This is a genomic window from Blastococcus xanthinilyticus, from assembly GCF_008124835.1.
Classification (GTDB): Bacteria; Actinomycetota; Actinomycetes; order Mycobacteriales; family Geodermatophilaceae; genus Blastococcus; species Blastococcus xanthinilyticus.
The window spans coordinates 169033-219275 of the sequence record NZ_VNHW01000010.1; the positions used below are offsets into that span (position 1 = coordinate 169033).

51 protein-coding genes (1 of these 51 running past the window's edge) are annotated in these 50243 nt (G+C 74.3%); 15 read left to right on the plus strand and 36 right to left on the minus strand.

The window, feature by feature from the left end:
- The 4 genes from BD833_RS16025 to BD833_RS16040 form a co-directional block, all read left to right on the plus strand.
- Nucleotides 1-981, plus strand: the 3' portion of a protein-coding gene (locus tag BD833_RS16025) for an ATP-binding cassette domain-containing protein (RefSeq protein WP_166534134.1). It extends 9 nt beyond the left edge of the window; only the last 981 of its 990 coding nucleotides appear in the window; its start codon lies beyond the left edge, outside the window; the stop codon is at nt 979-981.
- A complete protein-coding gene (locus BD833_RS16030; protein WP_166534135.1) occupies nt 981-1739 on the plus strand; it encodes an ABC transporter permease in 759 nt (252 codons plus the stop codon). The genes BD833_RS16025 and BD833_RS16030 overlap by 1 nt, the downstream gene beginning before the upstream one ends.
- A 266-nt stretch (nt 1740-2005) precedes the next feature.
- The gene (locus BD833_RS16035) at nt 2006-3301 is read left to right on the plus strand and encodes an RNA 5'-3' helicase PhoH2 (RefSeq protein ID WP_166534136.1); all 1296 of its coding nucleotides are present in this window, start codon (nt 2006-2008) and stop codon (nt 3299-3301) included.
- Between the two features lie 169 nt (nt 3302-3470).
- Nucleotides 3471-4475 (plus strand): type IV toxin-antitoxin system AbiEi family antitoxin domain-containing protein, encoded by a 1005-nt coding sequence (locus BD833_RS16040; protein WP_166534137.1) that lies wholly within the window; start codon nt 3471-3473, stop codon nt 4473-4475.
- A gap of 6 nt (nt 4476-4481) precedes the next feature.
- On the opposite strand, the gene BD833_RS16045 is transcribed toward BD833_RS16040, so the two are convergent.
- The 32 genes from BD833_RS16045 to BD833_RS16200 form a co-directional block, all read right to left on the minus strand.
- Nucleotides 4482-4703: a hypothetical protein gene (locus BD833_RS16045; RefSeq protein ID WP_166534138.1), complete on the minus strand. Its 222-nt coding sequence runs from the start codon at nt 4701-4703 to the stop codon at nt 4482-4484.
- Nucleotides 4700-7756 carry a hypothetical protein gene (locus BD833_RS16050; RefSeq protein ID WP_166534139.1) on the minus strand — a complete coding sequence of 1019 codons (3057 nt, stop codon included), beginning with the start codon at nt 7754-7756 and terminating at the stop codon, nt 4700-4702. The genes BD833_RS16045 and BD833_RS16050 overlap by 4 nt, the downstream gene beginning before the upstream one ends.
- Nucleotides 7737-9782, minus strand: a complete 2046-nt coding sequence (flhA, locus tag BD833_RS16055; protein ID WP_166534140.1) for a flagellar biosynthesis protein FlhA — start codon at nt 9780-9782, stop codon at nt 7737-7739. Before flhA ends, BD833_RS16050 begins: the two co-directional genes overlap by 20 nt.
- A gap of 104 nt (nt 9783-9886) precedes the next feature.
- Nucleotides 9887-11035 (minus strand): EscU/YscU/HrcU family type III secretion system export apparatus switch protein, encoded by a 1149-nt coding sequence (locus tag BD833_RS16060; RefSeq protein ID WP_166534141.1) that lies wholly within the window; start codon nt 11033-11035, stop codon nt 9887-9889.
- A gap of 3 nt (nt 11036-11038) precedes the next feature.
- Complete coding sequence (fliR, locus tag BD833_RS16065) at nt 11039-11803, minus strand: flagellar biosynthetic protein FliR (protein WP_166534142.1); 765 nt, start codon at nt 11801-11803, stop codon at nt 11039-11041.
- A 5-nt stretch (nt 11804-11808) separates the two neighbouring features.
- Nucleotides 11809-12084: a flagellar biosynthesis protein FliQ gene (gene fliQ, locus BD833_RS16070; RefSeq protein WP_166534143.1), complete on the minus strand. Its 276-nt coding sequence runs from the start codon at nt 12082-12084 to the stop codon at nt 11809-11811.
- A 108-nt stretch (nt 12085-12192) separates the two neighbouring features.
- Entirely contained in the window at nt 12193-13023 is an 831-nt protein-coding gene (fliP, locus tag BD833_RS16075; RefSeq protein ID WP_166534144.1) for a flagellar type III secretion system pore protein FliP, read from the minus strand.
- Complete coding sequence (locus BD833_RS16080; protein WP_166534206.1) at nt 13020-13457, minus strand: FliO/MopB family protein; 438 nt, start codon at nt 13455-13457, stop codon at nt 13020-13022. Before BD833_RS16080 ends, fliP begins: the two co-directional genes overlap by 4 nt.
- 82 nt (nt 13458-13539) lie before the next feature.
- Nucleotides 13540-14280: a flagellar motor switch protein FliN gene (gene fliN / locus BD833_RS16085; RefSeq protein WP_166534145.1), complete on the minus strand. Its 741-nt coding sequence runs from the start codon at nt 14278-14280 to the stop codon at nt 13540-13542.
- Nucleotides 14277-15278 (minus strand): flagellar motor switch protein FliM, encoded by a 1002-nt coding sequence (locus BD833_RS16090; RefSeq protein WP_243737712.1) that lies wholly within the window; start codon nt 15276-15278, stop codon nt 14277-14279. Before BD833_RS16090 ends, fliN begins: the two co-directional genes overlap by 4 nt.
- 168 nt (nt 15279-15446) lie before the next feature.
- Nucleotides 15447-15932 (minus strand): flagellar basal body-associated FliL family protein, encoded by a 486-nt coding sequence (locus BD833_RS16095; protein ID WP_166534147.1) that lies wholly within the window; start codon nt 15930-15932, stop codon nt 15447-15449.
- Nucleotides 15929-16828, minus strand: coding sequence for an OmpA/MotB family protein (locus BD833_RS16100; protein ID WP_166534148.1), 900 nt, complete (start codon nt 16826-16828; stop codon nt 15929-15931). Before BD833_RS16100 ends, BD833_RS16095 begins: the two co-directional genes overlap by 4 nt.
- 31 nt (nt 16829-16859) lie before the next feature.
- A complete protein-coding gene (locus tag BD833_RS16105) occupies nt 16860-17630 on the minus strand; it encodes a motility protein A (RefSeq protein WP_208092709.1) in 771 nt (256 codons plus the stop codon).
- 2 nt (nt 17631-17632) lie between these two features.
- Entirely contained in the window at nt 17633-17914 is a 282-nt protein-coding gene (locus BD833_RS16110; RefSeq protein ID WP_166534149.1) for a flagellar FlbD family protein, read from the minus strand.
- Between the two features lie 203 nt (nt 17915-18117).
- Nucleotides 18118-19359, minus strand: coding sequence for a flagellar hook protein FlgE (locus tag BD833_RS16115; protein ID WP_166534150.1), 1242 nt, complete (start codon nt 19357-19359; stop codon nt 18118-18120).
- A gap of 80 nt (nt 19360-19439) precedes the next feature.
- Nucleotides 19440-19862, minus strand: coding sequence for a flagellar hook assembly protein FlgD (locus tag BD833_RS16120; RefSeq protein WP_243737713.1), 423 nt, complete (start codon nt 19860-19862; stop codon nt 19440-19442).
- 15 nt (nt 19863-19877) lie between these two features.
- On the minus strand, nt 19878-21266 hold the full coding sequence (locus BD833_RS16125) for a flagellar hook-length control protein FliK (protein WP_166534151.1): 1389 nt from the start codon (nt 21264-21266) through the stop codon (nt 19878-19880).
- 73 nt (nt 21267-21339) lie between these two features.
- Nucleotides 21340-22293, minus strand: coding sequence for a lytic transglycosylase domain-containing protein (locus BD833_RS16130; RefSeq protein WP_166534152.1), 954 nt, complete (start codon nt 22291-22293; stop codon nt 21340-21342).
- Nucleotides 22281-22763, minus strand: coding sequence for a flagellar export protein FliJ (locus BD833_RS16135; RefSeq protein ID WP_243737714.1), 483 nt, complete (start codon nt 22761-22763; stop codon nt 22281-22283). The genes BD833_RS16130 and BD833_RS16135 overlap by 13 nt, the downstream gene beginning before the upstream one ends.
- A complete protein-coding gene (locus tag BD833_RS16140; RefSeq protein WP_166534153.1) occupies nt 22733-24043 on the minus strand; it encodes a FliI/YscN family ATPase in 1311 nt (436 codons plus the stop codon). Before BD833_RS16140 ends, BD833_RS16135 begins: the two co-directional genes overlap by 31 nt.
- Entirely contained in the window at nt 24040-24918 is an 879-nt protein-coding gene (locus tag BD833_RS16145) for a FliH/SctL family protein (RefSeq protein ID WP_166534154.1), read from the minus strand. The genes BD833_RS16140 and BD833_RS16145 overlap by 4 nt, the downstream gene beginning before the upstream one ends.
- Entirely contained in the window at nt 24902-25960 is a 1059-nt protein-coding gene (gene fliG, locus BD833_RS16150) for a flagellar motor switch protein FliG (RefSeq protein ID WP_166534155.1), read from the minus strand. Before fliG ends, BD833_RS16145 begins: the two co-directional genes overlap by 17 nt.
- A 73-nt stretch (nt 25961-26033) precedes the next feature.
- The gene (fliF, locus tag BD833_RS16155; RefSeq protein ID WP_166534156.1) at nt 26034-27626 is read right to left on the minus strand and encodes a flagellar basal-body MS-ring/collar protein FliF; all 1593 of its coding nucleotides are present in this window, start codon (nt 27624-27626) and stop codon (nt 26034-26036) included.
- Complete coding sequence (gene fliE, locus BD833_RS16160) at nt 27626-27940, minus strand: flagellar hook-basal body complex protein FliE (protein WP_166534157.1); 315 nt, start codon at nt 27938-27940, stop codon at nt 27626-27628. The genes fliF and fliE overlap by 1 nt, the downstream gene beginning before the upstream one ends.
- Nucleotides 27940-28344: a flagellar basal body rod protein FlgC gene (locus tag BD833_RS16165; RefSeq protein WP_166534158.1), complete on the minus strand. Its 405-nt coding sequence runs from the start codon at nt 28342-28344 to the stop codon at nt 27940-27942. Before BD833_RS16165 ends, fliE begins: the two co-directional genes overlap by 1 nt.
- A gap of 2 nt (nt 28345-28346) precedes the next feature.
- Complete coding sequence (flgB, locus tag BD833_RS16170; protein WP_166534159.1) at nt 28347-28694, minus strand: flagellar basal body rod protein FlgB; 348 nt, start codon at nt 28692-28694, stop codon at nt 28347-28349.
- Nucleotides 28695-29057: 363 nt separating this feature from the next.
- Nucleotides 29058-30149, minus strand: a complete 1092-nt coding sequence (locus BD833_RS16175) for a glycosyltransferase family protein (RefSeq protein ID WP_166534160.1) — start codon at nt 30147-30149, stop codon at nt 29058-29060.
- 145 nt (nt 30150-30294) lie between these two features.
- On the minus strand, nt 30295-30726 hold the full coding sequence (locus tag BD833_RS16180) for a hypothetical protein (protein ID WP_166534161.1): 432 nt from the start codon (nt 30724-30726) through the stop codon (nt 30295-30297).
- Nucleotides 30723-31109 (minus strand): flagellar export chaperone FliS, encoded by a 387-nt coding sequence (fliS, locus tag BD833_RS16185; RefSeq protein WP_166534162.1) that lies wholly within the window; start codon nt 31107-31109, stop codon nt 30723-30725. Before fliS ends, BD833_RS16180 begins: the two co-directional genes overlap by 4 nt.
- A gap of 47 nt (nt 31110-31156) precedes the next feature.
- Nucleotides 31157-32509, minus strand: a complete 1353-nt coding sequence (gene fliD, locus BD833_RS16190; RefSeq protein ID WP_166534163.1) for a flagellar filament capping protein FliD — start codon at nt 32507-32509, stop codon at nt 31157-31159.
- A gap of 125 nt (nt 32510-32634) precedes the next feature.
- Entirely contained in the window at nt 32635-33468 is an 834-nt protein-coding gene (locus BD833_RS16195) for a flagellin N-terminal helical domain-containing protein (RefSeq protein WP_166534164.1), read from the minus strand.
- Between the two features lie 133 nt (nt 33469-33601).
- Nucleotides 33602-34564: a sigma-70 family RNA polymerase sigma factor gene (locus tag BD833_RS16200; RefSeq protein ID WP_166534165.1), complete on the minus strand. Its 963-nt coding sequence runs from the start codon at nt 34562-34564 to the stop codon at nt 33602-33604.
- Between the two features lie 202 nt (nt 34565-34766).
- Between BD833_RS16200 and BD833_RS16205 the strand changes: the two genes are divergently transcribed.
- The 9 genes from BD833_RS16205 to BD833_RS16245 all read left to right on the plus strand — a co-directional run bounded on the left by BD833_RS16205 (nt 34767) and on the right by BD833_RS16245 (nt 41682).
- Nucleotides 34767-35261 (plus strand): flagellar protein FlgN, encoded by a 495-nt coding sequence (locus BD833_RS16205; RefSeq protein WP_243737715.1) that lies wholly within the window; start codon nt 34767-34769, stop codon nt 35259-35261.
- Between the two features lies 1 nt (nt 35262).
- A complete protein-coding gene (flgK, locus tag BD833_RS16210; protein ID WP_166534166.1) occupies nt 35263-36663 on the plus strand; it encodes a flagellar hook-associated protein FlgK in 1401 nt (466 codons plus the stop codon).
- A 5-nt stretch (nt 36664-36668) separates the two neighbouring features.
- A complete protein-coding gene (flgL, locus tag BD833_RS16215; protein ID WP_166534167.1) occupies nt 36669-37562 on the plus strand; it encodes a flagellar hook-associated protein FlgL in 894 nt (297 codons plus the stop codon).
- A complete protein-coding gene (fliW, locus tag BD833_RS16220; RefSeq protein WP_166534168.1) occupies nt 37562-38002 on the plus strand; it encodes a flagellar assembly protein FliW in 441 nt (146 codons plus the stop codon). The genes flgL and fliW overlap by 1 nt, the downstream gene beginning before the upstream one ends.
- A gap of 125 nt (nt 38003-38127) precedes the next feature.
- Nucleotides 38128-38442 carry a carbon storage regulator CsrA gene (gene csrA, locus BD833_RS23300; protein ID WP_166534169.1) on the plus strand — a complete coding sequence of 105 codons (315 nt, stop codon included), beginning with the start codon at nt 38128-38130 and terminating at the stop codon, nt 38440-38442.
- A gap of 201 nt (nt 38443-38643) precedes the next feature.
- Nucleotides 38644-39147, plus strand: a complete 504-nt coding sequence (locus tag BD833_RS16230; RefSeq protein ID WP_166534170.1) for a hypothetical protein — start codon at nt 38644-38646, stop codon at nt 39145-39147.
- Nucleotides 39148-39239: 92 nt separating this feature from the next.
- The gene (locus BD833_RS16235) at nt 39240-40343 is read left to right on the plus strand and encodes a sigma-70 family RNA polymerase sigma factor (RefSeq protein ID WP_166534171.1); all 1104 of its coding nucleotides are present in this window, start codon (nt 39240-39242) and stop codon (nt 40341-40343) included.
- Between the two features lie 227 nt (nt 40344-40570).
- Nucleotides 40571-40918 (plus strand): hypothetical protein, encoded by a 348-nt coding sequence (locus tag BD833_RS16240; RefSeq protein ID WP_166534172.1) that lies wholly within the window; start codon nt 40571-40573, stop codon nt 40916-40918.
- Entirely contained in the window at nt 40915-41682 is a 768-nt protein-coding gene (locus tag BD833_RS16245) for a hypothetical protein (RefSeq protein ID WP_166534173.1), read from the plus strand. The genes BD833_RS16240 and BD833_RS16245 overlap by 4 nt, the downstream gene beginning before the upstream one ends.
- A gap of 24 nt (nt 41683-41706) precedes the next feature.
- Here BD833_RS16245 and BD833_RS16250 read toward each other — a convergent pair whose 3' ends face one another.
- From BD833_RS16250 to BD833_RS16265, 4 genes are all read right to left on the minus strand, one after another.
- On the minus strand, nt 41707-43668 hold the full coding sequence (locus BD833_RS16250) for a D-alanyl-D-alanine carboxypeptidase family protein (RefSeq protein WP_243737716.1): 1962 nt from the start codon (nt 43666-43668) through the stop codon (nt 41707-41709).
- A 456-nt stretch (nt 43669-44124) separates the two neighbouring features.
- Complete coding sequence (locus BD833_RS16255; RefSeq protein WP_166534175.1) at nt 44125-44316, minus strand: hypothetical protein; 192 nt, start codon at nt 44314-44316, stop codon at nt 44125-44127.
- 153 nt (nt 44317-44469) lie between these two features.
- The gene (locus BD833_RS16260) at nt 44470-45786 is read right to left on the minus strand and encodes a citrate synthase (protein ID WP_166534176.1); all 1317 of its coding nucleotides are present in this window, start codon (nt 45784-45786) and stop codon (nt 44470-44472) included.
- Nucleotides 45787-45902: 116 nt separating this feature from the next.
- Nucleotides 45903-47786 (minus strand): glycosyltransferase family protein, encoded by a 1884-nt coding sequence (locus BD833_RS16265; RefSeq protein WP_166534177.1) that lies wholly within the window; start codon nt 47784-47786, stop codon nt 45903-45905.
- A 241-nt stretch (nt 47787-48027) separates the two neighbouring features.
- Between BD833_RS16265 and BD833_RS16270 the strand changes: the two genes are divergently transcribed.
- Nucleotides 48028-49170, plus strand: coding sequence for a DegT/DnrJ/EryC1/StrS family aminotransferase (locus tag BD833_RS16270; protein ID WP_208092710.1), 1143 nt, complete (start codon nt 48028-48030; stop codon nt 49168-49170).
- 29 nt (nt 49171-49199) lie between these two features.
- Complete coding sequence (locus BD833_RS16275) at nt 49200-50135, plus strand: NAD-dependent epimerase/dehydratase family protein (protein ID WP_166534178.1); 936 nt, start codon at nt 49200-49202, stop codon at nt 50133-50135.
- Nucleotides 50136-50243: the final 108 nt, after the last annotated feature.

Sequence of the window (50243 nt, forward strand, 5' to 3'; positions counted from 1 at the left end):
GCCCGCGGGCTCGCCCGCACCTTCCGCAAGCGCAAGGAGGAGGTCCACGCCGTCGTCGGCGTCGACCTCGACGTGTCGGCCGGCGAGATCGTCGGATTCCTGGGCCCCAACGGGGCCGGCAAGACCACGACCCTCCGGATGCTCACCACGCTGCTCGAGCCGACGGCCGGCACCGCGACGGTCGCCGGCTGCGACCTGCGCACCGACCCGGTCGGGGTCCGCCGCCGCATCGGCTACGTCTCGCAGAGCGGGTCCACCGCGCCCGAGGCGCGCGCCGGCGAGGAGGTCGTCGACCACGCCCGGCTGTACGGGATGAGCACCGCGGAGGCGACCGAGCGGGGCAAGCAGCTGTTCAGCGAGCTCGACCTGGACGGGCTGTGGGAGCGCCAGCCCAAGGCGATGTCCGGCGGCCAGCGCCGCCGGCTGGACATCGCGGTCGGGCTGATCCACGTGCCGGAGCTGGTCTTCCTCGACGAGCCGACCACCGGGCTGGACCCGCAGGCCCGCGCCAACCTCTGGGACCACATCCGCGCCCTGCGGGAGGAGCGCGGCACGACCGTCTTCCTCACCACGCACTACCTCGACGAGGCCGACGCCCTCTGCGACCGGATCCTGGTGATCGACCACGGCTCGATCGTGGCCGAGGGCACCCCCGACCAGCTCAAGTCACAGGTGGGCGGCGACGTGCTGACCGTGACGGCCGAGCGGCCGGAGGAGGCCGCGGAGGTCGCCCGGCTGGTCGGCGCGCTGCCGGGTGCCGAGCCGCCGCAGCTGGTGGAGACCCGGGTGATCGGCCGGGTGCCGCACGGCGGCCGCGCGCTGGTGGAGCTGGTGCGGGCCCTGGACGCCGCCGGACTGGCGGTCAGCGGCATCGAGAGCCGCCGGCCGAGCCTGGACGACGTCTTCCTCGGGCTCACCGGGCGCTCGCTGCGGGAGTCCGGCGGAGCGCCGGCGCCCGCCCCCGAGGAGGTGCCGGCCTGATGCCCACGCTGCTCCGGGACACCTACACGGTCTTCGCGCGTGCGATGCGGATGTCGCTGCGCAATCCGGCCTGGCTGCTGATCAGCCTCATGCAGCCGATCCTCTACATCGTGCTGTTCGGCCCGCTGCTGGAGCCGCTCGCGGCGCAGCTGGGTCCGGGCAACGCCTACCAGATCTTCGTGCCGGGCATCCTCGTGCAGCTGGGCATGTTCGGGGCGCTGTTCGTCGGCTTCGGCCTCATCGCCGAGTGGCGGGCCGGGGTCATCGAGAGCCAGCGGGTCACCCCGGCCAGCCGCACCGCGCTGCTGCTGGGCCGGGTGCTGCGCGACGTCGTCGTCCTGCTCACCCAGGGCGTGCTGCTGGTGCTGGTCGCGATCCCGCTGGGGCTGCGGGCGCCGGTGGCCGGCGTCGCGCTGACCCTGCTCGTCGTGGCGCTGCTCGGGGCCGCGCTCGCCGCCGTGTCCTACGCCCTCGCGCTCACGCTCAAGAGCGAGGACGCGTTCGCGCCGTTGCTGAACGCGGTCGTGTTCCCCATCGTGCTGCTGTCGGGGATCCTGCTGCCGATGACCCTGGCCCCGGGGTGGCTGCAGGCGGTCAGCGACGTGAACCCGTTCAAGCACATCGTCGAGGCCACCCGCGAGTTCTTCATCGGCGGCTACGGCACCGCGAACGCCTGGTGGGGGGTCGCGCTGACCGTGCTGCTGGCGGTCCTCGGGTGGCTCTTCGGCGTGCGGCGGTTCCGCCGCGAGTCGAGCTGACCCACCGCGTGGGACGGCTGGTGCGGGTGGTCCTTCCGGGTTACATCCACCCCTCGTCGTGGGGTGTACGTCACGCGGATGTCACCCCCCGGGCCTAGCGTCCGGAGTGGAGGACGAGCTGCCCTCGTCCTCCACTGGGAGGCCCGGTTGGTGCGACAGCGTTCGTCGTCCAGAGGGGCCGGTACCCGGCCCCTGTGCCGGGGCCCGGTCACCTTCGAGCCGGGGCGCGCGCTGTCCGCAGCGCGGCGCCCCACGGGAGCCGACTCGTGAATCCTCGCCGCACGTTCGTCCTCGACACCTCGGTCCTGCTCTCCGACCCCGGCGCGCTGCTGCGCTTCGGGGCCGCCGACGTGGTGCTGCCGCTCGTCGTCATCGGGGAGCTGGAGGACAAGCGCAACCACCCGGAGCTGGGCTGGTTCGCCCGCCAGACGCTGCGCATCCTCGACGACCTCCGGGTCACCCACGGCCGGCTCGACGCCCCCGTCCCGGTGGGGGAGGAGGGCGGCACGCTGCACGTCGAGCTGAACCACAGCGACCCGTCGGTGCTGCCGGCCGGCTTCCGGAACGACAGCAACGACAGCCGGATCATGATGGTGGCCCTGAACCTGCGCGCCGAGGGCCGGGACGTGTGCCTGGTGACCAAGGACGTGCCGCTGCGGGTCAAGGCGGCGGCGGTCGGCCTGGAGACCGACGAGTACCGGGTGCACGACGCCGTCGACGCCGGGTGGACCGGCATGGCCGAGGTCAGCCTGGACGACGCCGAGCTCGACGAGCTGTACGAGTCCGGCGAGGCCTTCGTCCCGGCCGCCGCGGAGTTCCCGACGCACACCGGGCTGGTGCTGCTCTCCTCGCGCGGCTCCGCGCTGGGCCGGGTGCTGCCGGACAAGAAGGTGCGGCTCGTGCGCGGCGACCGGGAGGCCTTCGGGCTGCACGGACGCTCCGCCGAGCAGCGGGTGGCGCTGGACCTGCTGCTCGACCCGGAGATCGGGATCGTGTCGCTGGGCGGCCGGGCCGGCACCGGCAAGTCGGCGCTGGCGCTGTGCGCGGGGCTGGAGTCGGTCATGGAGCGGCGGGCGCACAAGAAGGTCGTCATCTTCCGGCCGCTGTACGCCGTCGGCGGGCAGGAGCTCGGCTACCTGCCCGGCGGCGAGGGCGAGAAGATGTCGCCGTGGGCGCAGGCGGTCTACGACACGCTCGGTGCCCTGGTGTCCAAGGAGGTGCTCGAGGAGATCGCCGCCCGCGACCTCATCGAGGTGCTGCCGCTCACGCACATCCGCGGGCGGTCGCTGCACGACTCGTTCGTGATCGTCGACGAGGCGCAGTCGCTCGAGCGGGGCGTGCTGCTCACCGTGCTGTCCCGGCTGGGCTCGAACTCCCGGGTGGTGCTCACCCACGACGTCGCCCAGCGGGACAACCTCCGGGTCGGCCGGCACGACGGCATCACCGCGGTCATCGAGAAGCTCAAGGGGCACGTGCTCTTCGCGCACATCACCCTGACCCGGTCCGAGCGCTCGCCGATCGCCGCGCTGGTCACCGAGATGCTGGAGGACCTGCCGCTCTGAGGCGCTGATCCGCCCCGTTCCTGGGGTGCTCCTCCCGCCGGTGGGCTCCTGCAGAGCCCGGGCAGCGCGAGGAGCACCCGGGGAGCGGCGCCGTCCACAGGCTGCCGCGCCGTCCACGGATCGCCGCCGGGCTGGCTCACCGGCGGTCCCGCGCCGGAGCGTCGGGGGCATGACCGAGCCGCCCGCCGTCCCCCCGCTGCTGCTCCGCCGTGACGCCGTCGCCGGGGGGTGGTCCGACGACGAGCTGGCCCGCGCGGTGCGCGCCGGGGACCTCACCCGGCTGCGCCGGGGGGCCTACGTCGACGCCGTCCTGCCCGCGGAGCCCGCCGCCCACCACGCCCTGCTCGTGCAGGCGACCCTCGCCGGGCTGCGCCGGCCGGCGGTGGTGAGCCACCAGTCGGCGGCGGTGCTGCTGGGGCTGCCGCTGTGGGACGTGACGCTCGACCGGGTGCACGTGACGCGCCCGCCGGGCAGCTGCGGCGATCGCAGCGGCGTGCTCAGCTGCCACGTGGCGCGGATGCGCGAGGACGAGGTGGTCGAGGTCGGCGGCATGCGTGTCACCGGTCCGGTGCGCACCCTGCTCGACCTGGCGCGGTCGCTGCCGCACGAGGCCACCGTGGTCGCCCTGGACGCCGCGCTGCACCGGGGCCTCGTGGCGCACGAGGACCTGCGCGCCCGGCTGTTCGACATCGTGGGGTCACCCGGCGCGCGCAGCGCCGTCCGCGCCGTGGCCGCGGCGGACGGGCGCAGCGAGAGCGTCGGCGAGAGCCGCAGCCGGGTCGTCCTCCAGCGCTGGACGATCGCACCCTCCGCGGTGCAGTTCGAGGTGCGCGCCGGCGGCGGCCGGCTCGTGGCCCGCACGGACTTCGCCTGGGAGGACGTCGGCCTGGTGGGCGAGTTCGACGGGCGGGTGAAGTACGGCCGGCTGCTGCGGGACGGCCAGGAGCCCGGCGACGCCGTGTTCGCCGAGAAGCTCCGGGAGGACGCCGTCCGCGACGAGGGGTGGGACGTGGTCCGCTGGGTGTGGGCGGAGCTGGCCGCACCGCACCGGCTGGCCGCCAAGGTGCGGCGGGCCCGCGAGCGGGCCGGCCGCCGCCGGAGCGAGCGCTCATCGGGTGCAGCTCGTGCCGGTGGGGCCCTGCAGGACCCGGGCGGCGCGAGGAGAACCCCATGAGCGGGGTCAGTCGGCGGGCTCCTCCACCGGGCGGTGCCGCTCCCTGGGTGCCGGCGGAGGTGTGGCGACGGCGCGCACCAGGGCGACGGCGCCCCAGCCCGCAGCCAGGCACCACGGCAGCCGGCCGACCGCCTCCTCCGTGCTGAAGTCACCCCGGAACCACAGGGCGAACACCGGCAGGGCCAGCACGAACCCGACGAGGAGGACGTCCCAGCGCAGCGGGTTCATGCCGGCGGCGCATCCAGGCGCTCGCACAGCAGCGAGGCCCAGCGGTGGGGGCTCGCGGCCACGCCGTCGAGCAGGGCGACCGGCACGGTGAGCCGCTGCAGCACGGCGGCCGGGTCGGCGCTCAGGTCGGTGTCCTGCACGACCAGCGCGTCCACCCGGGGCAGCCCGTCGAGCCACAGCTCGAGGTCCTCGGGCTTGCGGGTGGCCTCCACGACGGCCCACACCGCGACCGGCGACCAGATGGTGAGCATCTGGGCCATCCAGTAGACGTCGCTGCGCAGCGGCGCGTCGACGGCGACGATCGTGACCGTGCCGGCGGCCGACGCCTCCTGGCGGCGGTCGATCGCGGCGTCGATGGTGGTCATGCGGCTGGCCTTGGGCGCCAGCCCGGCCAGGTCGCCGCGGGTGGCCCACTGCACCCGGTCGGGGTCCAGCCGCAGCGAGGCGGCGAGCCCACGGGCGGCGCGCAGCGTCTCCACGCCCGGGCCCACGACGAAGAGCACGTCCCCGGCGCCGCTGGGCCGCTCCGGCACCCCGGGCAGCCGGGTGGCCAGCGCGCGGGTGAGCGCCGCGTAGGTGCCCTCGGCGTCGATGCGGGCGGCGATGTCGTCGCCGAGGAGCTCCCGGGGCAGCCCGAGGTCCACGAGGCGGGCGACGACCTCCTCCGGTGAGGCCGGCGCGGGCCGGGTCCGCGGTTCGACGGCCGGTGCGAAGAGCGCCGGGGCGACGTCGGGGAGGTCGTCGTCGAACTCGGACAGCTCGGGGAAGGCGTCCCCGGCCATGAGCGGGCCCACCGGCAGCCGGGTGACCGTCGCCAGCGCCCGCGGAGCCGGGGCGGCGGGCGTGCGCTCGGCGGTCGCCGGAGCCTCGTCCTGCCGGGGAGCGTCCTCGACGGTGCGGTCGCCGCTGCCGGGCCGGTCCTCGGAGGAGGGGCCGTCCTGCGACGTGGGGGCACCGGGCGACGCCGGGCGCGGCCGGGTGCCCGAGGGGCGCGCGGCCGCCGGCGGCACGGGGGGCAGCCCGCGGCCGCGGGAGGACCCGGGAAGAGCGGGGAGCAGGGACACCCGCGGCATGACGGTGGTCGCGTCGAGGGACATGGACAGGGGCGCCGGGTCGCTCGCCGTCCGGGCCAGCAGCGGGGCCAGCTCCAGCAGCGCGGACTCCTCGGCGGTCTCCACGCCCGTCTCGGCCTTCGTCTCCACGGCGATCTCGGCGGCGGGCTCGGTGGCGGGCTCGGTGGCGGGCTCGGTGGCGGGCTCGGTGGCGGGCTCGGCGGTGTCGAAGGCCGCCGCCACGGCGGTCTCCTCGCTCGCCACGACGGCCTCCGGCTCGGTCCCCAGGTGGGCGACCGGCGCGGCCTCGGCCTCGGCATCGGCGTCGGTGTCGGCCCAGGCGACCGGGGCGTGGAGCTCGGGCTCCGGCGCCGGCTCCGCCTCGACGGCCGGCACCCAGGTGTCGACGGCGGCCGGCTCGGCGGCGAGGGTCGGGGACGCCTCGGGGACGACCGGCGCGGGCTCCTGGCGGATGGGTGCGAACAGGTCGGGGAGGGCGGCGGCGGGCGCGCCGAGCGCGGTGCCGGCCCAGGGGTCGGCGGCCGTCATCGGCTCGCCCCACAGCGGGGCCGCGCCGGGCGAGGGGGCCCGGTCGACGGCGACCGCCGGTGCGGACGGCGGGAACAGTGCGAAGCCGGACATGGCCTCCGGAGCCGGGGCCGCCGGCAGCGGGGCGGGCGCGGGCGCCGCGGCGAACAGCGGGTCGGCGGCCGGCTCCGGGAACGACAGCGGCGCCACCGTCGGCGCGGCGAACTCCACGGCCGCCGGGCTCGGCTCCACCGGAGGAGTGGTCGGCTCCACCGGCGACGCGGCGAGCTCGACCGGCGGCGGGGTGAACTCCGTCGCCGGCGGGGTGAACTCCGCCGGCAGCGCGGCGAGCTCCCCCGGCAGCGCGGCGAGGTCCACCGTCGGCATCTGGACGGGTTCCTCCAGCGCCTCGCGGGGCGAGTCCCCGGAGAGCATCTTGCGGAGGATGCCGGCCAGCGCCTCGTCGGAGTGCCCCTGGGCGAGGGCGGAGCGCAGCGCTTCGGCGATCTCCTCCTGCCGGGTGGACGGCGTCACGGCGTCGTCGGGATCGGCCCAGGTCGGCAGGTCCGGCGACTGCGGGGCCGGCAGGACCGGGGCCGTGCTCGTGGAGGACGGCGGGGCGGCCTGATCTCTCACCGGGGTCTCCTCCTGGTGCACGGCCTGCGACCGCATCGATGAATCTGCTGAACGGATGGCCGCCGCGAGGGACGGCCGGGGTGCGGGCACGTCCGGTGCGATCGGCGCCGGCGGGCCGGCGAAGAAGTCGAGGTCCGGCGCCGGCGGTTCGCCCAGCGCCTCGGTGACGGCCTGGCGCACCTCCCGGTCACCGGAGACCATGCGCGCCAGCGCGGCGGTGAACGGCGACGGCGCGGCGGGTGCGGCGTCCTCGTCCGCGGGAGCCGGCCGGGCGCCGCCGCGGACCTCCTCGGCCCGTGCCGCCGGCTCGCGGTCGGCCGCCGGGAAGGTCGCGCGCGGGAACGAGGCCCGGCCGTATTCGCGGGCGGGGGCGGCGGCGACCGGCTCGGGGAGCGACCGGGAGGCAGGCGCAGCCGGGGTCGCGCCGAGCAGGCCGGCCAGCTCGTCGAGCCGGTCGTCCTCGGCCACCGGGCGCGCCGCGGGACGAGCCGCGCCGGAACGGGGTGACGCGGCCTCGAGCCGGGCCGGCGCGGCACCGTCGGGCGCCGAGCGCGCGGCCTCGGCGGCCCAGGCGGCCGCGCCGTTGCGGGCGGGCGCCGCCGTCCGGGCCCGGGCGGGGGCGGCCGAGGCCAGCGGGGAGTCGTAGTCGGTGGCCGGCGCGGCCGGCACGGGGTCGGGCGCCACCTCGGCGACGTACCGCTCGGTGGCGAAGAAGCCGAGCACGCCGCCGGAGCGCACGCGGCGGACGCCGACCACGCGCACCTGCGGGCCGAACTGCTCGCGCGCGGCCGCGATCGCGTCGTCGCGCGAGGCCGCCTCAACGGATCGCAACGGCACCGCTCACCACTCCCAGCGTCTCGATCTGGGCCGTCCGGGACACCTCCGCGTACGAGATGACGGGCAGCCGGGGCAGGATCTGGCGCATCAGCCGCGACAGGGCCGGGCGGACCTGCGGTGAGCAGACGAGAACGGGCGACAGCCCCTGCCGCTCGGCCTCCTCGAGCATGCCGCTGCAGCCGTGCACCAGGGCGTCGACGGCGCCGGCGTCGAGGGCCAGGACGGCGCCCGCCTCGGTCTGGCGGACGGCCTCCAGCAGCCGCTGCTCGAAGCCGGGCTCGAGGGTGAAGACGTGCAGTCGCTCGTCGGGCGTGACGTAGGGCTGGCTGATCGCCGAGCCGAGCGCCGTGCGCGCCGCCTCGACGAGACCGTCGAGCTCGGGCGAGGACTTGGCACGCACAGAGAGTGCCTCGAAGATGCGGACGAGGTCGCGGATCGACACACCCTCGGCGAGCAACGCGTGCAACACGCGTTGCACCTCTCCCAGGGTGAGCAGCGCCGGGGTCAGCTCCTCGACGACGACGGGGTGGGTGCGCCGCACCATCTCGACGAGGAGGCGCACGTCCTCCCGGCCGAGCAGGTCCGCGGCGTTCTGCCGGACGACCTCGGCCAGGTGCGTGGTGATGACCGACGACCGGTCGACCACGGTGGCGCCGGCCATCTCGGCGGCGCGCTGCAGCTCCGCGGGCACCCACTTGGCGGCCAGGCCGAAGACCGGCTCGTGGGTGGGCTTGCCCGGCAGCCCGTCGAGGGCGTCGCCGATGGCGAGGACGGTGCCGGCGGGGGAGCTGCCCTTGGCCACCGGGACGCCGTTGAGCCAGATGACGTACTGCGACGCGGGCAGGTCGAGGTTGTCGCGGGTGCGCACCAGCGGGATGACCAGGCCGGTGTCCATGGCGACCTTCCGGCGCAGCGCCTTGACCCGGTCGAGGAGGTCCCCGCCGCGGGCGGGGTCCACCAGGTCGACGAGGTCGAAGGCGACCTCGAGCTCCAGCGGGTCGACGCGCATGCGCTCGGCGATCGCCTCGGGGGAGTCGGGGGCCGGCTCCAGCTCGGCGGCCGCCGCGGCGGCCTCGGCCTCCTCGTCGACCTCCGGGGCGTCGGTCATCCGGGTGGAGAGGAACAGGAAGAGCCCGCCGACGAGCAGGAAGGGCAGCTTGGGCAGGCCGGGGATCAGGCAGAGGGCGAGGGCGGCGCCGCCGGCGATGCGCACCGCCTGCTTGAACTGGCCCAGCTGGCCCAGCAGGTCGGCGCCCATGTCGCCCTCGCTGGCCGACCGGGTCACGATGATGCCGGTCGCGGTGGACATCAGCAGCGCCGGGATCATGGAGACCAGGCCGTCGCCGACGGTGAGCAGCGAGTACGTCGTGGCCGCCTCGGCCGGGGCCAGCCCGCGCTGCATCACGCCGATGGCCATGCCGCCGATGAGGTTGACCAGGGTCACGATGATGCCGGCGATGGCGTCGCCCTTGACGAACTTCGACGCACCGTCCATCGAGCCGTAGAAGTCGGCCTCGGCGGTGACCTCGTGGCGGCGCTTGCGGGCCTGCGCCTCGTTGATCAGGCCGGCGTTCAGATCGGCGTCGATGGCCATCTGCTTGCCGGGCATGGCGTCGAGGGTGAAGCGGGCGCCGACCTCGGCGACGCGGCCGGCACCGTTGGTGATGACCACGAACTGGACGACGGTCAGGATCACGAAGATCACCAGGCCGACGACCAGCGAGCCGCCGATGACGATGTGGCCGAAGGCCTCGATCACCTTGCCGGCGTAGCCGTCGGTGAGGACCAGCCGGGTCGAGGAGACGTTCAGGGCCAGGCGGAACAGCGTGGCGATGAGCAGCAGCGCCGGGAAGACGGCGAAGTCCAGCGGCTTCTTGATCTGCATCGCCACGAGCAGGACGAGCAGCGAGATCGCGAGGTTCAGCCCGATCAGCAGGTCCATCATCGCGGCCGGCAGCGGCACCACGAGCATGAGGACGATGGCGACGACGCCGATGGGGACGGCGGCCTTGCCCAGGCCCTTCACTGCCCCGCTCCGGGGAGGGACGACGGACGCTGGCTCACCCCTCCCTCATCGGCAGGCGGCGGAGCCGCCGGTACCGCGTCCGCCGCCGGGCGTGACCGCCGGTGCTACGCGGCGACGGGGGGTCGCCGGCGGCCGGCCTTCGGCAGGTCGGCGGTGTCGGGGGCCTCGAACCCGGGCCGGTGGAAGCCCCCGCGCACGCCGCGCGCGCCCAGGTGCATGACGAAGGCGAGCACTCGGGCGACGGCGGTGAACAGCTGCGGCGGCACCTCCTGGCCGAGCTCGCAGGAGGCGTGCAGCGCCCGGGCCAGGGGGATGTCCTGCACCATGGGGACGCGGGCCTCCGCCGCCTTCTCGCGCAGCTTGGCAGCGACCGCGCCGGCGCCCTTGGCGACCACCCGGGGGGCGCCCTTGGCGGCGTCGTACTTGAGCGCGACGGCGACGTGCGTCGGATTGACCAGCAGCACGTCGGCCTCGGCGACCTCGCTCATCATCCGGTTGCGCGACATCGCCATCTGCACGCCCTTGCGGTGCGCCTTCATGTACGGATCGCCCTCGGCCTGCTTGTGCTCCTGGGTGATCTCGTACTTGCTCATCTTCAGCTGCTTCATCATCTTCGCCCGCACGACGACGTAGTCGGCGACGGCGAGGACCAGGCCGGTCACGGCGACGACGCGGAACATGAGGATGACGGAGTCGGCGACGGTGGCGGTGACGGCCGACAGCGGCAGCGCCCCCGCGGAGGAGACCAGCGCCTGGGCGCGGTCGCTGGTGACGACCACGACCGTGCCCAGGGCGGCGGTCTTGATCAGCGCCTTGGTGGTCTCCCACAGGCCCTGCGTGCCGAACATCTTCTTGATGCCGGGGAAGGGGTTGAGCTTCTTCAGCGTCGGCTTCATCGGCTTGGCCGAGAAGTTGACCCCGCCCTGCGCGGCCGACGACGCCACGCCGACCAGCATCATCGCGATGGCGGTCGGCAGCAGGGTGGTGAGGAAGGCCATCAGCGCGGTGCCCAGCAAGGTCTTGACCGCGGTGATCTCGGGGTTGCGCGCCACCGTGGCGACGTGCACGAACAGCTGCTGCACCGTCTCGAACGCGTTGCCCACGAGCATCGGCAGCAGGAAGCTCGCCGCCGCCACGCCGAGCCAGGTGCCCAGTTCCTGGGTGCGCGGGATCTGCCCGTCCTTGCGCGCCTTCTTCAGGCGCTGCGGAGTGGGCTTCTCGGTCTTCTCACCACCCGGTCCGTCCTTGGCCACGGCTCACCCGCTCCGCAGGGAGATCATCGCCCGCACGCCGTGCTCGAGCAGGCTGTCCAGGGCCGGGGGGAGCAGCGGGAAGGTCAGCCCCAGCATCGCCAGGGTGAGCAGGATCTTCAGCGGGGGGCCGAGGGAGAAGACGTTGAGCGCGGGGGCGGCCTTGCTGAGCAGGCCGAGCGCGACGTCGGCGAGCAGCAGCACGGCGACCATCGGCCCGGCGATCTGCAGGGCGGCCAGGAACATCATGGAGAAGGCGGTCACGAGCACGGCCGCGAGCTGGTCGGTGGGGACGTCACCGCCCACCGGCAGCCCCTCGTAGGAGGTGGCGAAGCCCTTCACCATCAGCAGGTGCCCGCCGCTGGTGAACAGCAGCGTGCTGGCCAGCATGTAGTGCAGCTTGCCCAGCGAGCTGTTCTGGGTCATGGCCAGCGGGTCGTAGCCGGGCTGCATCATGAAGCCCCCGGCGAGGTCGAGGACGTCGCCGGCCATCTGCACCGCGGTGAACAGCACCTGGACGACGAAGCCCAACGCCGCGCCGATGACCACCTCGGTGGCGGCCGTGACGAGCAGGAAGCCGGCCGTGGGCTCGGGGAGGGTCGGCGCGATCTGGGTGGACAGCAGCACCGCGAGGGCCAGGGCGAGGGCGCCCTTGACGGGTGCCGGGACGACCCGGGAGTTGAACGGCGGCGCCATCAGGATGAACCCGGCGGCACGCGCCGTGCCGAGGAGCAGGGCGGCGAGCGTGACGGCCGGGACCGAGAGGTCCATGCCGGCTACGTCCGGTCGAGCAGAGCCGGCAGCTGGTCGAACAGCGACTGGGTGAAGTTGACCAGCTCGGCGAGCACCCAGTTGCCGGTGACCAGCAGGGCGATCGCCACGGCGATCATCTTCGGGACGAAGGAGAGGGTGGCCTCCTGGATCTGGGTGGCCGCCTGGAACAGCGAGATCAGGAAGCCGACCAGCAGCGCGGTCAGCAGGATCGGTGCGGCGACCTTGGCGGCGACCATCATGGTCTGCGCCGCGATGTCGGTGACGTCGGCGTCACTCATGGCTCGACTCCGAACTCGTTCCGCTCCTCGGTCGCTGTCCCCGCAAGCGGGAGGTGCCCCCAGCCTGGAGCGATGCTCGCTCGTCCGTCGTTCTCGCGTTACTCATGGCTAGCCCGTCCCCCCGTAGGAACCCACCAGCGCGGTGGTGATGAGCGCCCAGCCGTCGACGACGACGAAGAGCAGCAGCTTGAAGGGCAGCGACACGACGGTCGGCGGGACCATCATCATGCCGAGCGCCATGAGGGCGGCGCCGACGAGCATGTCGAGCACCAGGAACGGGATGAAGATGACCATCCCGATGATGAAGGCGCTCTTCAGCTCCGAGAGCACGAACGCCGGCAGCAGCGTGGTCATGCTGACCTGGGTCGCGTCGGCCGGGGCCTCCTCGCCGGACAGCTCGATCATCAGCTTCAGCTCGTCCTCGCGGGTGTTGTCGAGGAGGAACCCACGCAGCGGGACGACGCCGGAGTCGTAGGCCTGCGAGACGGTGATCGCGCCGTCCATGTAGGGCTGGACGGCGACCTCGTTGATGTCGGAGAACACCGGGCCCATCACGAACAGGGTGAGGAACAGGGCGATGCCGGTGAGCACCTGGTTGGGCGGCGACGTGGCCATCCCCAGGGCGTTCCGGGTCAGCCCCAGCACCACGATGATCTTGGTGAACGAGGTGGCGAGCAGCAGGACCGACGGGGCCACCGAGAGCACGGTGATCGCGAGGATCAGCGTGATCGAGCTGGACGGCGACCCGTTCCCGATCGAGATGTCGACCGCGCCGTCCACCGCGGGGGCGGTCGGGGCGGTCGGGGCGGTCGGCGCCGTCGGGGCGGCGGAGGCGGGCCCGGCGAGCAGCACCGCCGCGACGGTGGCCAGCACGAGGAGGAGCACGACCACGGCGGCGCGCCGGTGCAGCTCCCGGACCGGGCGCACGAGGGTCGTCATGACCGGCGGACCGTCCGCTCGCGGAGCTCGTCGACCAGCGTGCCCCAGCCCTGGCGGTCCAGGACCGAGCCGGCGAGGACGCCGTCGGAGGGCCGGGCGGCGCGGGGCGCGGGGACCGGCGGGGGAGCGGCGTCCTCGTGCGGTTCGTCCGCCGCGCGCGGCCGCGCGGGGCCCCGGCGTCCGTCCATGGCCGCCTCCACGGCCTCCGGGTCGACCTCGGCGAGCAGCGTGACCTGCTCCTCGGTCGATCCGATGACCAGGACGAGGTCGGCGACGCGGACCACGCTGACCGCGCTCGTGCGGCCCATGCGCTGCCGCGCGACGACCTCGATCAGCCCGTTGCCCTGGCCGAGGCCCTTCTTCTTGGCCAGCCGGGCGGCGAACCACAGCACGCCGGCGATGAGGACCAGCGACAGGACCAACCGGATGATCATCCAGGTCACAGGGCCACCTCGTCGGCGCTCGGCAGCCCTGCGACCAGAGGTGCTGCGTACCCGCGGGAACTCGCGAGCTCGTTCACGAGACCTGCGCCCCGAGCTCCGCGGCGTCGGTCACGATCTCGCTGATCCGCAGGCCGAAGTCCTCGTCGACGACGACGACCTCGCCCCGGGCGATCAGCGTGCCGTTGACCAGCAGGTCGGCCGGCGCGCTGGCCGCGCGGTCGAGCTCGACGACCTCGCCGGGGTGCAGGGAGAGCAGCTCCTGCACCGTCATCCGGGTCCGGCCGATCTCCACCGTGACCTCCATGGCGACGTGCCGGAGGAGCTCGAGGCTGCCGCGCTGACCGCGGGTGGCGGGCAGGGTGACCTGCAGGGCGAGGGTCGCCTGGTGCTCGCCGTCGGCCAGCAGCGGGACGGCGACCAGCATGCCCTTGTCGCGCAGCCCGTCGAGGGCGGCCACCGGCTCCTCGGTGCGCTCGGAGGCGACGCGCACCCGGCCGAGGGCCCCCGCGGCCGCCTCCAGGGCGGGGCGCAGGGCGGAGGCGACATCCATCTGGCCGACGGGGGAGTTCTCGAGGGCGTCGACGACGTCGCCGGAGACGACCAGGACGACGTCGCCGGAGACCTCGCCGGAGAGCCCGGCGGTGACCGCCACGGCGGCGCCCGCGGGCAGGGGGACGGTGTCGGGGTCGCTGACCGGCGAGCCCGCCACGAGCGCGGACGTCGAGGGGATCAGGGCCGCGGCCGCCCGGGCGGCGGCGGCGACCACCTCCGTCACGGTCTGGGAGTCCTGCGAGTCGGTGCGGGGCGCGGTCATGCGGAGTCCTTCGCGGCGTGCGGAGCGTGCGGGGTGGGGACGATCGAGGCGGCCAGGCGGCGCCGGTGGTTGCTGGCGATCGCGTAGGCGAACGTCACGTCGTTGGTGGTGACCTCGAGCGGGCTGTCCCGGGCGTGCCGGAGCAGCAGGACGTCGTCGACGGCCAGGGACAGCAGGTCCGAGGACGAGACGGTCAGCGGCGCGAAACGGACGCTGACGTCGACCGGCACCAGGTTCAGCCGCTCGATCAGCGCCTCGCGGGCGCGCTGGCGCTTGCGCAGCGCGGACTCCGACAGCTGCGGGGAGGCCGCGTTGTTCAGGGCCTGGGCGAAGGAGGAGAACGGCAGCACGACCGTGGCCTGGCCCTCGCGGCTGCCCACGGACATCGCGAAGGTCGCCACCATGACGGTGTCCGAGCCGGCGGCCGCCTGGGCGAGCTGGGGGTTGTACTCGCGGCCGATGACGACGGGCTGGATCTCGGTGATCGGGGCCAGCGAGGCGGCGAACTCGTCGAGCAGCCGCTCCAGCAGGTGGTTGCTGATCGTGGTCTCCATCGCCGTCATCGGCCGGTTCGGCTGCGACGCGTTGCCCGAGCCCCCGAGCATGTGGTCGACCATGGCCATGGCCATGTCCAGCGGGAACGCCAGGAGGCCCTTGCCGGCCAGCGGCTCCAGGCTGAACGTGGTCATGAAGCTGGGGTTGGGCAGCGTCCCGACGTAGTCGTCGTAGGAGAACTGCTCGATGCCGTCGAGCTCGAGGCGGGCGCCGGCGCGGAGGAAGGTCGTCAGGATCGTCGTCGCCTGGCGGGCGAACGCCTCCTGCGCGATCTGCATGACCCGCACGTGCTCGCGGGAGAGCTTCGTCGGGCGGCGGAAGTCGTAGGTCCGCGGCTCGCCGCGCCGGCTGCGGGTGGCCGGGCCGGCGGCGGGTGCGGGGGCCGAGGGCGGGGCCGGGGCCGGCGCGGCGGCCGGGGCCGGTCCGGTCTCGGGGGTGGTCACGAAACCCCTCATCGGCGGACGCGGGAGGGACCCTGACCGGCCCCGGCGGCGACGCCGGTCAGCCGGGACGGGAGGTTCCGGTGGTGCGGATGTGACGCGGCGGGACACCCTCCGGAGTCGGAGGGTGTCCCGCCGTGGTCGCGGCGCCCGGGGACGCCGCCCGCGGGACTACTGCGTGACGTACTCGGTGTAGTAGATGCCCATCACCGTCCGCACGCCGTCGTGGTCGGTGTACGCCTCGATGATCTTGGCCTCCAGGGCCTCCTTGAGCGCGTCGCGGGCGCCCGTGACGTCGGAGGGGTCGGCCTGGGAGAACGTGGAGATGATCATGTCCAGGGCCTTGGTGCCGTCGGCACCACCGCCACCGTGCCCGTCCCCGGCGGCCGCGCCCTCCTCGGTCAGCTCCAGGGCGACGCCGATCTTCAGGTACCCGCCACCGGCGAGATTGACCGCGACCGGCTCCAGCGCCAGGTAGGTGCCGCTGGAGACCGGCTCCACCTCGGCCTCGGCCTCGCCGGAGCTGGCGAACAGGAAGAAGTAGGCGGCACCCGCGCCGGCGAGCAGCACGACGGCGAGGACGAGCAGCAGCTTCTTCTTGCCGCCCTTGGCCTCGGTCTCCTCGCCCTCGGCGGGGGCGTTCTTGTCCTTGCTCATTCGGTCACTCCATGGTGTGCGGCGTCGATGCCCGGCAGGAGCGCGTTGGCCTCTGCCGAGGCGGTGGACAGGACGACGACGTCGACCCGTCGGTTGACGGTGAGTGCGGTCGGGTCGGACTCGGGCACCAGCGGCCGGGTCGAGGAGTAGCCCGTGGCCGCGAGCTGCGGCTGCGGGACACCGAGCTCGGCCAGGTACCGGACGACGGTGGTCGCGCGGGTGGCCGAGAGCTCCCAGTTCGACGGCCACAACCCGCCGGGGGTCACCGGCAGGTGGTTGGCGTGCCCCTCGACGTCCAGCTGGTTGGGCAGGCCGGTCAGGGTGGGGGCGACGGCCGCGAGGATCGCGCGCCCCTCCGGCCGCAGCACGGCCGCCTCGGCGTCGAAGAGGACGGCGTCGGCGACGATGTGCACCACCAGGCCGCGCTCGTCGATCTCGAAGCGCGCCGCACCCTCGTAGCCGGCGTTCGCCAGGGCGGCCTCGATGGCTGCCCGCGCGGCGGCCAGGTTGGCGTAGGCCTGCTGGGCCTCGGCGGCGATCCGCTCGGCGCGCTCGGCGGCGGCCTGGGCGGCGGCCTTGTCGATCTGGGCCTGCTGCACGGTGGGGTCCGGCGGGATGGCCGAGGCGATGTCGACCACGCCGGGCAGCCCGTCGAGGACCGAGCCCTCCGGCGTGGGGCCCGGCTGCACGGTGATCGGCCCGCCGAAGGCGTCGGACATGCCCTTGGCCAGGGCGGCGAACTTCGCCTCGTCCACCTTGCTCATCGCGAAGAGCACCACGAAGAGCACGAACAGCAGCGTCATCATGTCGAAACCCGACACCAGCCACCGTTCGTGGTTCTCGTGCTCCTCGTGCTCCTCGTGCTTCTTGCGGCGGCGGCCGTGGCCGGCGCTCACGAGGAGCCCCCCGAGGCGGGGTAGGGCGAGGTCACGCCGCTTCCTTCGCGACGGAGCCCGGCGGCACGAGCGAGGTCAGCTTCATGCGGACGGCGCGAGGGCTGGTACCGGCCTGGATCTCGGCGATGCCCTCGACCAGGAGCTCCATCTGCGCGGCCTGCAGCTCGCTGACCCGGAGGATCTTGGCGCCCATCGGCAGGAACCAGAAGTTGGCCGCCATGACGCCCCACAGCGTGGCGATGAACGCCGCGGCGACCATGGGGCCCAGCGCCTCGGGGTTGTTGAGGTTTCCCATGACGTTCATCAGGCCGACGATGCAGCCCAGGATGCCGATGGTCGGCGCGTAGCCGCCCATGTTGTTCATGAACTTGGCGGCGACCTTGTCCTCGGCCTTCTTCGCCGCGATCTCGCTCTCCAGCACCGCCCGCAGCTCCTCGGGGTCGGTGCCGTCGATGCCCATCTGCAGGCCGCGCTTCAGGAACGGGTCCTCGATGGCCTTGACCTGCGCCTCCAGCGCGAGCAGGCCCTCCTTGCGGGCCTTCTCGGCGAGGCTGACCAGGGTCTGGATCTGGTCGGTCGGCGGCGGCACCTTCGCCGGCATCACGGCCATCTTGAACCAGTTGCCGACCTTCTTCAGGTCGTCCATCGTCTGGCTGGCCGCCGCCGCGCCGAAGGTCGCGACGACGACCAGGATGATCGCCGGCAGGAAGATCAGCGACGTCGGGTCGGCGCCCTCGAGGATCATGAAGACGACCAGGGCGACGAGCGAGATGGCGAACCCGATCAGGGTGGCGGGATCCACGGTCAGCGCTCCTCGCGGCTCGGGAAGGGCAGGACCGAGGAGTCGCTGGACGCCGGCTCGGGGATGACCGAGCGGTAAACGCCGCGGTCGATCTCGTAGGAGAGGGCGAGGATGCCGGCCCGGTACTCCCGGATCTCCTGGAGCACCTCCTCGACGCTCTCCCGCACCACGTACTTGGTGCCGTCCACCAGGAAGGCGACGGTGTCCGGGTGGCCCTCGACCTTCTCGATCAGGTCGGGGTTGAGTGCGAACTGGTCGCCGTTCAGGCGCGTCACTCGGATCACGGGTCGGTCCTCTTGCTCGGTGGGGCCCGCGAACGGGCGGGAGCGGCACTGTTCTCATCGGCCCCGGACGGGGGGTCCTTGAGCCGAAGAGCCCTGGCCGGGGGCGTGCGGGGGGCGCGGAACGGACGGCCCGGCCACCCGAACGGGTGACCGGGCCGTCTCGTGTCCCTCGCGCTGGAGCGGCCCTGCAGGCGGGCCGATCATCAGCGCTTGAGGTTGACCAGGTCCTGCAGGATCTCGTCGGAGGCGGTGATCACGCGGCTGTTCGCCTGGAAGCCGCGCTGGGCGACGATCAGGCTGGTGAACTCCTCGGAGAGGTCGACGTTGGACATCTCCAGGGCGCCCGAGACCAGGTCGCCCCGTCCGCCGGCGCCGGCGACACCGATCATGGCCACACCGGAGTTGTCACCGACGCGGAACGAGCTGTTCCCGGCCTTCTCCAGCCCGCTGGGGTTGTTGAAGGCGGCCATGGCCAGCTGCCCCAGCGGCTGGCGCAGCCCGTTGGAGTAGACGCCCATGATCGTGCCGTCGTTGGAGAGCTGGAACGACTGCAGGGAGCCCAGCGCGAAGCCGTTCTGCTCCGGCGCGGTGACCTCGCTGGAGCCGGCGAACTGGCTGATCGTCCCGAGGTCGACCGCCACCGGGCCGGGCCAGCCCGCCGCACCCGGCGCGAAGCGGATCGGGCCGGTCGGCGCGGTCATGATGCCCGCGGTGTTGAACGTGACCGTGCCGTCGAACGGGTTGCCGGCGGCGTCGGTCATCGCCAGCTCGGCGCCGCCGTTGTTCTGGACGACCATGTCCCAGGTGTCCGCGGCGGTCTTGGTGAACGTGTAGGTGACCGCCTGGGCGACGCCCTGCGCGTCGTACATCGTGGTCGGGATCTGCACGAACGAGGGCACGGGCGCGGCGGCGTTGAGGTTGCCCTCCAGCTGTCCGGTCGTGGTGGCGCGCGGGTTCACGATCTGGCCGTAGGGCACGGTGAGGTCGCCGATCGGCCCGTTGGGGTTGATGTTCCCGTTGGCGCCGGCCACCCACCCCTGCAGGATGCTGCCGTCCGGCGTCACCAGCCGGCCGCTGGCGTCGAAGTCGAACGAGCCCGCCCGCGTGAACAGCTGCTCGCCACCCGGACCGGCGGTCACGAAGAAGCCGTCGCCCTCGATCATGAAGTCGGTCGAGCGGCCGGTCGACTGCGCGGCGCCGTTGGTCCAGTTGGTGGTGACGGCGGCGAGCTTGACGCCGAGACCGATCTGGGCGGGGTTCGTGCCGCCGCGATCCGCGGCCGGGGCGCCGCCGGCGCGCACGACCTGGGACAGCGTGTCCTGGAAGACGGTGGAGCTGCTCTTGAAGCCGACGGTGTTGACGTTGGCGATGTTGTTGCCGGTGACGTCCATCTTGGTCTGGTGGGCACGCAGACCGGAGATGGCGGAGAACATGGAGCGGAGCATCGGGGTCTCCTCCGGGTGGGGGCTGGGGACGGGGAGGCGCGGCTGGGGCGCGGCTCAGCGGGGGGTGGTGCGGGTCGGGGTCAGCGCTTGCCGACGTCGGTGATCCGGCCGAGCGGCACGGCGACGCCGCCGACCGTCGCGACCGCCTCGGCCTTGTCGGTGCCGAGGCGGACCGAGCTGACGACGCCGGTCTTCGCGGCGCCGCTCTCGTCGGTGTAGGTCACGGTCTGGCCGACCATCGCGCCGGCGCTGCTCGAGCGCTGGAGCGCCAGCATCGAGGCGTTCTGCTTCGCCAGCTCCTCCAGCTTCTCGACCTGGCTGAAGGTGGCGGTCTGCGCCATCAGCTGGTTCGTGTCCGCCGGGTTGCCGGGGTCCTGGTACTTCATCTGGGCCACCAGGAGCTTGAGGAAGGTGTCCTTGCCCATCTGGTCCCCGCGCTGCACGGACTGCGTGGCCGTGTACGTGGGGCCGCTCGGGACGGAACCGCTCACTGCGTCCGGCATCGGTCGACCTCCTTCTCAGACGAGCAGGTCCACGCCGGACGACGTGGATCGGTTGGTGGGCGGGTTCGGTCGCCCCTCTCCGCTATCGGCAGGCCGACCCCATGACCGTGACCGGTCCGCGGGCTGGTCCGGCCGGGTCCGGTCGCCGAACCCCTGCTGCGCCTGCTGCTCGGCCGCGTGCTTCGCCAGCCACGAGCCGCCGGCCTCCGCGTCGACCTCCACGCGGGACGGGTTCAGGCCCGCGGCCTCCAGGTCGCGGCGGAGCTCGGGGAGGGCGTCGAGCAGAGCCGCCCGGCCCAGCTCGGAGCCGCCGCGCAGGTGCAGGTCGAGGCCACCCGGCGCGACGGTCACCTGGACCTCCACCGGGCCCAGCTGCTCGGGGTTCAGGACGAGCGTCATCGTGTGCGAGCCGTTCCCGGCGCTGCTCAGCACCGCCACCTGGCGGGCCACCTGGCCGGAGACCGGCAGGGTGGCCCCCGCGCCGGTCGCGCTGTCGGCCGCCGCGGCGGGGGCGGCGGCCGCGACCTGCGCGGGAACCGCCGCGCCGCCGATCGTCGCCGCGGGCACCGGGGCGTCGGCGGTGGCGGTGTCGGGGGCAGGTGTCGCGCCGGCGGGGGTGCCCGGCTCGCCGCCCGGCCGGTCGCCGTCCGGTGTCGCGGCGCCGTCGCCGGCGACGGTCAGGGGCAGGGTGACGGGAGCGGCCGCGCCCGGGCTCCCGGCCGGGTCGGCCGGCGATCCGGTGGCCGGGCCGGCAGCGGCGGGAACCACGGGGAGGCTGGCGCCGGACGCGATCCCAGCCGTTGCCGCAGCCGCCGCGGCGGTCGGGTCCCCGGCGGTCGCCGCTGCCCCGGCGGCCGCAGCCGGCAGGGCCGGCGGAGCGGTCCCGGGCGCGCCGGTCGCGGCGGTGGCCGGCGCCGCGACCCCGGCCGCCGGTCCGGTGGCGCCCGGGGCGGGCACCGCGCCGGGGCCGGCGGCGGCGAGCGCCGCCGCTGCGGAGGTGGCCGGAGCGGGGACGCCGGGCCCGGCTGCCGCGGCGCCCGGCACTGCGCCGTCGGTGGTCGCGGTAGACCCCGTCGCGGGAGTCCCCGTCGCGGGAGTCCCGGCGGCCGGTCCCGCACCGCCCCCGAGGGCCAGGGCCCACAGCGCTGCGGCCATGCCGGCCGCGGCGGCGTCCACGACGGGAACCGGCGCGGCCTCCTCGGCCGCCGCCCCGCCGTCGCCGGGAGCGCTGCCGCCGGACCCCTGGCCGCCGCCGGGGGTGTCGCGGACCTGCCCCTGGCTCTCGGCCAGCGCGCCGTCCAGGGCCGAGGCGAACGGGCCGGCGCTCTCGCCGGACCCGCCCGGCGAGGCCGCGGCGGAGGTGGCGCGCGCCGCCGGGGCGGCGACGCTCACGGGAGCGGTCACGATGTCTCCTCGCCGGCGCTCGTCGGTCGGGTGACCGACGGCGCCCTGTCGTCCGCTGACCTCGCGAGCTCGGTCACCGGTAGGCCTCCGCCGCGCTCATCACGGAACGGACGTAGTTCTGGGTCTCGGGGTAGGGCGGGATGCCCCCGTACCGGCTCACGGTGCCGGGGCCGGCGTTGTAGGCCGCCAGGCCCAGCTGGGTCGAGCCGAACTGCCGGGTGAGGCTGCTGAGGTACTGCGCGGCCCCGTCGATCGCCGAGCCGGGGTCCATCGCGTTCACACCGAGCCCGCGCGCGGTGGCCGGCATGAACTGCATGAGCCCCTGGGCGCCGGCGGGGGAGACGGCGGAGGGGTTGAACCCGGACTCCTGCTTCGCGACCGCGGCGAGCAGGGAGGCGTCGACCCCGTGCCGGCTGGCCGCGCGGGTGAAGAGGTCGGCGTAGGGCACCCCGGCCAGCGCGGCGCCGGCCGCCGGCGCGGCGGTCGCGGCGGCCTGCTCGGGGAGGACCCGGCGGATGACCGAGGGGTTACCGACCGCCTGCACCTTGACCGTCTCGCCGGCCTGCGGTGCGGCGACCATCTGCCCGTTGCCGATGTAGATGCCCACGTGGTCGATCCCCGCGCGGGCGGAGGAGTGGTCGAAGAAGACCAGGTCACCGGGGCGCGCGGCGTCGAGCGAGGCGACGGCCTTGCCGGCGGTCGCCTGCTGCGAGGACGTGCGCGGCAGCTCGATGCCCAGGTTGCCGAAGACCAGCTTGGTGAAGCCGGAGCAGTCCAGGCCCTTGGCCGGGTCGGTGCCGCCCCACAGGTAGGGGACGCCCAGGTACTTCTGCGCCTCGCTGACCACGGCGCTCTCCGAGGCGGTGCCCGCGGACGCCGACGCGGTCCCCGCCGAGGACGTGCCGGTCAGCCCGGCGGCGCCGGCCGCGGCGGCCCAGCGGGCCGAGGACGCGGCCGCCGCCGTCTGCGGCTGGAACCGGGTGTGGATCTCGGTGATCCGCGCCTGGATGGCGCTCACGCCGTCCACGTCGCCTCCCCGTCGTCGGTGCCGGTGCGTGCGGCCCGGCCGGTCACCAGGTCGTCGATCGCGCGTTCCTCTGCCTTATCGGCAGCCTGCTGCAGCGCCAGGCGGTGCCGCTCGGCCAGCCGCTCCAGCGCCTTGGTCCGCTGCGCGGCCGCGGTCCACTGCTCCCGCACCGCGTCGGCCTGCTCGGCCGAGGCGATCGCCAGGGCGCGCGCGTCGGCGGCGTCGGTGGCCGCGGTGCGCAGGAGCACCATGGCGGCCACGAAGGAGCCGGCCGGCAGCGACGGCGGCAGGACCGCCTGCGACAGGGTGGTCTCGTACTCGGTGGCCCGCCGGGCGGCGTCGGCGGCGGCACCGGCCGCGGCGGCGGCCGCGGCGGCGGCGGCGCGCTCCTCGGTGCGGCGCAGCTCGAGCACCGGCTGCAGCCGGAAGGCGGCGCGCTTCACCCGCCCCTCACGATCCGCTGCAGCCACGCCCACGCCTCGGCCGGCGACGTCGACTCACCCAGCGGCTGCTGGAGGAACGCGTCGATGCCGGGGGCCAGCTGGCGGGCCCGGTCGACCAGCGGGTCGCTGCCGGCCTGGTAGGCGCCGATCTCGATCAGCTCGCGGACGTCGCGCAACGCGCCCATGAGCCGGCGGATCTCCCGGGCGTCGGCCATCTGCGCCGGCGGCACGACCGCACCGGCGACGCGGGAGATCGACTCGAGCACGTCGATGGCGGGGAAGTGCCCGGTGGTCGCGAGCTTCCGGGTGAGCACGATGTGCCCGTCGAGGATCGAGCGGGCGGTGTCGGCGATCGGCTCGTTGTGGTCGTCGCCCTCGACGAGGACCGTGTACAGGCCGGTGATGGAGCCGGTCGAGCCGGTGCCGGCCTTCTCCAGCAGCTGCGGCATCATCGCGAAGACGCTCGGCGGGTAGCCGCGGGTCGCCGGCGGTTCCCCGGCGGAGAGGCCGACCTCGCGCTGCGCCATGGCGGTCCGGGTGATCGAGTCCATGAGCAGCAGCACGTCGCGGCCCTCGTCGCGGAAGGCCTCGGCGATGCGGGTGGCGACGAACGCGGCCTTGAGCCGCACCAGCGGAGGCTCGTCGGAGGTGGCGACGACGACGACGGTGCGCGCCATCCCCTCCGCGCCGAGGTTCTCCTCGATGAACTCGCGCACCTCCCGGCCACGCTCACCGATCAGCCCGATGACGCGGACGTCGGCGTCGGTGCCGCGGGTGATCTGCGCGAGCAGGCTGGACTTGCCGACGCCGGAGCCGGCGAAGATGCCCAGGCGCTGGCCCTTGCCGCAGGGCACCAGGGTGTCCAGCGCGCGGACGCCGAAGGTGAGGGGCTCCTCCACGCGGGTGCGGGAGAGCGCGTGCGGGGTCTCGGTCGCGAGGTCCACCCACGAGACGCGGCTGCCCAGCGGCGGGCCGCCGTCGACCGGGCGGCCCAGGCCGTCGAGCACCCGGCCCAGCAGCGCCTGGCCCACCGGCACCTGCAGCGGGCGGCCGGTGGCGCGCACCGGGGCGCCGGCGTGCACGCCGGACAAGGCACCGAGCGGCATGCAGGTCAGCCGGTCGCGGCCGACGGCGACCACCTCGGCGAGCAGCGGCGTGCCGGTCGGGTTCACCTCGACGAGGTCGCCCACCGCCGCGCTGACGCCGTCGACGCTCATGGTCAGGCCCATCGCGCCGGTCACGACGCCGGTCACCTGCGGGCGGGCGGCGGCGCGGGCGCGCTCGAGGATGGTGGGGGAGAGGGTCACGAGCTGAGGACCGCCTGCACCCGGGCCAGCGCCGTCCCCAGCTGGGCGTCGATCCGCCGGGGCCCGGACTCGGCGACCGCGCCGGCCCGCTCCACGGTGGGGTCGGCGACGACGCGCACGCTGCCGGGCAGCTCCGCGAGCGCCTCGGCCGGGACCTCGGCGAGGTCGTCGGGGTGCAGCCGCACGACGGCGGGGGCGTCGGCCGGGACGAAGCTCAGCGCGCGGCGGACGGCGTCCATCGCCGGGTCGGCGGCCAGCGAGAGCTCCCGGCCGAGGATGTCCTCCACCAGGGTCAGCGCCGTACCGATGAGCGAGTCGCGGATGTCGTCGGCGACCGGCCGCACGCTCTCCTCCAGGTGCCGCGAGGCGGCCCCCAGGGCGGCGGCGGCCGACACCAGGCGGCGCTCCCAGCGCGCCTGCACCTCGGCCAGCCGCTCCTGGGCGTCCCGCTCGACCCCGGCGACGACGGACGCCGCGGCCAGCAGGCCCTCGGCGTGGCCGGCGGCGTAGCCCTCGGCGTGGGCCTGCGCCCGCAGCCGGGCCAGCTCCTCGGCGTAGACGTCGCCGAGGCGGTAGGTCGGCTTGCCGCCCGCGACCGGCTGGTCACCGGCCCGTCGCACCGTGCTCCGGCGCTCGACCGGGGAGGGGGTGTACGCGACCGGGGTGGCGGGGGGCGGCTCGGCGGCCGGCGCGACCAGCGCGTCCGCGGCGGTGCGGGCGACGGGGACCGCCGGTGCGGTCGCCGGTGCCGGTGCGGGCACGGTGGTGGTGTCGCCGGGGGCCGCCGCGGCGCGCTCGGCGAGCACCTCGCGGTAGGGGCGGGCCCGCGCGGCGGAACCGCCGCGCAGGACCGCACCCTCACGCGACGAAGTCATCGTCCCCGCCTCGGTTGATGGTCAGCACGCCCTGCTCCTCGAGGGTGCGGATGACCGCGACCACCTTGGCCTGCGCCTCCTCGACGGTGCGCGTGCGCACCGGGCCGAGCAGCTCGATCTCCTCGGCCAGGTTCTCGGCGGCGCGCTCGGACAGGTTGCGGCGGATCTTGTCCTGCACGTCGGGCCGCACGCCCTTGAGCGCGGTGGCCAGGTCGTTGGCCTCCACCTCGCGCAGCACCAGCTGGAGGGAGCGGTCGTCGATGGTGACGATGTCCTCGAAGACGAACATCTGCGCGCGCACCTGCTCGGCGAGCTCGGGGTCGCTGCTGTCGAGCCACTCGAGGATGGAGCGCTCGGTCGGCCGGGGGGAGCGGTTGATGATCTCGACGAGGGTCTCGACACCGCCGACGGTGGTCATGTCCTGGTGGGCGAGGATCGAGCCCATCCGGCGACCCAGCTCCTCCTCCACCAGCCGCACCATCTCGGGGGAGGTGCGGTCCATGGTGGCGATGCGGTGCGCGACCTCGGCCTGCTGCTCGGGGGCGAAGCCGGAGAGCACCTCCGCGGACTGGGCGGCCGTCAGGTGCGCGAGCACCAGCGCGATGACCTGCGGGTGCTCGTCCTTGAGGAAGGTGACCAGCTGGCGGACGTCGGCGTTCCGGAGAGACGCGAACGGCACCTCGGTGTAGACGACGTTCAGCCGGGACAGGATGCCCTCGGCCTTGTCCTGGCCGAGGCCCGCGGCGAGGATCTCGCGGGCGAACTCGACGCCGCCGCGGCCGACGAACTGCTGGGCGGTCATCAGGCTGTGGAACTCGCGCATGACGCCGTCGACGTCGTCGAGCTCCACCGAGCCGAGCTTCATGAGCTCGCGGGTGAGCGCCTCGACCTCGCGCGGGCGCAGCTGCGCCAGCAGCACGCCGGCCTCCTCCTTGCTCATCTGGGCGAGGAAGACGGCGGCCTTGCGGAGGCCGGGCAGCTCGGGCCGCGGGGGGGTGGCCACGACCGCGCCGGGCGCGGTGGGGATGCTCGCCAGGGTCATGCCGCCACCTCGCTGGCGCTCGGTGCCCGCATGCCCGTGGGTGCTGTGCTCATGCGTGAGCTCGCAAGCTCGCTCACGACTTGGTCTCGCTGAGCCAGCCGCGCAGCATGGCCGCGACCTCGTCGGGACGCTCGCTGACCATCGAGGAGATCTCCCCCCGGACCTTCGCCCGCTCGGCCGCCTCGAGCTCGAGGGCGGCGTTGTCGATCTGGACCTCCTGCCGGGTGCTGGCCACGCGCAGGCGGTCCAGCTCGGCGAGCATGTCGTCGTCGAGCTCCAGCGGCTCGTAGTCCTCCTCGACCTCCTCCCGGCGGCGCGAGCGCAGCCAGACGACGAGGACGACCAGCGCGATCCCGGCCGCGATGCCACCGGTGCGGATCATCGACCACATCTGCTCGCCGGCCTCCGCCTCGCGGGCGGCCTCCATCGCGGCGGCGGCGGCGTCGGCGGCCGTGGTGTCGAAGGGCAGCGAGGCGACCGTGATGTCGTCGCCGCGGGCCTCGTCCAGGCCGACGGCGGTGATCATGAGGTCGCGCATCTGCTGCTGGTTGAGGTTGCCGGCGACGGCGTCGTCCATGACCACCGAGACGGTCAGCCGGTTCAGCCCGCCCGGGGCGCCCTGCTCGACGGTGGTGGTCTTGCCGACGGCGTTGTTGGTGGTCGTCGACTCCTTGGAGTAGTTCGACTCGGCGCCACCCGCGTTCTCCGCGGCGTCCGGCATGTTCTCCGGCCCGAGGATGCCGCCCACCGGGGCGCCGCCGCCGGTGTACTCCTCGACGTCGCGCTGCTCGGAGACCGGCGGGACGCCCTGGTCGTAGGTGTAGGTCTCCGAGGTCGTCTCGCGCTCGGCGAGGTCGGCGTCGGCGCGCACCGACACGACGGAGCGCCCCGGACCCACCACGGAGTCGAGGATCTTCTGCGCGTTGGCCGACAGGCGGGCCTCGTAGTCGGTCTCGACCTGGGCGCGGGCGTCGCCGGCCGCCGCGGTCACACCGGTGCCGGGGGCGGAGAGCACCTGGCCGGTGGAGTCGGCCACGGTCACCTGGTCGGGGGTCATGTCCTTGACGCTGGAGGCCACCAGGTTGGTGACCGCCATGATCTGCTCGCCGGACAGCGAGGTGCCGGGCGCGAGCTGCAGCAGCACCGACGCGGTGGGCTCGGACTTCTCGGTCACGAAGACCTCGTCGCCGGCGGGCGTGATGTGCACCGTCGCCTGGCCGACGCCGTCCAGCGACTCCAGGGTGTTGGCCAGCTCGCCCTCCAGCGCCCGCTGGTAGGTCACCTGCTGCTGGAACTCGCTGGTGGTGATGCCCTGCTCGTCGAGGAGTGCGTACCCGGTGTCCTGCCCGGCGGGCAGCCCCTTGGCGCTCATGTCCAGGCGCAGGTCGTAGACCGAGTCCTTGTCGACCAGGATCGTGCCGCCGCCGTCGGTCACCTCGTTGGCCACGCCCGCGGCGTCGAGCTCGTCGACGATCGCCGCGGCGTCGCTGGTCGCGAGGTTGGTGAACAGCGGCGCCTGGGTGGGGGCGGTGATCCAGCTGTAGAAGACGAACCCGCCGAGGGTCAGCCCGACCAGCAGCAGGCCGATGACGACCTTCTGCCCGAGGCCGACCGTGTCGAACGTGGAGCGGGCACGCTCCAGCGTCCCGGCGAGTGCCGACGTCATCAGATCTGCATCCTCATGATCTCGGTGAAGGCCGCGACGGCCTGGTTCTTGATGGTCACGACCATCTCGGTCGCCACGCCGGACTCAGCCGAGGCGATCATGTAGTCGTGCACGTCCTTGAGGTCGCCGGTGGCGGCCTGCACGCCCAGCTCGGCCGTCACGTTCTGGGTGGCCTGGAGCTTGTCGAAGGAGGCGGCGAGGACGGCGGCGAAGCCGTCCGCGCCCTCCGTCGCGGGCGTGCCGCGGGTGCTGCCGGCGACGCCGGTGACGGCGCCCATCCCGACCGGGGGGATGCCGCCGAGCGGGGCGGTCATCAGTGCTTACCGAGCTGGAGCGCCGCCTGGTAGGCGTTGGTGGCCCGCTCGACCACGGCGAGGTTGGCCTGGTAGCCGCGCTGCGCCATCATCATGGCGGTCATCTGGTCACCGAGGTCGATGTCGGGGTACTTCACGTAGCCCTCGCCGTCGGCCAGCGGGTGGTCGGGCTGGTAGACCAGCCGGCCCTCGGGGTCGCCGAACTCGGCACGGGCCACGCGCACGCCGCCCTCGCCGCTGCCGTAGTCCACGGCCTGGGCGACGACGAGCCGCGCCTGGAAGGCGTCCTCGTCGGTGCGCCGCACCGTGTTGATGTTGGCGATGTTGTCGGCCGCGGCATCGAGCCACTTCCGGTGCGTCATCAGCCCGGACTGCGAGATGCCCAGTGCCTGGAAGGTGCTCATGGTCAGGAGGTCCTCAGGGCCGTGCGGATCGAGTTGTACTTCCCGTCGAGCGCGTTGAGCGCCAGCTGGTAGCGCAGGCCGGTCTCGGTGGCGATGACGGTCTCCGCATCCAGGTTGACGTTGTTGCCGTTGGTGTTCGTCGGCTCGAGCGACCGCATGGTGGTGCCACCCGAGATCTCCGGGCGGGTCCCGTTGCGGACCGCGCTGCGCAGCGACGTCTCGAAGTCGGTCCGCCCGGCCAGGAAGCCGGGGGTGTTGACGTTCGCGATGTTGTCGGCGCTGACGCGCTGCCGTTGCGCGAGACCGGCGAGCGCGGCCTTCAGGACCGGCGTGCCGACGTCGCCGATCATCGGGCGGCTCGCCGGCGGGTGGAGCAGGACACGATCGACCTCCGGGTACGCGGACGACACTCGCGAGCGAGTGCGGGGCCGCCGATCCATGGCGAAGGTGGTGCTCTCCGTGCAGTTGCTTCATCGGCAGCCGGCCCGTACCGGCTGACCCCCGTTCCGCCACGGGAGGGGCGGCAGGGCCCGCGTGGGGCGGCCGTGGTCGATGTGACCAGCGGTGACCTCGCCGTGTCCTGGGCCGACCGGGACGGGGGAGTTGGCACCTTCCGTGGGAATCGGGCCCCCAGCGGCCGGATCCACCCCGGAACAGCACGAACGCCCCGCCGCCGGGATCCGGCGACGGGGCGTTTCGGTGGAACGGGGCGATCAGCGTCCGGCGGTGGCCAGCCGACCGGTGCCGGCGGCGCGGGTGCGGTTGTCCCGCGCGGCCCGCCAGGCGGCCGCCCAGCGCTCCGCGGTGTGCTCGGTCAGGTGCCGGGTCAGGACCCGCTGGTGCGCCGCGGCCGCGATCTCGCGCCGCCGGTCGGCGTCCTGCACCCCGAGGACGAGCCACTTCGCCCAGTCCTTGGGGGAACGGGCCGGCATGCCGAGCCCGAGCCGCTCGTACTCGTCGGTCCGCGCCCGGACGGAGTACACGCCGCGGGCCGAGTACTCGAGCGGCTTCAGCCAGCTCTTGGCGGTGTTGAACCGGTCCACCCGCAGCGGGGCGATCCCGATGTCGAACAGCTCGCCCAGCCGCGCGACGTAACCGTCGACGTCCATCACCCAGGGCACCTCGTCGGGCTCCTGCGGCAGGCCGAGGCGCTCCCGCAGGTCCCACTTCTGGCCGAGGACCATCAGCCGGCTGCGCGGGGCGGTGCGGTCCAGCGCCTGCTGGAGCCCCGACCCCATCTCCTGGAGGTCGTAGGGGTGCCCGTGGACGTTGCCGGTCCAGCCGATGGTCACCACGTCCGGGGTGCGCTCGTAGGCCGGCGGCAGCTCCGCGGTCCGCCGGGGGACGGCGTTCTCGATGACCGCCCCGCGGCCGTGCCGGGCGTACTCCCGGAGCAGCGCCGGCGTCGACGTGGTGACGAAATCGGCCTCGCGGGCGGCCTCGGTCGCGATGTCGCTGGCGCGCCCGCGCACCAGGGCGTCGTGCCCCATGTGGCCGAAGGGGACGCCGGAGAGCAGGTCGTCCAGCTCGACGACGACGGCCACGCCCTGCCGCTGGAGGACGCGCTGGGTCTGCAGCATGTCGGGGGTCTTGGGCAGCTGGATGACCACGACGTCCGCGCCCTGGGCATCGGCGTCGGTCACCTCCAGCGGCCCGTCCTGGTGGGCCGGGTGCATCGTGGTGGTGATGCCGCGGGCGACCGCGACCTCGATCCCGAGCGCGGCGGCCTGCACCGCGCGGGCGGGTTCCTCGATGCGGTAGTAGGTCGAGCCTTGGCCGATCGCGTGCGTGAGGAGGACGCGCATGGGAGATCCTTCTGGTCGTGGCTGCTGTCGGCACCCGCCGTGCGGGGCGCCGCCCCGGTACGGGGCCGGTGAGCGCTCCTCTGTCATCGGCAGTCCGGGCACCGGACGGGCAGCCGGAGCGCCCGGCGGGGGCCGGACCGGCGGGTCAGAGCCCCCGGTCGATGAACGAGGCCACCGGTCGATCGGGGCCGTAGGACATGCGCGCGGCGACGTCGCGCTGCTTCTGGGACTGCGTGATCCGCTCGACGAGCGCCTCGGCGACCGCCAGCTGGTGCTGCAGCAGCCGGGCGGCGCGCTCCCGCAGGTCGTCGGGGAGGGGGCCCAGCCCCGTGGGCGGGACCCAGTCGGTGCTGCGCCGGCCCCACGCCGCGATCTCCTCGGCCCGGCCCCGGGCCAGGCTCTCGTGGGCGTCGAGGACGTCGCCCTCGAGCTGGGTGAGCGCCTCGTGCCAGTCGGCGGGCTGCTTGCGGTCGCCCCGTCCGCCGGTGCCGCCGGAGCCGGACGACTTCCCGGCCGGCGTGTACGGGCTCTGTCCGAAGCCCGCGGTGGCCGAGCCGCCGACGGGGCTCACGGTCATGACGGAACGCCGGCCAGGGACGCGGCGGCCTGCCGCCACGCGTCGCGCAGCGGCTCGACGACCGCCCGGCACGAGGCGATGCGGTTGGTGTCGAACTTGAGGTTGGCCTGGACGAGCTCGTTGAGCAGCCAGTTGTAGAGCGCGGCCAGACGCGGGCCGCCCTCCCACAGGTCGACCTGGAGGCTGGACAGCAGCTCCAGGACGATCGCCTGGGCGTGCTGGAGCTCCTCGTTGGCGCGCGCGCGGTTCCCCTCGGCGACGGCCAGCTGCGCCCGCTCGAGGTCGAGGGTGAGCCGGTCGTACAGCATGACCAGCACCTGCTGCGGTGAGGCGGTGGCGACGGCGTCACCGAGGTAGCGGGCGCGGAGCGAAGCGGCACTCATCGGGGAGAACTCCTGAAGCGAAGAGTCGAACGGTCGGGCGGGGGACGTCAGGCCTTGGGCAGTGAGCCGAGCTGACCGGCCAGCCAGTTGGACTGGTTGGTCAGCGAGCTCAGCGCGGTCTCCATGGCGGTGAACTGGCGGGTGAGCGTCACCTTGCGCGCGGCCAGCCGCAGATCCCAGTCGGCGATCCGGTCCTTGATGTCGCGGGCGAGGGAGTCCTGGCCCTGGGCCATGCTGATCAGGCTGCCGGTCGCGCTGTCGGAGGCGGCCTTGGCGACCTCGCGCACGCGCGCACCGAGACCGGTCACGGCGCCGGGCTCCCCGGCCACACCGGAGCCGGCCACCAGCCGCTGAGCCAGGTCGGGGGTGGCCTTCAGGGCGGCGGCGAACTTCTCCTTGTCGAAGGTGATCCGGCCGTCGCGGGTGGACTGGAACCCGGCCTGGGCCGGCGAGCCGTCCGTGCCGACCGCGTCGGTGACCGCCTGCAGCAGCTGGCCGGCGATCGAGGTCACGGCGTACTCGCCGCGCAGCGCCGCCTTGCTGCCCGGCGTGTTGTCGGTGTACGTCTTGATGGTCGAGATCGCGTTGTTCACCGCGTCGACCAGCCCGGACACCTTGGCGGCCACGGCGTCGGGGTCCGCGGCCACGGACACCGTCACCGGAGCGGGCTCGGCCTTGCTGACCGTGATCGTGGTGCCGGTGAGGACGCCTTCGAACGTGTTGGTCGCCGAGCGGATCGAGTAGCCGGTCGTCCCCGCGTCGGTCCCGCCGATCAGGAGCTCGGCGTCCTGGCCGGTGCTGGTCTGGGAGAAGGCCGTGCCGGCTACCCGGAACCCGGCCGCCGCACCGGAGCTGCCCGCGCTGACCTGCAGGGCGAACTGGCCGGGGGCGACCTGCACCGCGGAGGCCTTGAGACCGAGAGCGGTGTCGGCGTTGATCTTGGCCGCCGCCTGCTCCAGGGACTCGGTGCCGTCGAGGGCGATCGTGCCCTTGCTGACGGTGCCGTCGGCGCTCAGGATCTCCAGGCTGCTCAGGTTGGCCGCGGTGGTCGTGCTCGTCCAGCGGCCGGCGCTGACGCTCGAGGCGGTCGTCGCCACGGAGGCGACGGAGAAGGTGAGGGAGCTCGGCGTGGCGTAGGACGCCGTCGTGACGGCCACGCTGCTCGCCGTGCTGGTGCCCTTGGTGGTCGTCCACGTCTCGGGCTTGAGCAGCGACTCCGCGGTGGTCGCCAGGGCCGAGAGGGCGCTGTTGACGGTGCGGTAGGCGCTCGCGGTGACCTCGGTCGTCGACAGCCGGGTCTTCAGCGAGTTCTGCTGCTGCGCCTCCAGCTGCAGGAGCTGGGTGATCATCGTGCCGGTGTCGATCCCGGACACCAGGCCGGTGTTGATGCTCATCGTCATGCCACTGGCTCCTGGGTCGACGGGATGCGGGGGGTAAGCGAGCGAGGGGGGAGGCACGGAGGCCTCCCCCCTCACCCGGGGTGGTGCTGAGGGTCTGCGACCTCAGCTGCTCAGCTGATCGTCGATCAGCGGAGCAGCGACAGGACGCCCTGCGAGGCCTGGTTGGCCTGCGCGAGCATCGCGGTACCGGCCTGGCTCAGGATCTGGGCGCGGGTGAACCCGACCATCTCCTGCGCCATGTCGGCGTCGCGGACCCGGCTCTCCGACGCGCTCAGGTTCTCGATCGAGACGTTGAGCGAGTTGATGGTGCTCTCGAAGCGGTTCTGCGAGGCACCGAGGGTGGCGCGCGACTCCGACACCGTCTTGATCTGGGTGTCGAGGGTCGACAGGTCGGCCGAGGCGCTGTAGGTGCCCGTGGCCGCCATGTTGGTGGCCACACCCGTGACCGCCGCCGCCACCGTGGTGACGTTGCTCAGGCTGACGCTGACCGTCTCGCCGCCGTTGGCACCGGTCTGGAAGGTCAGGCTGGATGCGCTGCCGTTCAGGAGCTTGGTGCCGTTGAAGTCGGTCCGGCTGGCGATGTCGGTCAGCGCGCCGGCGAGCTCGGTGACCTCCTTCGCGATGTAGCCGCGGGCCTTGTCGTCGACGACGCCGCTGTTACCCGCCTGGACGGTCAGGTCACGGACGCGCTGCAGGATCGAGTGCACCTCGGTGAGGGCACCTTCCGCCGTCTGCACGACGGAGACGCCGTCCTGCGCGTTGCGGACGGCGACCTTGAGGCCACCGACCTGCGAGCGCAGGCCCTCGGAGATCGCCAGGCCGGCCGCGTCGTCGGCGGCGCGGTTGATCCGGAAACCCGAGGAGAGCTTCTCCAGCGACTTGTTCATCTGGCCATCGGTGATGGACAGGTTGCGGTGAGCGTTGAGCGCCGCGATGTTCTGGTTGATGCGCAGACCCATGATGATCCTCCTTGGACTGGGGTCTTTCTCTGTCTCCCGCTGCATCCGTGCTGCGGGCCGTACGAGTTAGGTCATCGGCTGCGGGCCGACCCCTCTTGAGCCGAGTGCGATGGTTTTTCCTGCCCCGTTCGGATCAGGCGGTCCGGGCCGCGCCGGAGCGGGCGGAGGGCCAGTCGGTGCGCTGCCGGGGGAGCGGTGCGCCGCCGCCGCCGGCGACCCGGGCGACGTAGGCGAGCTGCTGGTTGCGGGCCCGGACGCCGCCGTCCGGCGCCACCGCCTTGCCCTCCCACACCTCGCTCATCGCGGCGTGCAGCAGGGTCAGGGCCCGGGCGCGCATCTGCGAGACGCGGGACAGCGTGACGCCGAGGTCCTCGGCGATGTCCGTCAGTGATTCATCACCGAAGAAATTGCGCTCGATGACCTCGTCGAGCCGGTCGGGCAGTGCCCGGATCGCCCCGTGCAGGTGGCGGGCCCGCTCGCCGCGCAGGAGCGCGCGCTCCGGGGACTCCCCGGTGTCGGGCAGGTCCAGGCTCGTCCCGTCGGGGCCGGTCTCGGCGTCGATGCTGACCATGACGGCGCGGTGGACGTCGACCTGCAGGTGCTCGAGCTCGCTGCGCGCGATGCCCAGGCTCGCGGCCAGCTCCTCGCGGGTCGGGGGCCGGCCCAGGCTGATCGTCAGGGCGTCGGCCGCGGCATCGGTCCGCCGGGCCGCGGCCCGCACCGAACGGCTCGCCCAGTCACCGGAGCGCAGCTCGTCCAGGACCGCGCCCTGCAGGCGGGCGAGGGCGTAGGTGGCGAACGACGCGCCTGCGGTCGGGTCGAAGCGCCGGGCGACCTCCACCAGGGCGACGTGCGCGCAGGACAGCAGGTCCTCGCGGCTCACGTGGCTCGGCAGCGAGATGCGCGAGGCCACCGCGTTGACGGCGAACGCGGCGAGCGGGAGGTGTTCGGTCACGAGCGCGTCCACCTCGTGCGGTGCGCGCCCCTTGACCGGGTTCGGCACCCGGCCGTTCTGGGGCCGTTCGCGCAGCGGCCGGTCGTGCGCGGTCCGATCACGCAGGGAACGCTCGGGGGCGAGGGCGCGGACTGGGGTCACGTCCGTATCTCTCGGCGGGCGGAGGCGGAGTCGGCACCACCGTTCGACAGGAATCCCGCCGGACTTGAGCCCCAGTTCCGCGCTTCGGCTCAACCCCCCTCGATCGGGTGCCGATGGCTGCTCTCGACGGCGGACGTGCCCCAGGCCCCGAGACGGGACCGGGAACGACCGCGGGCGACGACCTGCGAGACGACGGAAGGCGGTGGACGGAGTGGACTACCAGCACCTGTCGACGTTGCTGTGGCGAGAGCAGGAGCTCCTGGACCTGCTGCTGTTCAAGGCCGAGGAGAAGCAGTACCTGATCCTCACCGGCAAGACCCGCTGGCTGGCGCGGATCGCGCACGAGATCGAGGTCGTGCTCGACCAGCTGCGCACCCTGGAGGTGGAGCGCTCCGCGGCCACCGAGGCCATCGCGGTCTCGCTGGGCCTGGCCGCCAACCCCTCGCTCCGGCAGGTGGCCGACGTGGCCCCCACGCCGTGGAACGACCTGCTCGCCCAGCACCACGAGGCGCTGCTGGTGCTGATCACCGACCTGCGCAGCCTGTCCGACGCCAACCGCGACCTGATCGAGGGCGGCCTGAACGCGATCGGCGACGCGCTCATGCGGACGCGGGCGCCCTCGGCCGGCACGTACGGCGCCACCGGCCGGCACTCCGACGGCACGCACCGCGCCGTCACCCTGGACGGAGCACTCTGACGTGAGCACCTTCAGCGGCCTCAACACCGCCACCACGTCCCTCTGGGCGCAGCGCCGGGCGCTCGACGTGACCGGCCAGAACATCTCCAACGTCAACACCGAGGGGTACTCCCGCCAGCGGGTCGACATGCGGGCGATCGGCGGCAGCGCCGTCCCGGCGTTCTACTCCACCGGGTCCGGCATCGGCGGCGGGGTCAACGCCGACGAGGTGACGCGCATCCGGGACGCCTTCCTGGAGGGCCGCGGGCACACCGAGCACGCCAACAGCGCCCGTCTCGTCGCGGAGACCGACGCCTACGAGCTCGTCGAGCAGTCCTTCCGCGAGCCCGGGACGACCGGCCTGCAGAACCTCATGTCCGACATGTGGCGCGGCTGGCAGGACGTCGCCAACAAGCCGGAGGACCCGGCCGCCCGCGGTCAGGTGCTCAAGCGGCTGGAGACGCTCGTCGGCGGCCTGCACTTCAGCCGTGCCCAGCTCGACGGGCAGTGGGAGCAGACCCGCGAGAACCTCGGCGTCCTGGTGGACGACGTCAACGCGGCGGCCGAGACGATCGCCAAGCTCAACACCGCCATCCTGCGCGCGTCGCAGAGCGGGCTGCCGGCCAACGACCTCACCGACCAGCGGGACGCGCTGGTCATGAAGCTCGCCGACCAGGTCGGGGTCTCGGTGGTGCCGCGGAACGGTGGCGTCGTGGACGTCATCGTCGGGAGCGTCACGCTGGTCGCCGGCGGCCAGGCCTCCAAGCTCGCCGTGGCCGGCACGATCGACCCGACCGCCACGGCCGGCGACCCGCCGCGGATCGTGACCGCCACCGGCGCGCTGCCGGTCACCGTCGGGGGCACCGCCGGCGGCCAGCTGCACTCGCTGAACTCGGTCCTCCCCACCTACCGCGCGGAGCTGGACGGCGTCGCCGCCGACCTGGCCACCACGCTGAACACGGCGCACGCCGCGGGCTTCGACCTGGGTGGCGTCGCGGGCGGTCCGCTGCTCGGCTCCTCGGGCGGGCCGATCACCGCGGCGTCGATCACCGTCGTGCTCACCGAGCCGGAGAAGATCGCGGCCTCCTCGATCGGGCCCGGGACGCCGAACCTCGACCACGGCAACGCCGACGCGCTCGCCCAGCTGGGCAGCGGCGTCGGGTCGCCGGACACCCGGTACCGCCGCATGATCGTCGAGCTCGGCGTCCAGTCGGCGGTCTCCCAGCGCAACCTCGGCATCCAGTCGGTGATCACCGGGCAGGTCGACGCCGCCCGGGAGTCCGTGGCCGGGGTGAACCTCGACGAGGAGATGACCAACATGCTGTCCTTCCAGCACGCCTACTCGGCCGCCGGCCGCCTGGTCACCGCGATCGACGAGATGCTCGACGTGCTGATCAACCGCACCGGCCGCGTGGGGCTGTGAGCTGAGTGCGCATCACGCAGAAGGCCGTCACCCTCACCAGCCTGCAGGGGCTCAACCGCAACCTCGAGGCGGTCGGGAAGCTGCAGCAGCAGCTCACCTCCGGCCGGCTCATCAACGCGCCGTCGGACTCGCCGACCGGCACGAACAAGGCCATGCAGACCCGGTCGGAGCAGGCCGCCGTCGAGCAGTTCGGCCGGAACATCTCCGACGCCGACAGCTGGCTGTCGATCACCGACTCCACGCTGCAGAGCATGCTCGACGTCACCCGGCGGGTCCGCGACCTCACCGTGCAGGGCGCGAGCACCGGCAACTCGTCCGCGGCCAGCCGGCAGGCGCTGGCCACCGAGGTCGCCTCGCTCCGCGAGAGCCTGCTGGGTCTCGCGAACACCACCATCCAGGGGCGCCCCGTCTTCGGCGGGGTCGGCACCGGCGGCAAGGCCTACGACAGCGACACCGGCGCCTACCAGGGGCTGGCCGGGGCGGCAGGAGCCGACGTGATGCGACGGGTGTCCTTCACCGAGCAGGTGCGCGTGGACATCACCGGGCCTGAGGCCTTCGGGCCGGCCGGGGACGACCTGTTCGCCCTGGTCGGCCGGATCGCCGACGACCTCGTCAACGACCCGGCGGCGCTCGCCCAGGGGCTCGACGACCTGGACGTGGCCATGAAGCGGATGCTCTCGGGCGTGGCCGACGTCGGCGCGCGGGCCGCCCGGGTCGAGCGCGAGCAGCAGATCAACAGCGACCTCGCGCTGACCCTGGAGACCGAGCTCGGCGAGGTCGAGAACGTGGACCTGCCGAACACGATCATGCGGTTGCAGATGCAGCAGGTCGGCTACCAGGCGGCGCTGCAGGCGACGGCGAAGGCCATCTCGCCGACGCTGATGGACTACCTCCGCTGATGATCGCCGTCACGGAGGCGCCGGCGGCGAGCCGGACGACGGCACCGGGCCCGCCCCCGGTCCAGGTGCTGTCGTTCGCCGAGCCGCTGCCCGGGTTCCCGGACCACGCCGACTACGTGCTGGTCGCCGGGGACGCCGCCGGGCTGCTGTTCTGGCTCCAGTCGGTCGCCCTCGACGGCCCGCGGTTCCTCGCGGTGGCGGCGGGGGAGTACTTCCCGGAGTACGCCCCCGTCGTGCCGCCCGCCGTGCGGGCGGAGCTCGGCCTCGCCGACGCGGCGGACGCCCAGGTGCTGTGCCTGGTCACCGTCCCGGGCGGGGAGGTGGCCGAGGCCACCGCCAACCTCCGCGCCCCGGTCGTCGTCGCCCCCGCGACGCACCGGGCGCGGCAGGTCGTGCAACCCGACGGCTCGCTCCCGCTCCGGCGGCGCCTCCGCCGATAACCTCTCGGGGGCGCGGTCCCCGGGACCGCAGCTCCACACCCGCCCCGGCGGGTCCGCCACAGCTCCGAGCCCGCTCCGCGGGCGCGCCAAGGACGGCCACCACACACACCCATGGAGGGGTACCCGTGCTCACACTCACCCGCAGCGTCGGCGAGACGATCCGCATCGGCGACGACATCGAGGTCCACGTCGTCGAGGTCCGGGGCGGCACCGTCCGGCTCGGTTTCAAGGCTCCCCGCGAGGTGGCGATCCACCGCGAGGAGGTCTACCGGCAGATCGCCGAGGCGAACCTCCTCGCCGCGCAGGTGACCGCGGACACGCTCGGTGCGCTCGCCGCGTTCGCGCCCCAGCCGCTGCCGGACGCCGACGTGCCGGCGGCCGAGGTGGTCGGGGCCGGCCCCGACCCCGCCGAGGCGGGCACGGCGCGGCCGGCGGACTGACACAACTGGACGGCTGCCGGGGGGTCCACCTCGGCAGACCGTGCCAAGTCGACGGTCCGGCGGCCTGAGGCCACCGCGACACGGGCAACTATTGCCGAAGGTTCCCCCCGACAACTGCGTCGGACACAGCGAGTTGTGTGCCGTGTCCGGTGCGTGCATGCGGCAGATTTCTCCCTACGCAAGTGACAGGGGGCGATCAAGATGGCACGCAACGCATTCACCGCTTCGGGCGCCGGGGACCAGACCGGCGAGCCGGAGTCCGTGGTGGTCCACGTGCAGCTGCGGCCGCGCCGCGGCGCGACCCGCAAGTGCCTGGCGGCGCTGGCGGCACTGGCCGCCGAGCACGACGAGGTGGTCTTCTCCGTCACCGGGCTGAGCAAGGACGACCGCGTGGTGCGGGTGACCGTCGGCATCGACCTCGGTCCGCGCGCCGCCGTCGCCAAGTTCTCGCCGCAGGCGCAGGCCGCCTACGCGTTCGTGTCGGCCGTCTTCACCTCGCTGTACGACCACATGCCGGTCTACACCGCGGAGCCCAGCGGCGCCGAGCGCGCCGCCGCCACCGCCCTGCTCGAGCACGTCACGGCGGGTGCCGGCCGGGCCGACGCCCTGGCCGCGGACCTGCTGGACGTGCTGCCGGGCGCCACCCCGGCCGGTTCCATCCCGTCGCCGCGGCTTCCCGGCCCCGGCGAGCGCATCCCGGCCTGATCGCCTGGGCGAGCGGCACGCCGGTGCCGTCCGTCCGGCGCCTCTTCATCGCCCCGGCACCTCTTCTTCCCCGTAGTGCCCAGGAGTTCCCCATGCCCGACCGTTCCCCGTTCCCGACCCGCGCGACCGCCGACGACCGGGACCGCGCCCGCCAGCCCCTGGTCTTCGGCGGGATCCCCGAGGCGGCCGGCTGGGCGCTGGCGCCCATCACCCCCCGCGACCGGGTGCACTTCCGGGTGGACCACGAGCTGCCGCTCGACGACTTCCGCGCCGACCTGCCCGACGGCGTCTCGGTGAGCTACGACCAGGGCGACGGCCTCTACCGGGTCGACGGGGCCTGCGGAACGGCCGCGGTCCTGGCCGACTGGGTGAAGGCCTCGTGCGCCGGCCGCGGGGTCACGACGGTCGGGCTCCGGGCCGAGACCTCGGTCCGGCGCCGCGCGCCCCGCGACCTCCCGCCGGAGTTCCTGAGCGACCTGTGCCGCCACTACGGGCCGGTCAGCCTCAAGCGGCTGCAGCGGAACATGAGCACGATCCGCCTGCACCTCCCCGACCCGGACGACCTGGGCCAGCAGGTGTTCGAATGGATCCTGAAGGCCGTCGCGCAGTACGACGAGACCAAGTCGGTCCCGTTCGGCGCCTTCCTCGCCACGCAGCTGTCCAAGTGGGTGCACGACCTCGGCCGCAACGCGCACGGCCGCACCGCGGCCGACACCGAGCACAAGCAGCAGAAGGCCGTCGCGGCGTTCATGGCCGAGCACCAGCGCCGGCCCAGCGAGAAGGAGCTCGCCGCCTACATGGGGCAGAGCGTGGCCACGCTGCGGCGCAACTCGCAGACGGTCGCCACCCTGAACGGGCTGCGCAACCTGCAGTCGCTCGACGGCGCGCCCGACGCGACCGAGATCCTGCTGCCGGACTCCTCGGAGGCGCCGGACGAGATCATGGGCGAGGCGGAGCAGACGTTGCTGTCGCACGCCCTGACCGCCGCCTGCGCACCGGACCCGGGCGCGCGGCCGGACCAGCGCGCCGGCCAGCCCAACGTGCTCGGCTGGGCCACCTGGTACCTGACCACCTGGGGCGGGCAGACGAAGACGCAGCTGTCCAGCGACCTCAACACCTCGGTGCGGAACATGAACGTCTACGCCGACCGGGTGGAGAAGGCGCTCAAGCTCCGCCTCGCCGAGCTCGCCGACTAGCCCGGCGGGTCCCGCCCGCCCGCCGCACGGCCCCCGTCGATCCCCGACGGGGGCCGTGCTGCGTCACGGGCCGGTCTCCCGTGGCGCCTGGGGAAAAGACCCCGGCCAACGGGTCCATCGGGTCTCGCGCCTGCCGATATCCACTCCGTGACGACAGGCCCGGGCATCCGCAGCTCCGCCCTCCGGGCGGGCTCGCAAGCCGGGCCGTGCACCCGCGGTCGCGCCGCATGAGCGCGCTGCCCGCCGGGGACGCCGCCGCGCCGATCCTCGTTCCGCACTGGCTCGACGCGGCGGCCCGCGAGCTGCTCGCCGACACGGTGCGGACGGCGCTGGCGGACCGGTCGCTGCACCCCGTGAGCGCCGTGCACCTGCAGGACGTGCTGACCGAGCTGCACGTGGCCGCCGCCCGCGAGGCGGTCTGGCCGGCGTCGACGGCCCGCGTGCGGCTGGCGACCGGCTGGGACGCCGACGTGCTGCCGGTGCGGCTCAGCCCCGCGGAGCTCACCGGTGTGCTCGGCCTGGCCGGCCTGCCGGAGCCGCTGCGCACCCTCCTCGCCCCCGGGAGCCGCCGGTGACCGCCGGCCTCTTCGGCGCCGGGACGTCGCCGCGGCTGCTGCAGCGGTTCCGCACCGCACCGGTCGACGTCGCCGATCTCCGGGACGTCGCGAGCGAGCTCCTCCCCACGCTGGCCACCCCGCCGTTGCGGCTGGACCTGGTCCGCCGGCCGGGCGCCGGCACCGTGCTGCACGTCGAGGAGGACGAGCGCACCGACCGGGTGCCGCTCGTCGACCTCGCCGACGCGATGAGCGCCGCCGGCGTCCCGGGCACGCCGGCCGGCATCGCCGCGGCGCTGCGCACCTGGGTGGCCCGCCGGCCGGTGACCGACGCGGCGGCCGCCGAGGGTGGGATCGCCGTGCTCGACTGGGCCGACGCCGGGCGGACCCGGGTCGGCTGGACCGTCGTCGTCGTCCGCGGTGGGATCGCGGTGCCCTGGGCGCCGTCGCCGTCCGCGCGCACCGTCGTCCTGCACCGCACGCGGTCGGCGGCCACCGGCCGGGCGCACGACGTCTCGCTGGAGCTGCGGGTCGAGGGGCCGCTGGCGCTCTGGTCCCACGGCGCGGTGCCGGTGCTGGCCTCGGCCGCGCTGGTCGCGCCGGAGCTGATGCTGCAGCGCATCGGCGCCGCCGGGCTGGCCCTGCCCGACATGCACCTCGTGGTCACCCCGCACCGGCCGGTGGTCTGCGCCGGACCGGGCGTCGCGCGCCGGCTGGCCGGCCAGGCCAGCGAGGCGAGCGTGACCCTGCCGTGGCGCGCAGCCGTCGACCTGCCCTGGCTGTAGCGCGGTCCACCCGGGGGCAGGCAGTCAGGAGATGACGCCGTACTCCCAGTGCCACGGCTCGGGCTTCTCGCCGCCGGGCCCCGCCCAGTCGGGCTGGACGAAGCCGAAGCGCGCGGCGTTGGCCGTCATCCAGTTCCACTGCGGGCTGCCGGCCCGGTTGATCCCGTCGCCCAGATCGACCGCCAGGGCCCAGCCGTGGTTCGACGTGCCCGGCACCGCGGCCAGCTTCGGCTTGCGGTAGTACGCGGCCACCTGGGCGCCGAAGGACCGGTAGGAGTCGGTGATGACCAGCGGGGTCCCGAACTCCGCGGCGTAGGCGGCATCCAGCTGGGCGTAGGACCGGGCGGCGTCGCAGCGGAGCGCGTGCCCGGCGGTGGACAGCTTGCACAGCGCTTCGGCCGGGATGCGCCCGTTGGCCCAGCCACCCCACTCCGGGCTCACCGGCCCGGGCTTGGGCAGGGGAGCGCCGCACGCGCCCGTGTCCGGGGCCGCGGGCAGGGCGGGGTTCGCCACCGCGGCGGCGCCCAGGGGGACCCGGACCGCCGTGGAGCCGGGCGCCAGCGCGCGGACGCCCACCTGGAAGGTGGCGGCGGAGGCGCCGACGACGTCGCCCTCGCCGAGGTAGATGCCGACGTCCCGGCCGCCCGGGGAGAAGACCAGGTCACCGAGCTGCAGGGAGTCCGTCGGCACTGCGGCGCCGCCGCTCCACTGCGCCTCCGGCGAGCCGGGCAGCGCGTACCCGGCGAGCAGCCAGGAGGCGGCGGTGAATCCGGCGCAGTCGTAGGTCTCCGGCCCCGTGGTCCCGGCGACGAACGGCTTGCCCAGCTGGGACAGCGCGTTGCTCACCGCGGCCACCGTCTCCGCGGGCAGCACGGTCACCGGCTCGTTGCCGATGACCGCCCAGACCACGCCCGGGACGGGTGCGCCGTCGGCACCGAGCGCGGGGGAGAGGCCGGCCGGCAGGGCGCCGGGATCGGTGAGGTCGGCGGCGGAGGGCGGCTGGATGCCGGCCGCCGAGAGCCGGGCCAGGTACTCCTGCCAGCGCGCGATGGCGGCGGCGTTGCGCTGCTGCTGCGCGCCGGCCGCCGGGATCGGGCCGAGCCCGGCGAGCCGGGCGGAGACCTCGGGGGGCAGGTCGCCGACCTCGGCCCGGAGGGTCGCGAGGACGGCGTCCGCCGCCCGCTCGGTGGTGGCCACGGCGGCCCGCGCGTCGGCGACGTCCAGCGCCGCCGCCTCGAGCCGCAGCCGGCTGCCCTCGGCGCGGGCGACGGCGCCCTCGAGCTCGGTTCCGGCGCGCTCGGCGAGGGACTGCCGGAACAGGACGCCGGAGGTGTCCGCCGCCCGGTGCACGTCGAGGGCGAGGACCGGGACGCGGGTCGTGGCGTCGGCCCGGTACAGCGCCGCCGCGCGGGCGCCCACGGCGAGCTGACCGGCGGTGACCTCGTCGCGCGCCGACTGCTCGGCCGCGAGGGTCTCGGCGAGCCGGGCGCGGCGCTGGTCGGCCTGCAGCTCGAGCCGGCGGTAGGAGTCGGCCTGCTCGAGCAGCGAGCTGCGGGCGGTCAGCGCGAGGGTGGTGGGATCCACCGCCGACCCGGCCCCCTCGGGCGCCGGGGCGCCGGGGAGCGCGAGCGCCAGGACCGCGGGGAGGAGCAGGGCGCTGCTGGCGACGACGCCGAGCCGGGTGGACCAGCGGGAACCGGTGCGCTCGCCGCGCCGGGCGGCTGCCCGCGTGCGGCTGGGCGCGCGGCGGGCCGCGGCGCGGCCGGCGGCCGGGCGGCCACGGGTGGCGGTCCGCGGAGCGGCGCGCCGGCCCGCTCCGCCGGGGGAGGGGCGGGTGGCGAGCGCCGCGCGGGCGGCGGCCAGCTGCTCGGGGGTGAGGTCGGGGCGCCGGGCCAGCGCCTCGCGCAGGGCCATCCCCTCGCGCAGGGCCATCCCCTCGCGCAGGGCCATCCCCTCGCGCAGGGCCAACCCCTCGCGCAGGGCCATGGCCTCCCGGACCGCGGCGGCCTCCGCCGCGCTCAGGGACGGGCGGGCGGCACCACGAGCGGAGGTGCGGGGCGGCGCGGTGCGGGGCGTGGCGGTCCGGGCTGTGGCGGTGCGGGGCGTGGCGGTCCGGGCCGTGGCGGTACGGGCCGTGGCGGTGCGGGGCGTGGCGGTGCGAGCGGTGGCGGCCCGCGGCGTGGTGGCGCGGGCAGTCGCGGTCCGGGCCGCGGGAGCCCGGCGGGGGGTGGTCGCGCGCGCAGGTGTACGCGATGCAGGCACTGCGACCCCCGGGCGGTCTCGTCGGAACGGACGGGGCTCGTGGGGCCGGTGTGGCCAGGAGCTCCCGCACATCCATCGACGCGCCGGGGGAGATGCTTGAAAAAGAGTGCCGGACGGGTCACCCGTCCGGGGTGGGGTGAAAACCGGGGGAGTTCTGCGCGGTGCGGCGGACGTGCCCGGTCAGGGCGCCCACCAGGCGCCGTGCCGCTGCACGAGCGGGATCCGCAGCTCGCCGCCGTCCTCGGTGGAGACGACGAACTCCAGCTTGGTGATGCGCACGGGAGGGCCGTCCCCGTCGGGCTCCAGCAGCTGACCGGTCGCCAGCGGCATGGGCGGCAGGACGAGGACGTCCTCACCGGGGTGCTCGGCCATGCGCGGTCCTCTCAGTACGGGGCCCACCCACCGTAGGGACCGCCGCCGGGGACGCAACGGGCCGGGTGACCCCGCAGGGTCACCCGGCCCGGTCGGGCCCCGTCCGCGGGTTCCCCCGGGGCCTGCGAGGGGGAAGGCGGACGGGGGCCGTGCTCAGCGCGCGTCGAGGGGGACGAACGCCCGCTCGGTGGCGCCGGTGTAGATCTGCCGGGGGCGGCCGATCTTGGTCGTCGGGTCGGCGATCATCTCGCGCCACTGGGCGATCCAGCCCGGGAGCCGGCCGAGGGCGAACAGCACGGTGAACATCCGCGTCGGGAAGCCCATCGCCTGGTAGATGAGGCCGGTGTAGAAGTCGACGTTCGGGTAGAGCTTCCGCTCGACGAAGTAGTCGTCGGAGAGCGCGATCTCCTCGAGCTGGCGGGCCAGGTCGAGCAGCTCGTTGTTGCCCCCGAGCTTGTCCAGCACCGTGTCGGCGGTCTGCTTCACGATCGCCGCGCGCGGGTCGTAGTTCTTGTAGACCCGGTGGCCGAAGCCCATCAGCTTGACGCCGGGCTCCTTGTTCTTGACCCGGTTGACGAACGACGGGATGTCGCCGCCGTCCCGGCGGATGCTCTCGAGCATCTCGAGCACGGACTGGTTCGCGCCACCGTGCAGCGGGCCGAAGAGCGCATTGATGCCGGCGGATACGGAGGCGAACAGGTTGGCGTGCGAGGAGCCGACCAGCCGGACCGTCGACGTCGAGCAGTTCTGCTCGTGGTCGGCGTGCAGGACGAAGAGCATGTCCAGCGCCTTGACCAGGTCGGGGTCGGCCTCGTACGGCTCGGCCGGGAAGCCGAACGTCATCCGGAGGAAGTTCTCGACCAGGCCCAGCGAGTTGTCCGGATAGAGGAACGGCTGGCCCACCGACTTCTTGTACGCGTACGCCGCGATGGTCGGCAGCTTGGCCAGCAGGCGGAGCGTGGAGATCTCCACGTGCTGCTGGTCGAACGGGTCCAGGGAGTCCTGGTAGAAGGTCGACAGCGCGCTCACCGCCGAGGACAGCACCGGCATCGGGTGCGCGTCGCGCGGGAAGCCCTTGAAGAACTGCTTGAGGTCCTCGTGCAGCAGGGTGTGCCGCCGGATCTGCGAGTCGAACTCGGCCAGCTGGTCGGCTGTGGGCAGCTCGCCGTAGATCAGCAGGTAGCTGACCTCCAGGAAGCTCGCCTTGCCGGCCAGCTGGTCGATCGGGTAACCGCGGTAACGCAGGATGCCCGCGTCGCCGTCGATGTAGGTGATCTCCGAGGTGCACGAGGCGGTGTTCACGAAGCCGATGTCGAGCGCGACCTTGCCGGTCGTCGCCAGCAGCTTGCTCGTGTCGATGCCGTCGGCCCCCTCCGTCCCGCGGGTGAGCGGCAGGGGCAGTTCTCCACCGGGATAGCGCAGGGCCACGTCGGCGGAGCCGGCTGCGGCGGCGCTCTGGGTCTCAGTCATCGGAGGCGACGGTATCCCCCCGGCGGCCTGCTCGCGCCCCCACGCCGCGCGGAAGGGTCGCCCGGCGCCGATCCTGCCCCGCCGGCGGCCGTGCGGGCGCCGGCCGACGCCTCGGCTCAGCCGGCGACCGGCTCCGGCACGCGGGCGTGCGCGGCCGCGGCGGGCGTGTCCTGCCACAGCGCGGAGGCCACCAGCTCCTCCAGGCGGTCGAGGGCCTCGCTCGAGAACACCAGCTCGCCGGGCAGGGCGCTCACGGCGGGCGAGGGGGTGTGCTCCAGGGCGACGTCCCCGCAGTCCTCGGTCGTCCGGCCCACCGAGGCGAGCAGGTCGGTGAGCCGGGCGACGGTGGCGGTCCCGGAGACGTCGTCGTCGGCGACGAACGGCAGGCTGACCCGCAGCCGTGGCCACGTGCCGGCCAGCGCGAGCAGCCGGGCGGTCCACGCCGGGTGGTCCTCCCACCGGGCGGCCACCCGCACCTGGACCGGAGAGGGCGTGCCGCGGAACATGGCGGCGGTCAGGTCCGCCTCGAGCGTGCTGTCGTACAGCTCGCCGAGCGGCCGGACGGTGCCGCGCGGGTCCACCGTGGCCGGCGCGGCGTTGAAGGTGGTGAACAGGGTGCGGTACCGGTCGTCGGTCGCGGACTCACCCAGGTCGTCGAGGTCGACGGCCGGGACGGAGCGCGCCCGCTCGTAGAGCGCCTCGAGGGCACCGCGCCACCCCGGGTTGTCGTGCAGCGCGCGCACCGACGCCCGGGCCTCGGCCCCGTCGCGCTGCCGCAGCTCCGGGTCGGCGGCGAGGCGGTGCACCGTCACGGCCAGCCGGCCGGCGGACGTGGCGGCGGAGCGCTCCGCGAGCCCGGGGGACCACCGCTGGAAGACGTGGGCGGGCTCGTCCGCAGGGACGTCGGCCAGCCCGACCACCGGCAGACCGCACAGGGCGGCCTCCAGCGGCGAGGTCCCGGCGAAGCTCGGGTAGGACTCGAGGTAGATGTCGGCGAGGGAGAGGTACGGAGCCACGTCGAGCACCTTGCCGACCACGAAGAGCCGTCCCGGGTAGCGCTTGCCCAGGCGGGTCCAGTGCGCGTTCGGCGTCACCCCGACGAGGACGTAGGTGAGCCGGGGGGAGAAGTGCAGCAGCTTGTCGACGACGTCGTGCATCGCGCGCCCCGACGCCGAGGCCACCTTCCAGTCGTCGCTGACGGTCAGCGCCACGACGGCGTCCGGGCGGATCCCGAGCCGGGCGCGCAGCTCCCCGTCGTCGGCCGCCGGCATCTCCTCCACCGGCATGGGCAGCACCGCGATCCGGTCGCCCGGCACGCGCCGGAGGTCGACGTCCAGGGTCCGGACGACGGGACGCAGGTCGCACAGCACGTCGGCGGCCCCGACGCCGAGCCAGAAGGACAGGTCGGCGTGGTTCTCGTAGACGACCGGCGGCCGCACCCCCGGCAGGTTCGCGGCGGCGAGGGCGATGGCGTCGTAGGGGTGCACGTGCAGCACCACGACGTCCGCGCGGTCCATGTGCGCGCGCAGTGCGCGGGCGCGGTCGAGCAGGCCGGGGAACTCCGCGCGCAGGTCGAACAGCTCGCCACCGGAGGCGCGGACGGACTCGGCCAGGCGCTCGGGCACCGCGCCGTCCTGGTTGGTCAGGACGACGTCGCCGATGCGCTCGTCGCGCTCCATCCACCGCCAGGCCAGCCGGGTGTGCCCGCCGATGGAGTAGGCCTCGGAGAGCACGTGCAGGACCCGCCCGCCGCGGCGGTCGCCGTCGACGGTCACCGACCCGGAGCCCCGGACGGCGGAGACGACGGTGCGCTCCAGCCGGAGATCGCTCAGCAGACCCGTCGGTGCCCACCAGGCGTAGTTCGCGGCCAGCATCGCCGCCCGGAGCACGTGCTCCACGTCGCCCCGCTCGGCGTAGTGCCGGACCATCGCCACGAGCAGCTCGTAGTGGCCGCGGTTCTGCGCGAGGACGCCGGGAACGTGGTCCTGGGGACGGGGCACGGTGCGGGCCTCCGGTGCTCGAGGCGGGGCCGGTCCCCGCCACGACCTCCTGCATCGGCAGGCGGGGGCCGCACGGTGACCACGGGGCGCAGCACGCCGCCCGGTGCTGCGGTACCGGGAGAAGCGGTGTCGTGCACGTACTGTCGCCGCGGCACCCGCCCCGGCGCAGCTCGGGAGCGGACCCCGGGCGGTGCCGCACCGCCTGCGCACGGAGGCGCAGGCCCCTCGGACAGGAGTCGCCGTGAGCTCGCAACCCCCACCCGTCATCGCGCTCGGTCAGCCGACCATCGGCGAGCCCGAGCTGCGGGCGGTGGAGGAGGTCTTCCGCTCCGGGTGGATCGCCGGCAACGGGCCGACCGGCGCGCGCTTCGCCGCGGAGTTCGCCCGGACCGCCGGGACCAGGCACGCGCTGCCGGTGAACAACTGCACCGCCGCCCTGCACCTGGCCGTCTCCGCGCTCGGTGCGGGACCGGGTGACGAGGTGGTGGTCGCGGACTACACCTTCCCGGCGACCGGTCACGCGGTGGTCTACGCCGGCGCGACGCCGGTCTTCGCCGACGTGCGGGCCGACACCGCCACGGTCGACCCGGCGGCGGTCGAGGCGGCCGTGACCGGGCGGACGGTCGGGATTATCGCCGTGGACGCCATGGGCCAGTGCGCGGACTACGCGGAGCTGCAGGCCATCGCCGACGCGCGCGGCCTGTGGCTGGTGGAGGACGCCGCCTGCGCGGCCGGGGCCACGTACCGGGGGCGGCCGGCCGGCGGCTTCGGGGACGCCGCCTGCTTCTCCTTCCACGGTCGCAAGGGCATCACCGCCGGGGAGGGTGGTGCGCTCACCACCGACCGCGACGTCCTCGCCGCGCAGGCGCGCAAGACCCACGCCTTCGGGATCGAGAGCGCGCTGAGCCGGGCCGGCGAGGCCGGGCTGCCGATCCCGGAGTTCGACGAGATCGGCTACAACTACAAGCTGTCCGACATCGCCGCCGCCATCATGCTGGCCCAGCTCGAGCGGCTGCCCGGCCTGGTGGCGGCCCGCCAGGCCGCGGCCGAGGCCTACGGCGAGCGGCTCGCCGACCTGGACCTGGTCACCCTGCCGGTCACCGCCCCGGACCGGACGCACTCGTGGCAGAGCTACGTGCTCACCCTCGATCCGTCGGTCGACCGTGGTGCGGTCGCCCGCGAGCTGCGCGGCGGCGGGGTGCAGTGCAACTTCGGCACCTACGCCTCCCACCTGCAGCCGGTCTACGGCAGCACCGCGCCGCGCCCGGTCTCGGCGGACCTGTTCCGCCGCCACCTGGCCATCCCCATGCACGCCAACCTGAGCGAGGCCGACGTCGAGCGCGTCGCCACCGCCGTGCGGGCCGCCGTCCTGGCGTCCCGCTGACCGAACGCCCGCACCGAGGAGCACCGCAGATGTCATCCACCGTCCTGGTCACCGGAGGCGCCGGCTTCATCGGCTCCCACGTCGTCCCCCTGCTGCTGGAGCGAGGCGACCGGGTCCGGCTGATGGACAACATGTCCCGCGGGGACCGCGGCCGTGTCGCGGAGTGGGTCGCCACGGGCCGGGTCGAGCTCGTCGAGCAGGACGTGCGCTACGGCGGCGCGGTGCACCGGGCGATGAGCGGCTGCGACCAGGTGGTCCACCTCGCCGCGGTGTCGATCAACAAGAGCGAGGCCGATCCGTACGAGAGCGTCGACATCAACATCGTCGGCAGCAACAACGTGTTCAAGGCGGCCGCCGACCACGGTGTGCGCCGGGTCGTCTTCGCCTCCAGCGCGTCGGTCTACGGCGACCCGGACCGGCTGCCGATGGCCGAGGACGACCCGCTGGACCCGCTGACGCCGTACTGCGTCGCCAAGCACACCGGTGAGCAGTTGCTGGCCTACTACGCCCGGCGGTCGGCGATGACGTGGATCGCGCTGCGCTTCTTCAACGTGTACGGCCCCGGCCAGAAGCCGACCGCCTACTACACCTCGGTGATCAACCACTTCGTGCAGCGGCTCCGGTCCGGTGAGGCGCCGGTGATCGACGGCAAGGGCGAGCAGTCCATGGACTTCGTGCACGTGCACGACATCGCCCGGGCGGTGGTCATGGCCCTGGACGTCGACGCCGCCCGCGCCAACCTGCCGATCAACATCGGCACCGGGATCGACACCTCGGTGGCCGAGCTGGCGCGCACCCTCATCGACGCGGTCGGCGTCGACGTCGAGCCGCAGTTCCGCCCCCGCGACGTGCTGGTCTCCCGGCGGATGGCCGACATCTCCCGGGCGCTCGACGTGCTGGGCTGGAAGCCGACCATCGACGTGCGCACCGGGATGCAGGACCTGGTCGACTCCGAGATCGGCTGACCGTGGAGCGTCCCGCCGTCCCGCACGATGCCGTCCCCCACGATGCCGTCCCCCACGATGCCGTCCCCCACGATGCCGTCCCCCACGATGCCGTCCCCCACGATGCCG

What these genes read in the sequence shown, in the direction of transcription:
- BD833_RS16145 (WP_166534154.1), bottom strand. Translation starts at nt 24,918, where the DNA reads ATGACTTCGTCGCGTGAGGGTGCGGTCCTGCGCGGCGGTTCCGCCGCG.
- BD833_RS16120 (WP_243737713.1), bottom strand. Translation starts at nt 19,862, where the DNA reads ATGCCGGACGCAGTGAGCGGTTCCGTCCCGAGCGGCCCCACGTACACG.
- BD833_RS16045 (WP_166534138.1), bottom strand. Translation starts at nt 4,703, where the DNA reads ATGAACCCGCTGCGCTGGGACGTCCTCCTCGTCGGGTTCGTGCTGGCC.
- BD833_RS16240 (WP_166534172.1), top strand. Translation starts at nt 40,571, where the DNA reads ATGAGCGCGCTGCCCGCCGGGGACGCCGCCGCGCCGATCCTCGTTCCG.
- fliS (WP_166534162.1), bottom strand. Translation starts at nt 31,109, where the DNA reads ATGAGTGCCGCTTCGCTCCGCGCCCGCTACCTCGGTGACGCCGTCGCC.
- fliP (WP_166534144.1), bottom strand. Translation starts at nt 13,023, where the DNA reads ATGACGACCCTCGTGCGCCCGGTCCGGGAGCTGCACCGGCGCGCCGCC.
- BD833_RS16040 (WP_166534137.1), top strand. Translation starts at nt 3,471, where the DNA reads ATGACCGAGCCGCCCGCCGTCCCCCCGCTGCTGCTCCGCCGTGACGCC.
- BD833_RS16260 (WP_166534176.1), bottom strand. Translation starts at nt 45,786, where the DNA reads ATGACTGAGACCCAGAGCGCCGCCGCAGCCGGCTCCGCCGACGTGGCC.
- BD833_RS16250 (WP_243737716.1), bottom strand. Translation starts at nt 43,668, where the DNA reads ATGGCCCTGCGCGAGGGGTTGGCCCTGCGCGAGGGGATGGCCCTGCGC.
- fliR (WP_166534142.1), bottom strand. Translation starts at nt 11,803, where the DNA reads ATGGACCTCTCGGTCCCGGCCGTCACGCTCGCCGCCCTGCTCCTCGGC.
- fliQ (WP_166534143.1), bottom strand. Translation starts at nt 12,084, where the DNA reads ATGAGTGACGCCGACGTCACCGACATCGCGGCGCAGACCATGATGGTC.
- fliG (WP_166534155.1), bottom strand. Translation starts at nt 25,960, where the DNA reads ATGACCCTGGCGAGCATCCCCACCGCGCCCGGCGCGGTCGTGGCCACC.
- fliF (WP_166534156.1), bottom strand. Translation starts at nt 27,626, where the DNA reads ATGACGTCGGCACTCGCCGGGACGCTGGAGCGTGCCCGCTCCACGTTC.
- BD833_RS16175 (WP_166534160.1), bottom strand. Translation starts at nt 30,149, where the DNA reads ATGCGCGTCCTCCTCACGCACGCGATCGGCCAAGGCTCGACCTACTAC.
- BD833_RS16275 (WP_166534178.1), top strand. Translation starts at nt 49,200, where the DNA reads ATGTCATCCACCGTCCTGGTCACCGGAGGCGCCGGCTTCATCGGCTCC.
- fliD (WP_166534163.1), bottom strand. Translation starts at nt 32,509, where the DNA reads ATGACGATGAGCATCAACACCGGCCTGGTGTCCGGGATCGACACCGGC.
- BD833_RS16235 (WP_166534171.1), top strand. Translation starts at nt 39,240, where the DNA reads ATGCCCGACCGTTCCCCGTTCCCGACCCGCGCGACCGCCGACGACCGG.
- BD833_RS16180 (WP_166534161.1), bottom strand. Translation starts at nt 30,726, where the DNA reads ATGACCGTGAGCCCCGTCGGCGGCTCGGCCACCGCGGGCTTCGGACAG.
- fliE (WP_166534157.1), bottom strand. Translation starts at nt 27,940, where the DNA reads ATGACCGCCCCGCTCGGCGGCATCCCCCCGGTCGGGATGGGCGCCGTC.
- fliN (WP_166534145.1), bottom strand. Translation starts at nt 14,280, where the DNA reads ATGACCGCGCCCCGCACCGACTCGCAGGACTCCCAGACCGTGACGGAG.
- fliW (WP_166534168.1), top strand. Translation starts at nt 37,562, where the DNA reads ATGATCGCCGTCACGGAGGCGCCGGCGGCGAGCCGGACGACGGCACCG.
- BD833_RS16195 (WP_166534164.1), bottom strand. Translation starts at nt 33,468, where the DNA reads ATGGGTCTGCGCATCAACCAGAACATCGCGGCGCTCAACGCTCACCGC.
- BD833_RS16230 (WP_166534170.1), top strand. Translation starts at nt 38,644, where the DNA reads ATGGCACGCAACGCATTCACCGCTTCGGGCGCCGGGGACCAGACCGGC.
- BD833_RS16030 (WP_166534135.1), top strand. Translation starts at nt 981, where the DNA reads ATGCCCACGCTGCTCCGGGACACCTACACGGTCTTCGCGCGTGCGATG.
- BD833_RS16095 (WP_166534147.1), bottom strand. Translation starts at nt 15,932, where the DNA reads ATGAGCAAGGACAAGAACGCCCCCGCCGAGGGCGAGGAGACCGAGGCC.
- BD833_RS16255 (WP_166534175.1), bottom strand. Translation starts at nt 44,316, where the DNA reads ATGGCCGAGCACCCCGGTGAGGACGTCCTCGTCCTGCCGCCCATGCCG.
- flgB (WP_166534159.1), bottom strand. Translation starts at nt 28,694, where the DNA reads ATGATCGGCGACGTCGGCACGCCGGTCCTGAAGGCCGCGCTCGCCGGT.
- BD833_RS16165 (WP_166534158.1), bottom strand. Translation starts at nt 28,344, where the DNA reads ATGAGCACCTTCCAGGCACTGGGCATCTCGCAGTCCGGGCTGATGACG.
- BD833_RS16115 (WP_166534150.1), bottom strand. Translation starts at nt 19,359, where the DNA reads ATGCTCCGCTCCATGTTCTCCGCCATCTCCGGTCTGCGTGCCCACCAG.
- BD833_RS16080 (WP_166534206.1), bottom strand. Translation starts at nt 13,457, where the DNA reads ATGATCATCCGGTTGGTCCTGTCGCTGGTCCTCATCGCCGGCGTGCTG.